Origin of the sequence: Rhodobacter maris (assembly GCF_900217815.1) — a bacterium.
Lineage (GTDB): Bacteria > Pseudomonadota > Alphaproteobacteria > Rhodobacterales > Rhodobacteraceae > Rhodobacter > Rhodobacter maris.
Window position 1 is genome coordinate 1 of the sequence record NZ_OBMT01000016.1, and the last position, 57,671, is coordinate 57,671.

The 57,671-nt window shown below is 65.3% G+C and carries 44 protein-coding genes, 1 tRNA gene and 2 pseudogenes (1 of these 47 running past the window's edge); 27 read left to right on the forward strand and 20 right to left on the reverse strand.

The genetic code is table 11. The annotated features are described in order from the left end of the window. Nucleotides 1-84: 84 nt before the first annotated feature. The 6 genes from CRO22_RS19440 to CRO22_RS15935 form a co-directional block, all read right to left on the reverse strand. Entirely contained in the window at nt 85-504 is a 420-nt protein-coding gene (locus tag CRO22_RS19440) for a tyrosine-type recombinase/integrase (RefSeq protein ID WP_097071150.1), read from the reverse strand. Nucleotides 505-1,327: 823 nt separating this feature from the next. Beyond that, nucleotides 1,328-1,699: an arginase family protein gene (locus CRO22_RS19445; RefSeq protein ID WP_097071151.1), complete on the reverse strand. Its 372-nt coding sequence runs from the start codon at nt 1,697-1,699 to the stop codon at nt 1,328-1,330. After that, a complete protein-coding gene (locus CRO22_RS15920) occupies nt 1,699-2,682 on the reverse strand; it encodes a DMT family transporter (RefSeq protein WP_394341502.1) in 984 nt (327 codons plus the stop codon). The genes CRO22_RS19445 and CRO22_RS15920 overlap by 1 nt, the downstream gene beginning before the upstream one ends. Before the next feature lie 163 nt (nt 2,683-2,845). Further along, a complete protein-coding gene (locus CRO22_RS15925; RefSeq protein WP_097071153.1) occupies nt 2,846-4,168 on the reverse strand; it encodes a TRAP transporter large permease in 1,323 nt (440 codons plus the stop codon). A gap of 1 nt (nt 4,169) precedes the next feature. After that, complete coding sequence (locus CRO22_RS15930) at nt 4,170-4,853, reverse strand: TRAP transporter small permease (protein WP_097071154.1); 684 nt, start codon at nt 4,851-4,853, stop codon at nt 4,170-4,172. A 59-nt stretch (nt 4,854-4,912) separates the two neighbouring features. After that, nucleotides 4,913-5,914, reverse strand: a complete 1,002-nt coding sequence (locus CRO22_RS15935; protein ID WP_097071155.1) for a TRAP transporter substrate-binding protein — start codon at nt 5,912-5,914, stop codon at nt 4,913-4,915. 112 nt (nt 5,915-6,026) lie between these two features. Between CRO22_RS15935 and CRO22_RS15940 the strand changes: the two genes are divergently transcribed. Together CRO22_RS15940 and CRO22_RS15945 are read left to right on the forward strand one after the other, a co-directional pair. Then, nucleotides 6,027-8,006: a PAS domain S-box protein gene (locus tag CRO22_RS15940; protein WP_097071156.1), complete on the forward strand. Its 1,980-nt coding sequence runs from the start codon at nt 6,027-6,029 to the stop codon at nt 8,004-8,006. Further along, on the forward strand, nt 8,003-8,602 hold the full coding sequence (locus CRO22_RS15945; RefSeq protein ID WP_097071157.1) for a response regulator transcription factor: 600 nt from the start codon (nt 8,003-8,005) through the stop codon (nt 8,600-8,602). Before CRO22_RS15940 ends, CRO22_RS15945 begins: the two co-directional genes overlap by 4 nt. A gap of 31 nt (nt 8,603-8,633) precedes the next feature. Here CRO22_RS15945 and CRO22_RS15950 read toward each other — a convergent pair whose 3' ends face one another. Both CRO22_RS15950 and CRO22_RS15955 read right to left on the reverse strand, forming a co-directional pair. Next, a complete protein-coding gene (locus CRO22_RS15950; RefSeq protein WP_097071158.1) occupies nt 8,634-9,371 on the reverse strand; it encodes a TIM barrel protein in 738 nt (245 codons plus the stop codon). Continuing rightward, complete coding sequence (locus CRO22_RS15955) at nt 9,372-9,959, reverse strand: DUF1285 domain-containing protein (protein ID WP_097071159.1); 588 nt, start codon at nt 9,957-9,959, stop codon at nt 9,372-9,374. A gap of 70 nt (nt 9,960-10,029) precedes the next feature. Here CRO22_RS15955 and CRO22_RS15960 point away from each other — a divergent pair, with 70 nt between their 5' ends. Genes CRO22_RS15960 through CRO22_RS15975 form a run of 4 tightly spaced genes read left to right on the forward strand, consistent with a single transcriptional unit; the run spans nt 10,030 to nt 16,773 of the window. Next, complete coding sequence (locus CRO22_RS15960) at nt 10,030-11,043, forward strand: AAA family ATPase (RefSeq protein ID WP_097071160.1); 1,014 nt, start codon at nt 10,030-10,032, stop codon at nt 11,041-11,043. A 32-nt stretch (nt 11,044-11,075) separates the two neighbouring features. Then, nucleotides 11,076-11,948, forward strand: coding sequence for a DUF58 domain-containing protein (locus CRO22_RS15965; RefSeq protein ID WP_097071208.1), 873 nt, complete (start codon nt 11,076-11,078; stop codon nt 11,946-11,948). Continuing rightward, nucleotides 11,945-14,686: a DUF4159 domain-containing protein gene (locus tag CRO22_RS15970; RefSeq protein WP_097071209.1), complete on the forward strand. Its 2,742-nt coding sequence runs from the start codon at nt 11,945-11,947 to the stop codon at nt 14,684-14,686. The genes CRO22_RS15965 and CRO22_RS15970 overlap by 4 nt, the downstream gene beginning before the upstream one ends. Next, complete coding sequence (locus CRO22_RS15975) at nt 14,683-16,773, forward strand: hypothetical protein (RefSeq protein ID WP_097071161.1); 2,091 nt, start codon at nt 14,683-14,685, stop codon at nt 16,771-16,773. The genes CRO22_RS15970 and CRO22_RS15975 overlap by 4 nt, the downstream gene beginning before the upstream one ends. Here the strand turns inward: CRO22_RS15975 and CRO22_RS15980 are convergent. Further along, the gene (locus CRO22_RS15980) at nt 16,770-17,183 is read right to left on the reverse strand and encodes a DUF1489 family protein (protein ID WP_097071162.1); all 414 of its coding nucleotides are present in this window, start codon (nt 17,181-17,183) and stop codon (nt 16,770-16,772) included. The two genes, CRO22_RS15975 and CRO22_RS15980, sit on opposite strands and share 4 nt — an antisense overlap. 178 nt (nt 17,184-17,361) lie before the next feature. Here CRO22_RS15980 and CRO22_RS15985 point away from each other — a divergent pair, with 178 nt between their 5' ends. After that, nucleotides 17,362-19,626 carry an adenosylcobalamin-dependent ribonucleoside-diphosphate reductase gene (locus tag CRO22_RS15985; protein WP_097071163.1) on the forward strand — a complete coding sequence of 755 codons (2,265 nt, stop codon included), beginning with the start codon at nt 17,362-17,364 and terminating at the stop codon, nt 19,624-19,626. A 713-nt stretch (nt 19,627-20,339) separates the two neighbouring features. Beyond that, a pseudogene (locus CRO22_RS19070) lies at nt 20,340-20,651 on the forward strand (hypothetical protein); the annotation flags it as partial. Nucleotides 20,652-20,914: 263 nt separating this feature from the next. Here the strand turns inward: CRO22_RS19070 and CRO22_RS15995 are convergent. Further along, a pseudogene (locus CRO22_RS15995) lies at nt 20,915-21,019 on the reverse strand (IS110 family transposase); the annotation flags it as partial. A 193-nt stretch (nt 21,020-21,212) separates the two neighbouring features. On the opposite strand from CRO22_RS15995, the gene rfbC reads away from it, so the two are divergent. Genes rfbC through rfbA form a run of 4 tightly spaced genes read left to right on the forward strand, consistent with a single transcriptional unit; the run spans nt 21,213 to nt 24,548 of the window. Continuing rightward, nucleotides 21,213-21,773, forward strand: coding sequence for a dTDP-4-dehydrorhamnose 3,5-epimerase (rfbC, locus tag CRO22_RS16000; protein ID WP_097071164.1), 561 nt, complete (start codon nt 21,213-21,215; stop codon nt 21,771-21,773). A gap of 2 nt (nt 21,774-21,775) precedes the next feature. Continuing rightward, the gene (gene rfbB / locus CRO22_RS16005; protein WP_097071165.1) at nt 21,776-22,822 is read left to right on the forward strand and encodes a dTDP-glucose 4,6-dehydratase; all 1,047 of its coding nucleotides are present in this window, start codon (nt 21,776-21,778) and stop codon (nt 22,820-22,822) included. Next, complete coding sequence (rfbD, locus tag CRO22_RS16010) at nt 22,819-23,670, forward strand: dTDP-4-dehydrorhamnose reductase (protein WP_097071166.1); 852 nt, start codon at nt 22,819-22,821, stop codon at nt 23,668-23,670. Before rfbB ends, rfbD begins: the two co-directional genes overlap by 4 nt. After that, on the forward strand, nt 23,667-24,548 hold the full coding sequence (gene rfbA / locus CRO22_RS16015) for a glucose-1-phosphate thymidylyltransferase RfbA (protein ID WP_097071167.1): 882 nt from the start codon (nt 23,667-23,669) through the stop codon (nt 24,546-24,548). The genes rfbD and rfbA overlap by 4 nt, the downstream gene beginning before the upstream one ends. A gap of 8 nt (nt 24,549-24,556) precedes the next feature. Here rfbA and CRO22_RS16020 read toward each other — a convergent pair whose 3' ends face one another. Then, nucleotides 24,557-25,624, reverse strand: coding sequence for a DUF2793 domain-containing protein (locus CRO22_RS16020; RefSeq protein ID WP_097071168.1), 1,068 nt, complete (start codon nt 25,622-25,624; stop codon nt 24,557-24,559). A 144-nt stretch (nt 25,625-25,768) separates the two neighbouring features. Here CRO22_RS16020 and CRO22_RS16025 point away from each other — a divergent pair, with 144 nt between their 5' ends. Further along, entirely contained in the window at nt 25,769-26,725 is a 957-nt protein-coding gene (locus CRO22_RS16025; protein WP_245861006.1) for a glycosyltransferase, read from the forward strand. On the opposite strand, the gene mtgA is transcribed toward CRO22_RS16025, so the two are convergent. From mtgA to CRO22_RS16055, 6 genes are all read right to left on the reverse strand, one after another. After that, nucleotides 26,726-27,382, reverse strand: coding sequence for a monofunctional biosynthetic peptidoglycan transglycosylase (mtgA, locus tag CRO22_RS16030; RefSeq protein WP_245861009.1), 657 nt, complete (start codon nt 27,380-27,382; stop codon nt 26,726-26,728). A 186-nt stretch (nt 27,383-27,568) separates the two neighbouring features. Further along, nucleotides 27,569-32,107, reverse strand: coding sequence for a glutamate synthase large subunit (gene gltB / locus CRO22_RS16035; protein WP_097071169.1), 4,539 nt, complete (start codon nt 32,105-32,107; stop codon nt 27,569-27,571). Then, on the reverse strand, nt 32,104-32,835 hold the full coding sequence (locus CRO22_RS16040) for a hypothetical protein (protein ID WP_097071170.1): 732 nt from the start codon (nt 32,833-32,835) through the stop codon (nt 32,104-32,106). Before CRO22_RS16040 ends, gltB begins: the two co-directional genes overlap by 4 nt. A gap of 49 nt (nt 32,836-32,884) precedes the next feature. Continuing rightward, nucleotides 32,885-34,318, reverse strand: a complete 1,434-nt coding sequence (locus CRO22_RS16045; RefSeq protein ID WP_097071171.1) for an NAD(P)-dependent oxidoreductase — start codon at nt 34,316-34,318, stop codon at nt 32,885-32,887. A gap of 203 nt (nt 34,319-34,521) precedes the next feature. After that, nucleotides 34,522-35,316, reverse strand: a complete 795-nt coding sequence (locus CRO22_RS16050; RefSeq protein ID WP_097071172.1) for an undecaprenyl-diphosphate phosphatase — start codon at nt 35,314-35,316, stop codon at nt 34,522-34,524. Between the two features lie 3 nt (nt 35,317-35,319). Then, nucleotides 35,320-36,306, reverse strand: coding sequence for a complex I NDUFA9 subunit family protein (locus tag CRO22_RS16055; RefSeq protein ID WP_097071173.1), 987 nt, complete (start codon nt 36,304-36,306; stop codon nt 35,320-35,322). Nucleotides 36,307-36,464: 158 nt separating this feature from the next. Here CRO22_RS16055 and CRO22_RS16060 point away from each other — a divergent pair. The 11 genes from CRO22_RS16060 (at nt 36,465) to CRO22_RS16110 (ending at nt 50,856) form a co-directional block, all read left to right on the forward strand. After that, a tRNA-Leu gene (locus CRO22_RS16060) sits at nt 36,465-36,549 on the forward strand. Between the two features lie 374 nt (nt 36,550-36,923). Next, nucleotides 36,924-37,526, forward strand: a complete 603-nt coding sequence (locus CRO22_RS16065; RefSeq protein ID WP_176518669.1) for a histidine phosphatase family protein — start codon at nt 36,924-36,926, stop codon at nt 37,524-37,526. A gap of 136 nt (nt 37,527-37,662) precedes the next feature. Then, nucleotides 37,663-39,606, forward strand: a complete 1,944-nt coding sequence (locus tag CRO22_RS16070; RefSeq protein WP_097071175.1) for an ABC transporter ATP-binding protein — start codon at nt 37,663-37,665, stop codon at nt 39,604-39,606. Next, complete coding sequence (locus tag CRO22_RS16075; protein WP_097071176.1) at nt 39,603-41,540, forward strand: ABC transporter substrate-binding protein; 1,938 nt, start codon at nt 39,603-39,605, stop codon at nt 41,538-41,540. The genes CRO22_RS16070 and CRO22_RS16075 overlap by 4 nt, the downstream gene beginning before the upstream one ends. A gap of 3 nt (nt 41,541-41,543) precedes the next feature. Further along, nucleotides 41,544-42,539 carry an ABC transporter permease gene (locus CRO22_RS16080; protein WP_097071177.1) on the forward strand — a complete coding sequence of 332 codons (996 nt, stop codon included), beginning with the start codon at nt 41,544-41,546 and terminating at the stop codon, nt 42,537-42,539. Further along, entirely contained in the window at nt 42,536-43,747 is a 1,212-nt protein-coding gene (locus tag CRO22_RS16085) for an ABC transporter permease (protein WP_245861008.1), read from the forward strand. The genes CRO22_RS16080 and CRO22_RS16085 overlap by 4 nt, the downstream gene beginning before the upstream one ends. A gap of 63 nt (nt 43,748-43,810) precedes the next feature. After that, on the forward strand, nt 43,811-45,088 hold the full coding sequence (locus CRO22_RS16090; RefSeq protein WP_097071178.1) for a glycosyltransferase family protein: 1,278 nt from the start codon (nt 43,811-43,813) through the stop codon (nt 45,086-45,088). After that, nucleotides 45,085-46,320, forward strand: coding sequence for a glycosyltransferase family 4 protein (locus CRO22_RS16095; protein ID WP_097071213.1), 1,236 nt, complete (start codon nt 45,085-45,087; stop codon nt 46,318-46,320). The genes CRO22_RS16090 and CRO22_RS16095 overlap by 4 nt, the downstream gene beginning before the upstream one ends. Further along, nucleotides 46,320-47,474: a glycosyltransferase family protein gene (locus tag CRO22_RS16100; protein ID WP_217991912.1), complete on the forward strand. Its 1,155-nt coding sequence runs from the start codon at nt 46,320-46,322 to the stop codon at nt 47,472-47,474. The genes CRO22_RS16095 and CRO22_RS16100 overlap by 1 nt, the downstream gene beginning before the upstream one ends. 108 nt (nt 47,475-47,582) lie before the next feature. Continuing rightward, entirely contained in the window at nt 47,583-50,264 is a 2,682-nt protein-coding gene (locus tag CRO22_RS16105) for an ABC transporter transmembrane domain-containing protein (RefSeq protein WP_141399464.1), read from the forward strand. Nucleotides 50,265-50,379: 115 nt separating this feature from the next. Beyond that, nucleotides 50,380-50,856, forward strand: a complete 477-nt coding sequence (locus tag CRO22_RS16110) for a cyclic nucleotide-binding domain-containing protein (RefSeq protein ID WP_097071181.1) — start codon at nt 50,380-50,382, stop codon at nt 50,854-50,856. 38 nt (nt 50,857-50,894) lie between these two features. Here CRO22_RS16110 and CRO22_RS16115 read toward each other — a convergent pair whose 3' ends face one another. The 3 genes from CRO22_RS16115 to CRO22_RS16125 are packed head-to-tail and all read right to left on the reverse strand — an operon-like array spanning nt 50,895 to nt 53,689. Beyond that, entirely contained in the window at nt 50,895-51,644 is a 750-nt protein-coding gene (locus CRO22_RS16115) for a polysaccharide deacetylase family protein (RefSeq protein ID WP_097071182.1), read from the reverse strand. Beyond that, entirely contained in the window at nt 51,637-52,758 is a 1,122-nt protein-coding gene (locus tag CRO22_RS16120) for a glycosyltransferase family 4 protein (RefSeq protein ID WP_097071183.1), read from the reverse strand. The genes CRO22_RS16115 and CRO22_RS16120 overlap by 8 nt, the downstream gene beginning before the upstream one ends. A gap of 7 nt (nt 52,759-52,765) precedes the next feature. Continuing rightward, on the reverse strand, nt 52,766-53,689 hold the full coding sequence (locus CRO22_RS16125) for a polysaccharide lyase (protein ID WP_176518670.1): 924 nt from the start codon (nt 53,687-53,689) through the stop codon (nt 52,766-52,768). Nucleotides 53,690-53,871: 182 nt separating this feature from the next. On the opposite strand from CRO22_RS16125, the gene CRO22_RS16130 reads away from it, so the two are divergent. The 3 genes from CRO22_RS16130 to CRO22_RS16140 form a co-directional block, all read left to right on the forward strand. Further along, a complete protein-coding gene (locus CRO22_RS16130; RefSeq protein WP_097071185.1) occupies nt 53,872-55,224 on the forward strand; it encodes a nucleotide sugar dehydrogenase in 1,353 nt (450 codons plus the stop codon). Nucleotides 55,225-55,412: 188 nt separating this feature from the next. Continuing rightward, on the forward strand, nt 55,413-56,591 hold the full coding sequence (locus CRO22_RS16135) for a capsular polysaccharide export protein, LipB/KpsS family (protein WP_097071186.1): 1,179 nt from the start codon (nt 55,413-55,415) through the stop codon (nt 56,589-56,591). A gap of 244 nt (nt 56,592-56,835) precedes the next feature. Beyond that, nucleotides 56,836-57,671, forward strand: the 5' portion of a protein-coding gene (locus CRO22_RS16140) for a rhamnan synthesis F family protein (protein WP_176518671.1). 109 nt of this gene lie beyond the right edge of the window; the window shows 836 of its 945 coding nt (coding positions 1-836); it begins with the start codon at nt 56,836-56,838; the stop codon falls past the right edge of the window.

Below are 57,671 nucleotides of genomic sequence, written 5' to 3' on the forward strand. Positions count from 1 at the left end.
CTCGTCCGTGCCCCGCATCATGATCCCCTCTCGCCGTGAGAAGGGGTGAATCATGTTCTGCATCCAAGGTCGAGGCCGACTATTTCAGCGACCTGCTAGATCGCTTTCATGCTCGTTACATCGCGATTGCCAGGGCCGGTGAAGAACTCGGGGAGCCATTTCAGGCGGTCCAGTCCTCCGCAGATCGGCTGGAACTCGCGTTTCTTTCTGCGGGTCATCTCCGCCTATCGGCTGCTCGAAGCTCAACCCGTTCTTCAGGCGCGCGACCCAAAGCCGGGACTGTTCCAGGTCAAGATCCTTGCGGCACAGTGCCGTAGCCTCGGAAACACGCAGCCCATGCCGATACATCATTAGCAGCACGAGATAGTCGCGTGCACCGTGCCGCCCCTTCTTGGCACCGGCCAGCAGGCGGTCCATGTCCGGTGGACTGAGATAGTCCCTGCGCCTTTCATGAGCATCCACAGCTCCGAAAGGCGCACTCTTTACATTTTGCCCTTTTGACATGGCTTGGGCCCCATTCGCTCCAGGCGCCTTTTCAAGGGGTTGTAGACTTGGCGACACCCATACTCTTTACACTAGGCGTGTTTGGTAAAATTGATCAGCCGATAGTTCTTCCTGTCGGCTGATCAACATGTTGGTGGGAGAATGCCTTTTGGCATGCAGTCCTCGAACCCAGTTCTAGAGTGTATGTGCTTTAAGCCAGGCAACGTACGGGGAAACGAAGCTTCCGAAGCTATCCGTTGAGGTTGATAGGAACCATATCCCCAAGAAAATCAAAGAAAAACATGCGCATACAACAAAGAATCTTGATATCCAGACTCTAACTTGACGCCGCCAGCCAGATGCTCGCAGGTCTCTCTCGTAAGCTCCGAGGCCTGATGCAGTCATGGCTGCACACATGAGGCTAAAGAAGAAAAAGAATGTTCCAACGAAGAAGCCAAAAACGCCCCACATGGCGCTCGCTAGCTCAGGAAAGTCTTTGGCGCGAAGGAGAAAGTCGAAAACGAAGCCAATTCCCAAAAAGGGCGCCGCAACGAGAGCAGCAAGCTGCGTCTTCCACTCCGTGAGCGTTCTCAGCCAACTTTGGGATTGTCCTCTTTCACCTTGAGGGAGCTGAATCCCCGCGTCATTTTCATTGGTCATACTGTTCACCGTAAAATCCGTAAGTGCTGTGAAGTCAGCTTCAAGAAGCCAACGCTGCTTAGAAGTGAGCCATTATGCTTGGAAGCATGGAAATATGTTCATTTCTTCAAGGAGTTACTTTAATAAGATGTTTTCTCTTCGGGTGCAACTGCGCCCTTGTTCGCCTCGCGCTAACGGGTTGCAGTTAGTTGGCTTGGTTCCGCACATGTCGCTGACTGTATATCGCTCCGATGAAATCAAGTGTCAGTCTGGCAGCAAGCAGAGATGTGATGCCGGAAGGATCGTAGGGCGGGGAGACCTCGACAAAGTCGGCACCAACGACTTCGATCCGGGATGCGATCTCGCGCAGTATGTCCTTGCCTTCGTAATAGCTCAAGCCGCCATGGCTGATCGTCGCGGTTCCTAGGGCGATCGAGGGGGCAAAAGCGTCAATGTCGATCGAGACATAGACCCGTTCGCCATCGGGCAGATGCGCCAGTGAGGCCGCGGCCCCTGCGCGCGCAAACGTCGAAGAGGCACGACATGCTTCCCATACCTGTGACAGAGGCCGTGGGATTAAGTCGGTCCGGGAAAAGGGAAACCTCGGCCATCAGCCGATTTGCACAACAGAGCTGGCTTGGAGCCCACTTCGATCGGTGCCGCAAGATCCGGCACTGTCCGTTTTAGCGAGACGGCCCGAGGCTTTGCTTCGGGCCTCCGGCACATCCGGCATCGCGCTACCGCCCTGGGCTGTTCCCAGGCATGGACGCCGAAGGCATCCGGGGCGCTATTGCGGAGCGCACGCTGTCCAAGCCAGACGCTGATCAAGACCAGCGCCATGCCGCTGCTCTGAAGGAGGCTCAGCTTTTCGTCGAGAAGGATCAGCCCGAGCAGTGTCGCGGCGATGGGGCTGAGGAACCCCAGTGGCGCTATGGCCGCAGGGCCAAGCCGGGCAATGCCGCGGAACCAGAAGAAGTATGTGAAAGCCCCGCCAATCAGGCTCAGATAGAGGAAACCGAGCACCGCTTTCAGATCAAGCGACGGCAACGCAGGTTCCGCAACAAGCGCCACGGGCAGCAGCAGCACGCCACCGGCGGTCAGCTGCCAGGATGTGAAGCTGAGCGCAGGGACCGGCGGCTGCCATTTCCTGGTCAACACGCTGCCGAAGGCCATCGAGATCGCGCCGCCAAGTGCGGCGAGAACCCCCACACCATCCAGCGCAGCGCCAGGTGTCAGGACCAGAAACGCCACGCCAAGAAGGCCCGTGATCCCGGCGATCACCGCAGCCGGCGGGGTGCTCTGTCCCAGCAGCCACTTCGACAGGTAAAGCACGATCAGCGGCTGAATGGCGCCAACCGTCGCGGCGACACCGCCGGGCAGCCGATAGGCGGCGACAAACAGCAGCCACCAGAAAATCGATAAGTTGAGCGCGCCGAGCACGACGGAGCGGACCAGCCACACCCCGTGCGGCAGCTGGCGAGTCACGAGCAGCAGGAGCAGGCCTGCGGGCAAGGCGCGCAGCACCGCCGCCGTCATCGGATAGCCTCGTCGAAGCAGCACGGTTCCCTATACACCAACGGCGCTGCTGCACAAATCGGCGCATCGCCTCTCTGCCCCGGGGCGCCGCTCCGGGGGGTCGGGCGCGGCCACAGAACCTTTCGCCTGCATGACGCGAAAGCCGCGCCCGAACGCCCCGGGCGCGGCTTTTGATCCTGTGTCCGGCTCACATGCCGAGCAGATGCGGCAGGGTCAGGGTGATTGCGGGCACATAGGTGATCAGCACGAGGAAGATCAGCATCGTCATGAGCCAGGGCCAGACCGCCACGGTGAGCTCGGTGATCCCCATCTTGGTGATGCCGCTCGCCACATAGAGGTTCAGCCCCACCGGCGGGTGGCACATCCCCACCTCCATATTGACCACGATCATGATGCCGAAATGCACCGGATCGATGCCGAGCCGCACCGCCACCGGAAACAGGATCGGCGCCATGATCAGGACAATCGACGAGGGCTCCATGAAGTTCCCGGCCGCGAGCAAGAGCACGTTGACGATGATCAGGAACATCCACCAGCTCAGCCCCGCATCCACCATCCAGGTGCCGAGCGCCTGCGGAATGCCCTCATGCGTCATCAGGAAGGAGAACAGGACCGCGTTGGTGATGATGTAAAGCAACATCGCAGACATGTTGGCTGAAGCGAGCAGAACCCTTGGCACGTCGCGCAAGGTGAGATCCTTGTAGACGAAGACCGAGATCACGAAGGCATAGACCGCCGACATCGCCGCCGCCTCGGTCGGCGTGAAGATGCCCGCATAGATGCCGCCGATCACCACGATGATCAGCAAAAGCCCCCAGATCGCCTCGCGGAACGCTGTCCAGCGTGCGCGGAAGCTCGCCTTTGGCAGGCGCGGATAGTTGTTCTTGCGCGCCCGATACCAGGTGGTGAAGGCGAGGAAGGCGGCGAGCATCATCCCCGGCACCACGCCGGCGATGAAGAGTTCGCCCACCGAGGCGGCGTCGACCACCTCCCCATTCGGCCCCTCGACCAGCATGCCGGAAGTGGCAACCGCATACATCACCATCACGATCGAGGGCGGGATCAGAATGCCAAGCGCCCCCGAGGTGGTGATGACGCCCGCGCCGAAGCGTTTGGGAAAGCCCTGCGCCACCATCGCGGGCAGGATCACCGAACCGATTGCCACCACCGTTGCCGGCGAAGAGCCCGAGACAGCGGCGAACAGCGCACAGGCGATCACGCCCGCGAGCCCGAGCCCGCCATGCCAGTGCCCCACCATCGCGGTGGCGAAATTGATCATCCGCTTCGCCACCCCGCCATGGGTGAGGAAGTTCCCCGCCAGGATGAAGAACGGGATCGCCATGATCTCGAATTTCTCGATGCCGGTGAAGAGCTTCAGCGCCACCGTGTCGATCGGCACCTCGGTCATGGTGAAGAGGAAGGTCAGCACCGTCAGGCCGAGCGAGATCGAGATCGGCATGCCGGTGAGCATCAGGGCGACAAGCAGCCCGAAAATAATCAGAGCGCTCATCTCACTTGTCCTTTTCTTTTTCGACAAGGTCGCGGGGCGTCAGCGGCGAATGCAGGAACACGTCACCAAGCGTGTCGATCCCCTCGTCCTCGGTATCGACGCCGTCGACATGGCCGTGGTCGTGATGCGGCAACTCGCCGGTGCGGGCGAAACTCACCGCCACCTGTAGAAAGCGGAAACACATCAGCGAAGAGCCCATCGGGATCGCGAGGTAAACCAGCCACATCGGCAGTTCGAGATCCGGCGAGATCGAGGAGGCGTTATACATGTGATGCACGAAATTCGTGCCCAGCACCGCGATAATGCCGGTGAACAGCGCCCCCGCGCCGAGCCCGAACAGGATGAAAAACTTCCGTTTCGGGGCCTCGAGCCGGTTGATCAGAACGTCGATGCCAACGTGAATACCGGTCCGCACCCCGTAGGCCGCGCCGAATTTTGCCATCCAGACGAAGAGGATGATCGTCAGCTCCTGCGCCCAGACAAGGTTGATCGATCGCAGCGAGAGATAGGCGTTTTTCGCCGCGGCAGCAGCGCCTGGCATGCCGTGGCCCCGAAAGAAGCCGACAAAATCGGCCACGAACCCCAGGGCGAAACGATGTGTGACCGAGGCGAAGATCAGCACCGTCGCCGTTGCGATGAGCGTGGCGATCAGAACTTCTTCGGCCCGGTCGAGGATGCGCAGCATGGCGGCCCCCGTCTGGCAGGATGAAAGGAAGGGGCGGCCGCGCGGGCCGCCCCGGAACGTTATTCTGCCGTCGCGGCCTTCACCGCGGCGATGGTTTCGGCGCCGATCCGGCCCGCCATTTCCTCATGCACCGGGGCCAGCGCTTCCATCCAGGCGGCGCGTTCTTCCTCGGTCATCTCGTGGAACTCGGTGGTGCCGGCGGCCTTCATGGCCTCAAGCGCCTTGTCATTCTCTTCCTTGGCGATACCGTTGGCGTAAACCGTGGCCTCCGCCATCGCCTTTTCGAGCCCTTCGCGCACATCGGCGGGCAGCCCGTCCCAGAACTGCTTGTTCACGATCACCGCATAGCCCAGATAGCCGTGGTTCGAGACGGTGGCGTATTTCTGCACCTCGTTCATCTTCTGGGTATACATGTTCGAGGGCGGGTTCTCGGTGCCGTCGACAACGCCCGTTTGCAGCGCCTGATAGACCTCGGAGAAGGCCATCACCTGCGGCACGGCGCCGAGCGCGTTCATCTCGGCCTCGAGCACTTTCGAGGACTGGATGCGCATTTTCAGGCCAAGGAAATCATCGGGCACCAGCAGCGGGCTGTTGGCCGACATGATCTTGAAACCGTTGTCCCAGAAGGCGAGCCCGGTGATGCCCTTCGGCTCAAGCTTGGCCATGAGCATCTTGCCCACCTCGCCCTCGGTCACCTTGTGAAGCGCATCATAGCTCGGGAAGATGTAGGGCAGGTCGAACACTTCGAAATCCTGCACGCCGAGCGGGCCGAATTTGGCGAGCGAGGGCGCAAGCATCTGCACCGCGCCCAGTTGCAGCGCCTCAAGCTCTTCCTTGTCCTTGTAAAGCTGGCTGTTGGGGTAGACTTCCACATCCACCGCGCCATTGGTGTAAAGCTCGGCCAGCTCCTCGAATTTCGCCGCACCCTTGCCCTTGGGCGTATCGGGGGCAACAACGTGGCTGAACTTGATCACGATCGGCTCGGCCATGGCCGGAACGGCGAGCGCAAGGCTCAGGGCGGTGGCGCCAGCAAGGGCGCCGAGAAAACGACGGGTCAGCATGTGATTCTCCTCCGAAATCCGCTCTCCTCGGCGGACCGAGCCTTATTGCGCAATAATCTTGCGTGGCGCTATTGCGGCTTTCCGCAATGCTGCGCCATGCTATGAAGCGGGCATGGCGCGAAAGATCACAACTGATGCGGCCGAAGGGCCGGAAAGCTGGAGCGTGGCCGAGATGCTCGGGCCACGCCGGGTCGATGTGCTGGCGCTGATCCCGCTCGTGGCCATTGTCGCGCTTGTCGGCCTTGTCGGCACGCTCGTGTTCTTCGTCGCGCAGGCCGATGCAACGCGGGCCCGCGCGAAGCTTGCCACCGATGCGCTCTGGGTCGAGCAGACGCTGCATTTCCAGATGTCGGTCGATGAAGATCAACTGGTCCGGCTCGCGCTCGACGCGGCCGCCGGGGCCGTCCCAGAAGTACTGGCGGCGCGTGCGCGGCTTCATGTGGCCACCAATCCCGAGACGCTGGGCATTCGCTGGTTCGATGCCGAAGGCCGGATGGTTTCGGCCATACCCGACAGCCCCGGCGCGGGCGAGCAGGCGCTGGCACGGCAACTCCTTGCCTCGGGCGCCGTGACGGCACGGCCCGTCTACGGCCCGGTGACGGGGGGCGTGGTTGCGATGGCACAGCGGATCTCGGCCGAGGGCGGCGTTGTCGTCGCCACGCTCTCGCTGCCGATCATGTTCGAGCGCCACATCCCGTGGTGGATCGCCGAGCAATATGGCGTGCGCATCACCGATGCCTCTGGCGTGCTTGTCGAGCGCGCCCGCCGCCCGGTGGCGGAGCGCGCGCCGCGCCATGGCATCAGCTTCGACCCGCCGCTGGCGGGCACCACGCTCGAAATCATGGCCTATGACGCGCCGCCGATCTTTGGCGCGACCGCGCTTCTGGCAGCGATTGCCGCGCTCTCGGTCTTTGCGATCCTTGCGCTCGCGGCCCTCCACCGCAACGCCACACGGCGGCGCAAGGCGGAAGACCGGCTCAATGCCGAAATGGCGTTTCGCCGCGCGATGGAGGAAAGCCTCACCGTCGGAATGCGGGCGAAGGATCTGCGCGGGCGGATCCTTTACGTCAACGCGGCCTTTTGCAAACTCGTGGGGTTGAGCGCGGAAGATCTTGTCGGGCGCGGCACGCCGATGCCCTATTGGGCGCCCGACACGCTCGAGGAAACGCTTGCCCGGCAGCGCCAGCTGGCCGAAGGCCCCGCGGTGCCGCAGGCGTTCGAGACCCGGTTCCGCCGCGCGGATGGCACCGAGATCGAGGTGCAGGTGTTCGAGGCGCCGCTGATCGACGCCTCCGGCCAGCATCGCGGCTGGATGGGCTCGACGATCGACATCACCGAGGCGAAGGGCGCGGCCCGGCGCGCGCGCGCGCAAGACGAGAGCCTCGCCCGCACCGGGCGGCTGGTGACACTGGGCGAGATGGCCTCGACCTTGGCGCATGAGTTGAACCAGCCCTTGGCCGCAATTGCCTCCTATGCCGCGGGCGGGCTCAATCTTTTTGACCAGCCCGAGCCGGACATGGGGATGCTGCGGCAGGCGTTTGAAAAGATGGCCGCGCAGGCGCGCCGCGCCGGGCTGATCATCCGTCGGGTGCAGGATTTCGTGAAAAAGCGCACCCCCCAGCTTGGCCCGCTCGATCTGCCCGAAGTGCTCACCGAGGCGATGGCGCTGATGGCGGCGCAGGCGCGCGAGAACCGGGTGAAGCTCGCGAGCCTACTGGAAGGACGAATTCCTCCGGTGAGCGCGGACCGGATTCTGATCGAGCAGGTGCTCGTGAACCTCATCCGCAACGGCATCGAGGCGATGGCCGAGGGGCCGCGGGCGGGCAATGACCTCACCGTGCGGATGGCCCGCGTCGACAGTGTTGTGACGCTGGAGGTGATGGACCGCGGCCCGGGCATCTCGGATGCGGTGGCGGCGAGCCTCTTTGATCCTTTCACCTCGACCAAATCGGAGGGCATGGGGATGGGGCTCAACATCTGCCGCTCGATCGTCGAATTGCATCACGGCCGGCTCGTGCACCGCCCCCGCCCCGGCGGCGGCACGATCTTCTCCTTCACCTTGCCCATCCATCCTGAAGGAGGCCTGCCATGAGCGCTACGGTGCATATCGTCGATGACGAGGAAAGCCTGCGCGACAGCCTTGCCTTTCTCTTTGCCTCACGCGGCATTGCGGCACGGGTCTGGCCCTCGGGAGAGGCGATGCTGGCCGCCTGGCCGCTCGCCGATTGCGGCTGTCTGATCCTCGATGTGCGGATGGAGGGGATGTCCGGCCCGCAGCTTCTCGATGCCTTGCAGGCGCTTCCCGGGCAACCGCTGGTGCCGCCGGTGATCTTTTTGACCGGCCATGCCGATGTGCCGCTTGCCGTGCAATCGCTGAAATCGGGCGCATTCGACTTTGTCGAAAAACCCTTCAACGACAATCATATCGTCGACATTGCGCTCTCCGCCATGGCGGCCCATGCCGGACGGCTTGCCGAGGCGCAGGTGCGCGACGCAGTGGCGGCGCGGCGGGCGAGCCTTTCCGCACGCGAGGCAGAGGTGATGGCACTGATGCTGGAAGGGCTGATGAACAAGCAGATTGCCGACAGTCTCGGGATCGCGATGCGCACGGTCGAGGTGCATCGCTCGCGCGTGCTCGCCAAAATGGGCGCGCGCAACATTGCCGATCTGGCGCGAATGATTTCCTGATTTTCCAAAATTTCGATAAATACCGAAATACTTATTTTCCGGCCAGCACGATCCAGCCAAGCTCCGCCGACGTGGTCAGTTTCGGCACGAAATCGGCGCTGACCCAGCCCTTGAACTTGTCTTTTGACAGCCGCTTGAAAAAGCCTTTGAGATCGAGCCCGTCAGCGCCCGGCATGCCCCGGTCCGGCGCTGCGGCAAGGCGGATCAACCGGATCTGCGGCGCGAACCGCTCCCAAAGCGCCAAAGGTGCTGCGCCCAGCGCCACCGCTTCACAGGTGTCGAGCACAAGGCCGAGATTGGGCGCATTGACAGCCGCCAAGACCTCGGCCACCTGATCATAGCCGGTCAAAAAGTCGCCCGCGGCGTAAGGCGCAATCGCAAAACTCCGCTTTGGCGCCGCAGCGCAGGCATGGCGCAAATTGGCGACCAGCGGCGCCAGATCCCCCTTCGGCCCGGCACGGATCTCGACCACAGCGGGTTTGAGCACATCGGCGTAACGCGCCATGCGCTTGAAATCGCGTGCGAACCGATCTGCCCCGCCCGGCGTGGCCGCATAGCCGGGTGCGGCGCCTGTGTAATTGGGTGGCGGCGCCTCCATCGCGGCGAAGGCGAGCCCGTTCATCACCAGCCGGTCGCGCAGCTCTTGCACCGGCCCCTCATAAGGGGACGGCAGCGACACCCCCGAAAACCCCGCCGCCTGCGCCGCCGAAAACCGCGCGGGCTCGGGAAGTTCGAGAAACAGCGTAGACAGATCCGCCGCCAGCCGCATTCAGAGATCCGCCATCGGCGTGATCGGAAAGAACATGCCCTGCGAGCTCAGCCCGAGCCACTCTGCCCCCTCATGGGGCCCCGGCTGCGCCAGATCGACGAGCCGGTAAAACGTCTTGCGGTCGATCCGTGCCTCAAGCCCGCGGCGCACATGCACATAGGGCCGGGGCTCGCCATCGGCGGCAAATTGCACCCGGATCGGATGCTCGGGCCCTGCGGTGACACGATCTCCGACATTCGTGAGGAAGGTGAGATCGCCCTCCGAGGCCGTACAATCCACCGCGATAAAGGGCGCATCCGCCACCCGGATCCCCACCTTTTCGACCGGCGTTACAAGAAAATACTTCCCCTCCTCCACCTTCAGGATCGAAGCGAAGAGCCGCACCAGCGCCTCTCGCCCGATCGGGGTGCCAAGGTAAAACCATGTGCCATCGGCGCGGATCTCGATGTCGAGATCGCCGCAAAAGGGCGGGTTCCACAGATGCACGGGCGGCGGCCCCTTGGCCCCCGCCTTTTTTGCCGCGGCGGCCAATCCCTCGGTGCTCACGGCGGGCTTCACGCTTGTGTGTCTCGTCTCCGGTTCGGTCATCGGCTCTTTGCGGTTGGTTTGGCTGCGGTTACATGTTGAGGTGATCCTACCCCGCAACCGGAGCCCTGTCATGAGTGAGACCGAAACCCTCGTCAGTGAAATCGACCGGCTCGGCGCGAAGCTTGGCGAAGCGCGCGCCTCGGTGAACCGCCGGTTCATCGGCCAGGAGCGGGTGGTGGAGCTGACGCTCGCGGCGATGCTCTCGGGCGGGCATGCGCTGCTGGTCGGCCTGCCGGGGCTGGGCAAGACGATGCTGGTCGACACGCTCGCCACGGTGATGGGCCTTGCCCCGGCGCGCATCCAGTTCACGCCCGATCTGATGCCCGCCGATATTCTGGGCTCCGAGGTGCTGGAAACCGCCGCCGATGGCACGCGCGCCTTCCGCTTCCTTGAGGGGCCGATCTTTTGCCAGCTTCTGATGGCCGATGAGATCAACCGCGCGAGCCCGCGCACGCAATCTGCGCTGTTGCAGGCGATGCAGGAGCGCGAGGTGACGGTGGCAGGCCAGCACCGCCCGCTCGGCCCCCCGTTCCACGTGCTGGCGACGCAAAACCCGATCGAGCAAGAGGGCACCTATCCGCTGCCCGAGGCGCAGCTTGACCGCTTCCTCGTGCAGGTCGATGTCGATTACCCGACCCGCGCCACCGAGCGCGATATCCTGCTGGCCACGACCGGGGTCGAGAGTGCCGCCGCGCTGCGGGTGTTTTCCGCCGAAGAGTTGATCGCCGCGCAGGCTCTGGTGCGGCGGATGCCGGTGGGCGATGGGGTGATCGAGGCGATCCTTGATCTTGTGCGCGCCTGTCGCCCGGGCGAGCCGGAGGCCCGCGCCATCGCCCGCGAGAGCCTCGCCTGGGGGCCGGGGCCGCGTGCGGCGCAAGCGCTGATGCTCACGGTGCGCGCCCGCGCGCTGCTGAACGGTCGCCTTGCGCCCTCAGTGGCCGATGTCGCGGCCCTCGCGCGCCCGGTGCTCTCGCACCGCATGGCGCTCACCTTCGCCGCCCGCGCCCGCGGCGAAACCCTCTCGGAAATCATCGCCCGGGTCGTGACCGAGGTGCTCGGCGAGGCGGCCGAGCAGGCTGCGTGAGCGAGCCCTTGCAGGACGCGGCGGCGCGCGAAATGCGCCGCGCCGCCGAAGCGGAAGCGGCGGCGCTTCCGGCGCTGTTGATTGCTGCCGAACATCTGGCAAGCACGGTGCAGATGGGCAGCCACGGTCGGCGCCGCGCCGGGGCGGGCGAGGAATTCTGGCAGTATCGCCCCGCCCATTCCGGCGATGCCGCCCGCTTTGTCGACTGGCGCCGCTCCGCGCGCTCCGACACGCAATTCGTGCGTGATCGTGAAATGCAAAACGCGCAATCGCTCCATCTCTGGGTCGATCCCTCCGCCGCGATGCGCTTTACCGGCGCCGCCTCCGGGCGCGCGGCCCGGCCCGAAAAACGCGATCGCGCCCGGCTTCTGGCCCTTGCGCTGGCCATTTCGGCGCTGCGCGCGGGCGAGCGCGTGGGGCTGGCAACCGCGCTGGTGCCGCCACGCCCCGGGCGGGCGCAGCTTCTGACCCTGGCCGAGGCGCTTGGCGCCGAGGCCGAAGCGGCGGATTACGGCACCCCCGATCTTTCCGCCGTGAACCCGCAGGCCGAAGCGGTTCTGCTCTCCGATTTTCTGGGAGAAATCACTGCGCTCGAAACCGCACTTCTTGGCGCGGCCGAGCGCGGCATCCGCGGCGCGCTCTTGCAGGTACTCGACCCCGCGGAGGAGGATTTCCCCTTCGACGGGCGCACGATCTTCACCTCGATGGCAGGCGCACTCCGGTTCGAGACGCGCGAGGCGGCAGGGCTGAGGGCGCGGTACCGCGACCGGCTCGCCGAGCGGCGCGACCGGCTTGCACGGCTGGCGGGCAAGGCGGGCTGGGCGTTTTCGACCCATCACACAGGCGCCCCTGCGCAGGGGGCGCTTTTGTGGCTGCATGGCGCGCTCTCGGGGGGCTGGCGATGACAGGTTTCGGCCCCATCGGCTTTACGGCGCCATGGCTTTTGCTTGCGCTTCTCGCCTTGCCGCTGTTGTGGCTCCTGCTCCGGGCGGTTCCACCTGCGCCGGTGCGCCGCCGCTTTCCCGGTGTTGTGCTGCTGCTCGGGCTGAAAGACGAGGCGAGCCAAGCCGAGCGCACGCCCTGGTGGCTTTTGCTGCTGCGCATGCTCGCGCTTGCCGCGGCAATCATCGGCTTCGCGGGGCCGGTGCTGAACCCTGAGCCGATCTCCGCGGCGCAAAATGGCCCGCTCGTGATCCTTGAGGATGGAAGCTGGGCCTCGGCGCCGGGCTGGCCGCGCCGGATCGAACGGATCACCCGCGCCTTGAGCGCGGCCGAGGCGGCAGGCCGCCCGGTGGCGCTGATCAATCTCTCCGATCCGCCCCCCGCGCCGCCGCCGTTTTCCCGCGCAGAGGACATCCGCGCCACCCTTCCCGGGGTCAAACCGGAGCCGTGGGAACCGGCAGTTGATCTCGTGGCCGCGCAAATCCTGCCCGCCGGGCGGTTTGAAACACTCTGGCTCTCCGATGGCCTCGACCGGGCGAGCCGCGCCGCGCTGCAACATGCGGTGACCGACCGCGGCCCCGTGAACGTTTGGCAACCCGCCGCCCCGGTGATCGCCCTTGGCACGGCGGCGGTCGACGGCACCGGGCTCGTGCTCCCGGTGCAAGCCTCGATCCCCGTTTCCCGCACCCTCGACGCGGTCGCGTTCGGGCTCGACCCGGCGGGGCGCGAGCGGGAGCTTGCGCGCGAGGTCGTCAGCCTCGAGGCCTCGACCTCGGCCCAGATCCGCTTCGATCTGCCCCCGGAACTGCGCAACCGCATCACCCGTTTCGAGCTTGCCGGGCTGCGCTCGGCGGGCGCCGTCAGCCTCACCGACGATGCGCAAAAGCGCCGCAAGGTGGCGCTGATCTCGCCCTCCACCGCGCGCGAGGGGCTCGAACTCCTCGCTCCCACCCATTACCTGCACCAGGCCCTCGCGCCGAGCACCGATCTGATCGAGGCGACGCTTTCGGATGCGCTGGCCGTCAGGCCAGACGTGATCATCCTCGCCGATATCGGCGCGGTAGCCGAGGCTGATGCGCTCTCCAAATGGGTCGACGAAGGCGGCTTGCTGATCCGCTTTGCCGGGCCGCGCCTTGCCGTTGCCGAAACCGCAGGCGATCCGCTTTTGCCGGTGCCGCTGCGGCAGGGCGGGCGCGCGGTGGGCGGCACGATGAGCTGGGGCGAGCCGCGCCGGATCGCGGCTTTCCCGGAGAGCTCGCCCTTCGCGGGCCTCGCCGTGCCCGAGGAAGTGACGGTGCGCGAACAGGTGATGGCCGAGCCCGGCCCAGACCTCGCCCGCCATACGATCGCCGCTCTCGCCGACGGCACACCGCTGGTCACGCGCGCCGCTTTTGGTCAGGGTCAGATCGTGCTCTTCCATATCACAGCGAATGCCGAGTGGTCGAACCTGCCGCTTTCGGGCCTCTTTCCGCAAATGCTCGAGCGGCTTTCGGTGCTTTCCCGCCCCGCGGCGCCCGCCGCCGAGGATCTGGCAGGGCAGATCTTCACACCGCTGAAGCGGCTCGACGGCTTTGGCGCGCTGACCCCCGCCGAGGCGGCTGCGGGCGTGCCCGGGGCCGCGTTGGCAGAGGGCCCGCCCGGCCCCGGCCTGCCGCCCGGGCTCTATCGCAGCGAGGATCGGCTGCTGGCGCTGAACGCGCTGCCGCCGGGCCGCCAGCTTGCCCCCGCCGTCTGGCCCGCCGGGGTGAGGCTGGAAGACGAAGCCACCCCGCGCGAAACGTCGCTTGCAGGCCCGCTGCTGGCGGCTGCGCTGGCCGCTTTGCTGCTGGACCTTCTCGCCACACTCGCCCTGTCGGGTCGGCTCCGGGGGGCGCGGGCGCTGGCGCTCGTCGCGCTCACACTGGCTGTGGCGCCAATGGATCTGCGCGCCGAAGAAGGCGCGATGGACATAGACCGGGCTCTGGCTGCGGCGGAGAATGTGGTGCTTGCCTATATGCCCTCGGGCGATGCGCAGGTCGATGACATTGCGCGCAGCGGGCTCTACGGGTTGAGCCAGATCCTCACCCGGCGCACCACCGTCGAACCCTCTGCGCCGATGGCGATCGACCTTGAGCATGATGAGCTCGCGCTTTTCACGCTGATCTACTGGCCGGTAACGGAGACCGCGCCGATGCCCTCGCCGCAAGGCTACGCAAAGCTCAACCGATTCCTGCGCAGCGGCGGCTTGATCCTTTTTGACACCCGAGATGCCGACCTCGCCGGGCTCGGTTCGGCGACCGGCGCGGGGCGGCGGCTGCAGGCGCTGGCCGCGCCGCTCGACATTCCGCCGCTTGAACCCCTGCCGCCCGATCATGTGCTGACCCGCACCTTCTATCTGCTGCAGGCCATGCCCGGCCGCTACGATGGCCCGGTCTGGGTCGAAGCGGCGCCGCCCGACGCCGCGCAGGCCGAGGGGATGCCGTTTCGCAACCTCAACGACGGGGTGAGCCCGGTGGTGATCGGCGGCAATGACTGGGCATCGGCCTGGGCTGTCGACCAGACCGGCCAGCCGATGTTCCCGGTCGGGCGCGGCTCGGCCGGCGAGCGGCAGCGCGAGATCGCCTGGCGCTTCGGCGTGAATCTCGTGATGTATGTGCTCACCGGCAATTACAAATCTGATCAGGTCCATGTGCCCGCGCTGCTGGAAAGGCTCGGCCAATGACGGGGAGCAGCCTCACTTTCGCACCGCTGCTGCCCTGGCCGGTTCTGGCTGCGGCGGCGGCTCTGGCGTTCGGCCTTGTCACCTTTGCGCTCTGGCGCGGGTTGAGGGGCTGGGCATTGCGGGGCCTGGCCGCAGCGGTGCTGCTGGCGGCGCTTGCGCAACCCGCACTCCAGAGCGAACAGAAGCACCCCCTTTCCGACATCGTGCTGCTCGTCGACGACCGCACCGCCTCGCAGACGCTTTCGGACCGGGCCGCGCAGACCGATGCGGCGGTGGCGAAGCTTACCGCCGAGATTGAAGCTTTGCCCGAGACCGAACTGCGCCGGGTCACGCTCCCCGACGCGCCGGGAAACGGCGGCACCGAACTTGGCGCGGCATTGACCGAGGCGCTGGCCGCCGAGCCGCGCGGACGCGTTGCCGGCGTGCTCGTCGTGTCGGACGGGCGTCTTCATGACCCGGAAGCGCTCCCCGTCAGCCCGGCGCCGTTGCATCTTTTGCGCACCGGGCACGGCACCGACTGGGACCGCAGGCTCGTCATCGAAACAGCCCCCGCCTTCGGCATCATCGGTGAGGAAACAGCGATCCGGCTGAAGATCGAGGATAGCGGCGCCGTGCCTGCCGCGGTCGGCCGGATGGCGCAGCTGTCCATCGCCATCGATGGCGGCACGGAAAAAAGCTACACTGTCGAGGTCGGGCAGGATCTCGAATTGCCGCTCACGCTCGACCACGGCGGGCAGAATGTGGTGCAATTCACGCTGGCACCGACGCCGGGCGAGCTGACCACGCGCAACAATTCAGCGGTGGTACAGATCAACGGCGTGCGCGACCGGCTGCGGGTGCTGCTCGTATCGGGCCAACCGCATGCGGGTGAACGCACCTGGCGCAACCTGCTCAAATCCGACGCGGGCGTCGATCTGGTGCATTTCACCATCCTGCGCCCGACCGAAAAGCACGACGGCGTGCCGGTGACAGAACTCTCGCTGATCGCCTTCCCGACGCAAGAACTGTTCCTCGACAAGATCGACGAGTTCGACCTGATCATCTTTGATCGCTATGCCACGCGCGGCATCCTGCCCGCCTCCTATTTCGCCAATATTCGCGCCTATGTGGAGCGCGGCGGGGCGGTGCTGGTCTCCGCCGGGCCGGAATTCGCGACTGTCCAGAGCCTCTGGCAGACCCCTCTGGGCGAGATCCTCCCCGCCCGGCCCACCGGTCGCGTGCTCTCGGAGCCCTATCTGCCGCGCCCGACCACGCTTGGCCTGCGCCATCCGGTGACGGCGGGGCTTGAGGGGGCGCCACCGGTCTCGGGCGATCCTGGCAAGGATCATTGGGGCCGCTGGCTGCGCCAGATCGAGCTTTCGAACGCGACCGGCGAGGTGGTGATGCAGGGGGCCGAGGGCGCGCCGCTGCTGGTGCTCGCACGAGAGGGCAAGGGACGGGTGGCGCTTCTGGGGTCGGATCACGCCTGGCTCTGGGATCGCGGCTATGAGGGCGGCGGGCCGCAACTGGAACTGCTGCGCCGCATCGCGCATTGGGCGATGCAGGAACCGGATCTGGAGGAAGAGGCGCTTCAGGTGGAGATCGAACCCGGCACGCTGGGGCTCACCGTGACCCGGCGCACTATGAAGGATGAGGTCGGCCCGCTCAGCATCACCCTTCCCGATGGCAGCACCGCGGAACTCACCCTATCCGAAGTCGAGCCGGGACGGTTTGCGGCGCGATGGCAGGCGCCCTCCGAAGGGCTTTACCGGCTCGCACAAGACGATCTTGAGCGCGTTGTGGCGCTGGGGCCTGCAAGCCCGAAGGAATTCGAGGATCCGGTCGCCTCGGCGGCCCCACTCGCCGCCGCACTCGCCGCCTCGGGAGGCGCCGATACACCTCTTGAAGGCGGCATTCCGGCAGTGCGGCAAGTGCGCGAGGGCAAGCCTGCCGCGGGGCGCGGCTGGATCGGCATCACCCCGCGGCAGGCCGAGGAAGTGACCGGGATCCGCCGCGGCGATCTGCTGCCGGGCTGGGCCTGGCTGATGCTCGCCGCGGCCCTCAGCCTGGCTGCCTGGCGGCTCGAGGGGCTGCGGCGCGACGGTTAACGCAGGCCGATTTCCGAAAGCGCCGCCTGCAGATCCCGCGGCAGGGTGGCCTCTGCCTCCCGCCCGGCGGGCAGGTCACGCGGCGCATCCGCGGCGGGGAAATAGCGCCAGCCCTGAAACGGGCGGCGGGGCATCGCCTCGGTGCGGATCACCGTGCGGTCAAGCACGAATGCGCAGCGCGAAATGCCATCGGCTCCCGTCACAGGCGCAAGATCCAGGATTCTCTGACGCGCCAGAATCACCCCTTTGATCACCCAGTAGAGCGATCCGCCATCGAGCACTTCTTCGGCGCGCTTGGGCCACATCCGGGTGATATGCCGCGCCGGACCCGTCCCGTAATGCGCCTTTTGCCAGTCCAGCAGATCCTCGACGCTGTCCGCGCCGACACAAAGTTTCAGCAGGTGAATCATCGAAGCCCCCTTCGCCCCAGATCTAGGACGAAGCCCCCCGGGCAGCAACCGGGCTTTCCGTCTGGTCTCCGGAGGTCATACGCGGTATGGTGGGTGCCCGCCCCGGTTGCACCAGATGTTCCGGGGCTTTCCCTTTCGCAACCATCCGCGCTGACCGCCCAGACAAACCGAGGAACAGATGACCCGTTTTTCCGCCCCGATCGCCGAACAGATCTGGGACATGAAATACCGCCTGAAAGAGGCCGATGGGGCCCCCCTCGACGCCACGGTGGAAGACAGCTGGCGGCGGGTGGCACGCGACCTCGCCTCGGTCGAAACGGATCCCTCGGCGTGGGAGCCGCGCTTCTACGCCGCGCTTGAGGATTTCAAGTTCCTGCCCGCGGGGCGGATCCTGGCGGGCGCGGGCACCGGGCGCACCGTGACGCTCTTCAACTGCTTCGTGATGGGCACGATCCCCGATTCGATGGGTGGCATCTTCGACATGCTGAAGGAAGCCGCGCTGACGATGCAGCAAGGCGGCGGCATCGGCTATGATTTCTCCACCATCCGGCCGCGCGGGGCGGCGGTGAAGGGGGTGGCGGCCGATGCGTCGGGCCCGCTCTCCTTCATGGATGTCTGGGATGCGATGTGCCGCACCATCATGTCGGCCGGGTCGCGCCGTGGCGCGATGATGGCAACGATGCGCTGCGACCACCCCGATATCGAAGCCTTCATCACCGCCAAACAGGATTCGGCGCGGCTGCGGATGTTCAACCTCTCGGTGCTGATCACAGACGCTTTCATGGAGGCGGTGAAGGCCGATGGTCCTTGGGAGTTGATGTTCGGCGGCAAGGTCTATCACACGATCCATGCACGCGATCTGTGGAACAAGATCATGCGCGCAACCTACGATTTCGCCGAACCGGGGGTGATTTTCATCGACCGCATCAACGCGATGAACAACCTCAATTATCTTGAACAGATCGCCGCGACCAACCCCTGTGGCGAACAGCCGTTGCCGCCCTATGGCGCTTGCCTGCTCGGCTCGATCAACCTCGCCAAGCTTGTGAGCGCGCCCTTCTCGGAGGCCGCCGCCCTTGATGAGGCCGCGCTCGACGATCTCGTGCGCACCGCGGTACGGATGATGGACAATGTCGTCGATGCCTCGCGCTTCCCGCTGCCGCAACAGGCGGCCGAAGCGGCGAACAAGCGCCGCATCGGACTTGGCGTCACCGGCCTTGCCGATGCGCTTTTGATGGTCGGCCTGCGCTATGGCTCGGATGAAGCTGCCGCGCAGACCGAGGCATGGATGAAGGCAATCGCGCGCGCGGCCTATCTCGCCTCTGCGGATCTGGCGCAGGAAAAGGGCGCCTTCCCGCTGTTCGATGCCGAAAAATATCTCGCCTCGGGCAATATGATGCAGATGGATGACGACGTGCGCGACACGATCGCCAGACACGGCATCCGCAACGCGCTTTTGACCTCGATCGCGCCCACCGGCACGATCTCGCTTTATGCGGGAAATGTCTCGAGCGGAATCGAGCCGGTCTTCGCCTATGCCTATACCCGCAAGGTGCTGCAAAAGGACGGCTCGCGGACCGAGGAGGAAGTGGTCGATTATGCGGTGCAGATGTGGCGCGAGATGAAGGGCGATGCGTCCCTGCCCGACTATTTCGTCAATGCCCAGACGCTGGCGCCGATGGATCATGTGAAGATGCAGGCGGCAGCGCAGAAATGGATCGATTCGAGCATCTCGAAAACGATCAACTGCCCGGTCGACATCTCGTTTGACGCGTTCAAGGATGTCTATCTGGCGGCCTATGAAACGGGCTGCAAGGGCTGCACCACCTACCGGCCGAATGAAGTCACGGGCTCGGTTCTCACAGTTTCGGAAAGTTCCGAAAAGGCGCCCGAAGCCGATACGGGCGCCGAGGTGGTCTATCTCACCGAACCGCTCGACCGGCCCGCGGCGCTCGAAGGCGCGACCTACAAGCTCAAATGGCCGGGCTCGGAACATGCGATCTACATCACCGTGAACGATATCGTTCAGGGCGGGCACCGCCGGCCCTTCGAGGTGTTCATCAACTCGAAAAACATGGAGCATTACGCTTGGACGGTGGCGCTCACACGGATGATCTCCGCGGTGTTTCGGCGCGGCGGCGATGTGAGCTTTGTGGTCGAGGAACTGAAGGCCGTGTTTGACCCGCGCGGCGGCGCCTGGATGACGGGGCAATATATCCCCTCGATCCTCGCCGCGATCGGCGGCGTGATCGAGAGGCATCTGATCGCGATCGGCTTTATCGCAGGCGAAGGCATGGGGTTGAAGGCCGATCCGCGCGCCGAGGCAATGGTGGTTGGCGAGCCCCCCCGCGGCCAAGCCTGCCCCTCATGCGGCAGCTATGCGCTGCGCAAAGTCGAAGGCTGCCTTACCTGCGCCGATTGCGGCCATTCGAAATGCGGCTGATCGTGATGGGCGTTTAACTGTCTCGATGCTCAGATAAATTGGCCACTCCTGTCCACTGAGCGAGCCCTGTCCCGCCGACTGAAACGTCGGCGGGTTTTCTTTCGGGCCGAGCGTCATCCTGCGAAATTGATTTAGAATCATAAGCTTGCGAAGTTTTCGTCTCCCGCCATCTCTGTCCTTCCCCCGTTCTCGCGGTTGAGATAAATTATTCATGTCACCATAAGAGCGACCCTGAATGGGAAAAAGCGACATCCGTCCGTAGTGCGCAATGGATCAGCTGACTGACGAAATGGTGTTTGGTGAGGGAGGCGAAGAGGCATGGCGAGATGTACCGCACTAGTAAATGGTCATCGCTCGGCAGCTGCCGCAGCCGCATGTCCTGCATGTGGGAGCCGCTCCAGCGGCTATAGCGGGTATGGCTACAGCAGTTACGGGTCATATTCGTCCCTTTCATCCTCCTCAGGGAGCAGCAGCGGTCGGACCAGCGACAGTTCAGGGCGCCGCACCGCCAAGCCGCGCTGGTCGGGAACAGGTTCGTCAGTCTGGTACACGCCTGAACAGGTTCAGGCGCTCACGCCGGTTCGAGAAAACGTCGAAAACCTAGCGGCCTCGCAGCCTGATCTTCAAGATGTGTTTCTATGCCACGCATGGGATGACAGGCAGGGCTCCGCCAAGGAATTGCATGATTTGCTGGAGGCCCGGGGGTCCGCGTATGGTTCAGTGAAAAGGACCTTGGCCTCGGGGTGCCAATGATGCGGGCGATCGACAAGGGCTTGGTAAACTCTCGAGTCGGTATTGTTTTGGTAACCCCGGCCATGTTGCGCCGCCTCCCAGCGGAAGGCATCGCAGACAAAGAGCTTTCGGCTCTCCTCCGGCGTGAGCGTCTTGTCCCGGTCGTTCATGGAACAACCTATGAAGAGCTTGAGAAAGTCAGTCTACTGTTGGCGTCCCGTGCGGGACTGAGTACTGCCGAAGAGTCAATGCCGGAAGTCGCGGCCAAGATCGCAGAGCTGGTCGCCACATAACGCCCCGCGCTTGGCGGTTCAGAAAACTGGCGCCCCGCGCGGAACAGGTTTGAAGACTCCGCTTTTCTGACGGCCACCCCAGGTACAGCGCGAGCGTTATTGGGGCACCAGAAACGGATAAGCCCGAACCTGACATAACAGCCGGGATGATCAAGTGATCATTGGTCTCTCTGCGACATCTATCGCGTGTCCGTGATCAATCCAAAGACTTGAAATTTCGTTCTCACGCTCGGGCACAGCCTCGCTCAGCAAGTTGAGAACTATTGCCGCAGCTTCTTGCGCACAACTGCTCGCCTTGCGCCGTCAGCGACATGCACTGGAAACACATTCTTCGCCAGATCGAGCCCGACCGTGATAATCCCCGACATGACCGTCCTCCTTTGTGGATCATCGCAGACCCGCCGTGGCACATCAATGCCGTCGGGGGGCGGTCACATCATCAACGCCGTCAGCCGCCCAAATATTCGGGCTTCGCTTGCGCAGAGGCCGTGGCCTTTGGGGTGGAATTCCGGGTTTTGGCCCGCTATAGCTTGCGCAGATTATTGCCGCAGGAAACATAGCATGATGGTGGAAGCAACCAGCCTCCCGGGCGTTCTGATCCTGACGCCGAAGCGCTTTGGCGATCACCGCGGCTTCTTCTCGGAGAGTTGGAACCGGCGCACGCTTGAACAGGCAGGGGTGATCCTGCCCGACTTCGTGCAGGACAATCATTCCCTCTCGCGCGAGGTCGGCACGGTGCGCGGGCTGCATTTCCAGCGCCCGCCCCATGCGCAAGGCAAGCTTGTGCGCTGCGGGCGCGGCCGGATCTTTGATGTGGCGGTCGACGCGCGGCGGAGCTCGGCCACTTATGGTCACTGGATCGGCGAGGAGCTCAGCTTCGAGAACGGCCGCCAGCTCTGGATCCCCGCCGGGTTCCTGCACGGCTTCATGACGCTCGAGCCTGACAGCGAAATCATCTACAAATGCACCGATCATTACGCGCCTGACTGCGATGGCGGGGTGCGCTGGGACAGCTGCGGCATCGACTGGCCGCTTGCCGGGATCACACCGATCCTTTCCGAAAAGGACGAAAAGGCACCCGCCTTTACCGATTTCGTCTCGCCCTTCACCGACGAGGTCTGAGCATGAAGATTATGGTGACCGGCGGCGCCGGGTTCATTGGCTCCGCGGTGGTGCGCCTTGCGGTGGCGCGCGGCCATGCGGTGATCAACCTCGACGCGCTCACCTATGCGGCCTGCCTCGAGAATGTCGCATCCGTCGCCGAAAGCCCGCTTTATGCTTTTGAACAGGCCGATATTCGCGACCCGGCCGCGCTCGCGCGGGTGTTCGAGACCCATGCGCCCGATGCGGTGATGCATCTGGCCGCCGAAAGCCATGTGGATCGCTCGATCGACGGGCCGGGCGTTTTCATCGAGACCAATGTGACGGGCACCTACAACATGTTGCAGGCCGCGCGCAGCTTCTGGGAAGCGCGGGGGCGCCCGGAATGCTTCCGTTTCCATCACATCTCGACCGACGAGGTCTTCGGGTCGCTGCCGCCCGATCCGACGCAGAAATTTACCGAAGACACCCCCTATGATCCGCGCTCTCCCTATTCTGCCTCGAAGGCTGCCTCGGATCATCTGGTCCGGGCTTGGCACGAGACCTATGGCCTGCCCGTGGTGCTGACGAATTGCTCGAACAATTACGGGCCGTTCCACTTCCCCGAGAAGCTCATTCCGGTGATCATCCTGAATGCGCTCGCGGGCAAGCCGCTCCCCATTTATGGCGATGGCTCGAACATCCGCGACTGGCTCTATGTCGAAGATCATGCCGATGCGCTGCTTCTCGTGCTTGAGAAGGGCGCGCCGGGGCGCAGCTACAATATCGGGGGCGAGAACGAGCGCACCAATCTCGCGCTGGTGAAAACGCTCTGCGCGATTCTCGACCGGTTACGGCCGAAGGACGCCGGTTCCTACGCCGATCAGATCACCTTTGTCACCGACCGTCCGGGCCATGATGCGCGCTACGCGATCGACCCGGGGCGGATCCGCGCCGAACTGGGCTGGCGGCCGAGCGTGACAGTGGAGGAAGGGCTCGAGAAGACCGTGCAATGGTATCTCGACAACGCGGAATGGTGGCGCGCGCTGCAGGGCCGCGCCGGCGTGGGCGAAAGGCTGGGCAAGGCATGATGCTGGTTTTTGGCCAAACCGGTCAGGTTGCCCGCGCGTTTCAGGTGCTCGCGCCCGAGGCGCTCTATCTTGGCAGGGAGGCGGCCGATCTGATGAACCCCGAGGCCTGTGCCGCGGCGATCCGCGCCGCCAAGCCCGATGTCGTGATCAATGCCGCCGCCTGGACGGCCGTTGACAAGGCGGAGACCGAGGAAGCGGCGGCAACGCAGGTGAATGGCGCAGCACCCAGCGCGATGGCCGAAGCCTGCGCCGCGCTCGCCATCCCCTTCGTGCATATTTCGACCGATTACGTGTTTGACGGTTCTGGCGAAGCCCCCTTCGCGGTGGATGCCCCCACCGCGCCGCTTGGCGCTTATGGCCGCTCCAAGCTCGCAGGCGAAGAAGGGGTGCGCGCAGCGGGCGGGTGCCATGCGATCCTGCGCACCTCCTGGGTGGTCTCCGCGGACGGGACGAATTTCGTCAAGACCATGCTCCGGCTTTCGGAAACGCGTGAAAAGCTCACCATCGTCGCCGACCAGATCGGCGGGCCGACGCCCGCGCGCGCAATCGCCGTGGCCTGTCTCGAAATCGCGCGCCAGTTGAGCGAGAATCCCGCAAAAAGCGGCACCTATCATTTTTCCGGAGCACCGGATGTGAGCTGGGCCGATTTCGCCCGCGAGATCTTCGTGCAGGCGGGGCGGACGACCGTGGTGGAGGATATTCCCTCTTCCGCCTATCCGACCCCGGCGCGCCGTCCGGCCAATTCACGGCTCGATTGCAGCCGCACGGCAGAGGTCTTCGGCATCAACCGTCCGAACTGGAAAACCGGTTTGTCAGAAATTCTGAAAATTCTGGAAGGAGCGAAATGACACGGCGCAAAGGCATCATTCTCGCGGGTGGGTCCGGAACACGGCTTTACCCGGTCACCATGGCTGTCTCCAAGCAGCTGATGCCGATCTATGACAAGCCGATGATCTATTACCCGCTCACGGTGCTGATGCTGACCGGGATCCGCGAAATCGCGATCATCACCACGCCGCAGGATCAGGAGCAATTCAAGCGCCTGCTCGGCGATGGCAGCCAATGGGGGCTGAAGATCGAATGGATCACCCAGCCCTCGCCCGACGGGCTTGCGCAGGCCTATCTGCTCGCGGAAGACTTCCTGGCCGGGGCGCCTTCGGCGATGGTTCTCGGCGACAACATCTTTTTTGGCCACGGCCTGCCGGAACTGCTGGCCTCGGCAGACCGCAAGGAAACCGGCGGCACGGTCTTTGGGTACCATGTCGCCGATCCGGAGCGCTACGGCGTGGTGAAATTCGACCCGCTGGGGCGGGTCCAGGAGATCATCGAGAAACCCGAGGTGCCACCCTCGAATTATGCCGTGACCGGGCTCTACTTCCTTGATGGTGATGCACCGCGGCGGGCGCGCATGGTCAAACCCTCGGCGCGGGGCGAGCTTGAGATCGTGTCGCTGCTCGAGACCTATCTCAAGGACGGCACACTCTCGGTCGAGCGGATGGGCCGGGGTTACGCCTGGCTCGACACCGGCACCCATGGCAGCCTGCTTGATGCGGGCAATTTCGTGCGCACGCTTTCGATGCGGCAGGGGATGCAGAGCGGCTGCCCCGAAGAAATCGCCTATGAGGCGGGCTGGATCAGTGCCGAAGAGCTTGCCGCCCATGCCGAACCGCTGAAAAAGAACGATTACGGCAAATATTTGTTGGGCCTGTTGCGCGAGAAGGGCTGAGCCGAACGCTAGATCCAGCGGCCGAATGCCATGACCCTGGCATTGACCGCGCTGGCGCTGCTCGCAGTTGCCATCAGTGCGAGATCGGCGGCCGTAGTGCTGGAGGGGCCGAAGGTCATCCAGCGCATCACCCCCTCCGCCGCACCGCTCAGGACCGGGGGCGCGGCAAAGCTCGCCGGAAAGGTCCAGCTCTGTGCGGCCGATGTGAAAAGCGCGCCGCTCGCCGTCGCGACGGAGGCAAAGCTCAGCACCTGCGTGCAGATCATCGTGCCATCGGCAAAGCGCACCGCCTCGCCGCCCGAGCCGCTCGTGCGCTCGATCACCGCGCCAGTGGGCACCCCCGCAGCCTGGCTCACCACGCCAAGCAGATTGCCGGGCCCATAGCCGTAATCGGCCCGCATCAAGCGCCCTGAGGTGATATCCGTGGCGGCCTGCTGCACCGCCGCGCCGGTCACATGACCCGTTGCCGGATCAAAGCGCAGCGCCGAAAGGAAGCTGCTGCCATCGGCGCTGACCTTGATCGCGAAAGCCTCCTCGCCGACGAGGCCCATTTCGGCGCGGCCCGACCAGTTCGACTGAAAAAGCAGGCTCGCCGTCTCGCCTGCCGCCGCCTTGTTGATCTTGAGCTGATGGCCCGCGCCTTCATGGCTCAGAAGCGTGGCGGGTGCGCGAACAGAAAGGCGGTTGGTCGTATCTGCCGTGGTCTGGATGCCAAGGGTTGCGAACTCCTGCAAATCGACGGCGGGGCGGACCCAGGTGCTGCCGTCGAACAGCCGCAAGTCGCCCGCGGGGGTGGCGGCACGCCAGCCGGGCTTGGGTATGACGAAGCGCCAGACATTGTCGATATAGGCGGCGAGCATCGCAGTCTGCCCGGCCCAGACGCCGGTGGGGGCGGCGCCGAGAGCATGCACCTCGCCCTCGGTGGGGCTTGCGGGCGGCGTCTCGGCCTCGAAGCCCGCCACGACAAGTTGCACGATAACATCGAGCATCTGCACCGCCTCGTTGTGGGTGACATGCTTTTGCGCCTGCGAGGGCAGGATGAACGGCAAGGCGAGGATTGCAGATGTGTCGGCCATGATCGCTCCTGAGGGCTGGGATAGGCCCGAGCCTAGGAACGGCGGTTTGACGAAAGCTTAGCCATGCGTGCGGACCTCGGCGCGGTTGAAACCCTGCCGCCAAGGCTCTAGGACTGCGACAGCCAGCCAGAGCAGGAGGTCGCGGTGACGAAGACCGGGGCGAGCAACACCGCAGCGCCGCATGTCGTCATCCTGATGGCGACCTATGAGGGGGCAGAATGCTTGCGCGCCCAGCTCGACAGTTTCGTCGCCCAGACGCATGGCAACTGGTCGCTTCTGGTCGGCGATGACGGCTCGCGCGATGCGACCCGCGAAATCCTCGCAGGCTTTGCCGCCGAAGGCCATGCGCTGCGGCTGATCGAGGGGCCGCGCCGCGGGGCCGCGGCGAATTTCATGGCGCTCTTGCGCGAGGCGGCGCAAAGCGCCCCGCCCGGCGCCTGGATCGCCTTTTCCGATCAGGACGATGTCTGGTTGCCCGACCGGCTTGCGCGCGGCATCGCGGCGCTTTCCGCCGCGCCGGGGCAGGGGCCCGGGCTGTTTTGCAGCCGTACCTTCATCGTCGATCACGCACTGCAGACCCCGCGGCTCTCGGTGCCGCGCCCGCGTCCGCTCGGCTTTCGCAATGCGCTGGTGCAAAATGTGGTAGCGGGCAACACGATCCTGCTTGATGCGGCGGGAGCGGCGCTCGTGCTGGCTGCGAGCGCCGAGGCGGCGCGCGTCGTGGTGCACGACTGGTGGGTCTACCAGATCCTTTCGGGCTGTGGCGGGCGGATCGTGCATGACGACACCCCAACGCTTCTCTATCGCCAACACGCCGCCAACGAGATCGGCGCGAACGATTCGCGCCGGGCACAGATGCAACGGCTCGGCATGCTCTTGCGCGGTACGATGCGCGACTGGACCACGATCAATATCGCCGCGCTCAGCGGCTCGCGCCATCGCTTCACACCGGAAAACCGCGCGCTTTTCGATGCTTTCGCGGCGCTGCGCGGCCGCAGCGTACCAGCGCGCCTGATTGCCTTCGCGCGGCTCCGGCTCTACCGGCAAACCCGGATCAGCACGCTCGCGCTCTGGGTCTCGGTGCTGGTCGGGCTTATGTGATCAGTCGCTGAAGCAGCGCGCACGGCCATCGCGGCGGATCGTCTCGGCGCCATCCACGATCGCATTGGCCCGGCGCGAGACGAAACGCGAGGGCTTGGCGGCCGAGCGCTCCTTCGGATCGGGCAGCACCGCGGCGAGGAGTGCCGCCTGATGCGCCGAGAGCTTGTCGGGCGTGGTGCGGAAATAGTGGAAGGCGGCGGCATTGACGCCAAACACGCCCTCGCCGAATTCCGCGACATTGAGATAGATCTCGAGGATCCGCCGCTTCGTCCAGATCGCCTCCACCGGCGGCGTCAGCATCGCCTCGAGCGCCTTGCGCGGCCAGCTCCGGCCCTGCCAGAGGAATACGTTCTTCACCACCTGTTGCGAGATCGTCGAGGCGCCGCGGTTCGCGCCCTTGTCGATCGCCTGACGGATCGCCGCCATGTCGAAGCCCCAGTGGTTGCAGAAATTGGCATCCTCCGCCGCCACCGCGGCGCGCAGCATCACCGGGGCGATATCCTCTGCATCGGTCCATTCCTGGTCGATGCCGCCAAGCCTCCGCCCCTCGCTCCACATCGTGTAGGTGGTGGGCGGGTTGACGAAATCATAAACGACAATCAGCGCCAGCAGCGCCGCGGCGAGACCGAGTGCAAACCGCGCCGCCCAGCCCGTCATCCGCCGCAGCGCGTCGCCCAGCCCGATACGCTGCGCGCTGCCGCGGCTCTTCGTCTTCGATGTTGGTCTGCTTCGCCCCATGCCGCCATAAGCCATGCCCGGCCCGATCTGGTCAAGCGCCGAGCCGTTGCGAAAAGGGCGGCCCCTCGCGGCGCCGCCCCGATGCACATTCTGTCGCTGCCGGGCTTATTCCGCCGGCATCGCTTTCGCTTCATCGGAGAGCGGGAAGGGCAGATGCATCAGCATTTCCTTCGGGCAGACCTGCAGGAAGTTTCTCCGTTCCACCTCCCAGTTGGCAAGGATCGCCGTGCCCTTGGCCGAGCCGGTTTCCTTCACATGCCGCTCGATCAGCCCCTTGAGCTGGGCCTCCCAATGGGCATGGCCGAGCGCGCAGGTGACGAGGCTTTCGAGGTTCATATATTCCTCGGCGACCCCTTCCGGATCGTAAAGGAAGGCCATGCCCCCGGTCATGCCGGCGCCGAAGTTCGGCCCGATCCGGCCCAGAATCACCGCGACGCCACCGGTCATGTATTCGCAACCGTTCGAACCGCAGCCCTCGACCACGACTTTCGCACCGGAGTTGCGCACCGCAAAGCGCTCGCCCGCGCGGCCGGCCGCAAAGAGGAACCCGTCGGTCGCGCCGTAAAGCACGGTGTTGCCGATGATCGTGTTTTCGGCGGCGGTGAGCGGCGAGGCCATCGGCGGGCGCACCACGATGGTGCCGCCCGAAAGCCCCTTGCCCACATAGTCGTTGGCATCGCCCGAGACTTCGAGCTTCAGCCCCGGCGCGGCAAAGGCGCCGAGCGACTGGCCACAGGAGCCGGTGAGCCGCACCGTCAGGTGATCGGGCTGCAGCGCGTTGCGCATGCCGAAGTTCTTGACGATGTGCGAGGATGCGCGCGTGCCGATGGTGCGCAGCGTGTTGCGCACCGCATAGCTGAGCTGCATCTTCTCGCCGTCTTCAAAGAAGCGGTGGCCGTCCTTGATGATCTCGGCATCGAGCGTATCGGGCACATAGTTGCGCGGTTTCGAGCGGTCGTAGACGATCTTGTCCCAGCCATCGACGGTGATCAGCAGAGGGTTGAGGTCGAGGTCGTCAAGGTGCGCCGAGCCACGGCTGACCTGCGTGAGCAGGTCGGCCCGGCCGATGATCTCGTCCATCGACCGCGCGCCGATCGAGGCGAGCAATTCGCGCACTTCCTGGGCATAGAAGGTGATCAGGTTGACCACCTTGTCCGCCGTACCGGTGAACTTGGCGCGCAGCTTCGGATCCTGGGTGCAGACCCCCACCGGGCAGGTGTTGGACTGGCATTGCCGCACCATGATGCAGCCCATGGCGATGAGTGCCGCGGTGCCGATGCCATATTCCTCGGCCCCCATCATCGCCGCCATGACGATGTCGCGCCCGGTGCGCAGGCCGCCATCGGTGCGCAGCGTCACCCGCTCGCGCAGGTTGTTCATCGCAAGCACCTGATGCGCCTCGGTCAGACCCATCTCCCAGGGCAGGCCCGCATATTTGATCGAGGTCGCGGGGCTTGCCCCGGTGCCGCCATTGTGGCCCGAGATCAGGATGATGTCGGCTTTCGCCTTCGCCACCCCGGCCGCGATCGTGCCCACGCCCGAGGAGGCCACGAGCTTCACCGTCACCTTGGCGCGCGGGTTGATCTGCTTGAGGTCGTAGATCAGCTGCGCGAGGTCTTCGATACTGTAGATATCGTGGTGCGGGGGGGGGCTGATCAGCGTCACGCCCTTGGTCGAGTGGCGCAACCGCGCGATGAGTTCCGTCACCTTCATGCCCGGAAGCTGGCCGCCCTCGCCGGGTTTGGCCCCCTGCGCGACCTTGATTTCCAGCTCTTCGCAGGCGTTCAGATATTCCGCGGTCACACCAAAGCGCCCCGAGGCCACCTGTTTGATCTTCGCCGAGGGATTGTCGCCATTCGGTTCGGGCACGAAATGCGCCGGATCCTCGCCGCCTTCGCCACTATCCGATTTCGCGCCGATCCGGTTCATCGCCACGTTGAGAAGCTTGTGCGCCTCGGGCGAGAGCGCGCCCAGCGACATGCCCGGCGTGACGAAGCGCTTGCGGATCGCGGTGATGCTTTCCACCTCCTCGATCGGCACCGGTTTGCCGAGCGACTTGATGTCAAGCATGTCGCGGATGTGGATCGGCGGATTGGCCCGCATCAGCGCCGAATACTGCTTCCACATGTCATAGCTCGCGCGGTCGCAGGCGGCTTGCAGCATATGCATCGACTGCGCGCCCCAGGCATGGGTTTCGCCGGTCTTGCGCGCCTTGTAGAAGCCGCCGATCGGCAGCACGTCCTGCCCGCCGAGCCAGCCCTTGGTGTGCACTTCCTCAAGTTTGCGCTGGATGCCGTGCAGCCCCATGCCGGAGATGCGGCTCTGCATGCCGGGGAAATATTCGGCGACCATGGCGCGCGAAAGCCCCACCGCCTCGAAGTTCAGGCCGCCGCGATAGGAGGAGATGATCGAGATCCCCATCTTCGACATGATCTTCAGAAGCCCGGCGTCGATCGCATCGCGATAGCGGCGCAGGTTATCCTCAAGCGAGCCCGACAGCAGGCCGCGGGCGATCCGGTCGGCGATGCTGTCCTGCGCGAGATAGGCGTTCACCGTGGTCGCGCCGGAGCCGATCAGCACCGCGAAATAATGGCTGTCGATGCATTCGGCCGAGCGCACGTTGATCGAGGTGAAGGTGCGCAACCCCTTGCGGGTGAGCCAGGAATGCACCGCCGACGTGGCAAGGATCATCGGCATCCCGACCTTGCCCGGGCCCTGATGCTCATCGGTGAGAACAAGGTGCGAGGCACCCGAGCGCACGGCATCTTCCGCCTCGGCGCGAATCCGTTCGAGTTCTTCGCGCAAGGCTTCCTGCCCCGCCCCCTGCGGGAAGGTGCAGTCGATCGCCGTCACCGTGGTGGCAAAGGCCTTCATCATCTCCTTGAACTCGGCATTCGCCACGAACGGGCTCTCGAGGCTCCAGATCTCCGTCTGCGTGCTGTTTTCCTCGAGCACGTTCTTGAGGTTGCCAAAGCGGGTCTTCAGGCTCATCACCCGGCTTTCGCGCAAGGAGTCGATGGGCGGGTTGGTCACCTGCGAGAAGTTCTGCCGGAAGAAATGGCTGAGCGGTCGATATTGCTTGGAAAGCACCGCGGGCGGCGTGTCATCGCCCATCGAGGCGACCGCTTCCTTGCCGTCTTCCGCCATCGGCGCGAGGATGTTTTCAAGTTCCTCGACCGAATAGCCCGCCGCGATCTGGCGCTTGCGCAGTTCGGCGCCGGTGTGCATCGCCACTTCCGGCACATCGCGCAGGATCGCGTTAAGGTCCACCACCTTGCCGACCCAATCGCCGAAGGGCTGGCTGTTGGCGAGCCGGTCCTTGATCTCGCGGTCGTGGTAGAGCTTGCCCTCGCGCATGTCGACGGCGATCATCTGCCCCGGCCCGAGCGCGCCTTTTTCGCGCACGGACATTTCATCGATCGGCACCATGCCCGCCTCGGATCCGGCAATCAGCATGCCGTCGCCCGTCACCACATAGCGCATCGGGCGCAGGCCGTTGCGGTCGAGCCCGCCGCAGACCCAGCGGCCATCCGTCATGGCCAGCGCTGCCGGGCCGTCCCAGGGCTCCATCACCGCGTTGCAATAGGCGTACATGTCCTGCCAGGCCTGCGGCATGTCGGTCGTGGTTTTCGACCAGGCCTCCGGCACCAGCATGGTTTTCGTCATTGGCGCCGAGCGGCCCGAGCGCACCATCAGTTCGAACACGGCGTCAAACGCGCCCGAATCCGAGGCACCGGCGGGGATGATCGGCTTGATGTCTTCGGCGGCGTCGCCGAAGGCAGAAGAGGCCATCCGGATCTCGTGGCTCTTCATCCAGTTGATGTTGCCCTTGATCGTGTTGATCTCGCCGTTATGCGCCAGCATCCGGAACGGTTGCGCCAGCCACCATTGCGGGAAGGTATTGGTGGAATAGCGCTGGTGATAAATCGCAAAAGCCGATTCAAAGCGCTCGTCCTTCAGGTCCGGATAGAACTCGGCGACCTGTTCGGCCAGCATCATCCCCTTGTAGATGATCGACCGGCACGACAGCGAGCAGATGTAGAGACCGGCGATCTGGGCGGCGACCGCGGCTTTCTCGATCCGGCGGCGGATGATGTAAAGCTCGCGCTCGAACTGCTCGTCATCGATGTCCTTCTCGCAGCGGATCAGGATCTGTTCGATCTCGGGGCGGGTGGCATTGGCCTTTTCGCCCAGCACCGAAGTGTTCACCGGCACATGGCGCCAGCCATAGATGTAATGGCCCATCCGCAGCACTTCGGTTTCCACGATCGTGCGGCAGCGTTCCTGCGCGCCGAAATCGGTGCGCGGCAGGAAGATCTGGCCCACCGCCACAAGTTTCTCACGGTCGGGCTCGTGACCCGTGCGGCGGATCTGGTCATAGAAATAGGGCGCCGGGATCTGCACGTGAATGCCCGCGCCGTCGCCCGTCTTGCCATCGGCATCGACCGCACCGCGGTGCCAGATCGCTTTCAGCGCGTCGATGCCGGAGGCCACGACCTTGCGGCTTGCCTTGCCGTCGAGCGCGACCACGAGACCGACGCCGCAAGAGGCGTGCTCGTCTTCGCTCTTGTAGAGCGAATGCGCGTCCATCCACTTGCGCTTGGCTTCCTCGGCGGCAACCCAGGCTTCATCGTAATTCATCATTTCACGGCCTCCTTCGAGGGATGGTCAACGAGGGGCGACAGATCGGTCAGCATCATGTCGCAATCATATTCGGGGCGAGTGGCGGCGAAGCCTGCCTCCCCCGGGAAGGCAAAGCTCACCGGCGTGTCGATGCTGGTGGAGCGCTCGCCATAGGCGTTCTCGAAACTTTCGGTCCCGCTGAAGAAGAGCCGCATCTTGCGACTGATCAGCTGTGTGCCCTTGCGGGTGGCGGTGCGGTTTCCCTGGGCATCCACGATCTGCATCTCAAAGCGGCACTGCTCCAGCGGCACACCGTCAATCGTGATTGTCTGCCCGGTCAGCGTGTCATTGCCGATGTAGCGCTGCGCCGTGCCCATATTCGAGCGGGTGACGAAGTCGTAATCGTCCCGGCCCGTGCTGAGCAGGGTCGAGAAAGACGCGCTGTCGGCGGTGGCGGCCGCGTCCAGCGCATCCACCTCACCCGAATAAAGGCTGACGCTTTCGACCCAGCGCGTTTCGGCATCGATATGGCTCAGGAAATATTCCCCCTCGCCGTCAGCAAAGGAAATCCACTGATCGCCGGGCGGATCGCCCGCGCAGGTGTAGTAGTTCGCCACCTGGCAGGAATGCATCTGCACCGTCATGCCCAGCGTGCAGCCCGCAGGCGGCACGAAAACGGCCCCCGCGAGGGCGGGCGCGGCGGCACAAAGCCCCCCGGCTGTCAGCAGAAGGAATGCAAGTCTCGGCATCTCATGCCCTTTCGAAGACCCGGGCCGGGGCGCTTATGCGCCCGGGCGCTCATTCTGCCGCGATGCGGCCGGAACCATCCAGAAAACGGATGATCTCCGCCCCCGCTTCGCGACCGTCGCGGATCGCCCAGACGACGAGCGAGGCGCCGCGCACGATGTCGCCCACCGCATAGACGCCGGGCAGGCTGGTGGCATGGGTGCCGAAATTCGCCTTCACCGTGCCCCAACGGGTGGTTTCCAGATCTTCGGTGCCCCAGAGCGCGGGCAGGTCTTCGGGCTCGAAGCCGAGTGCGGTGATCACGAGATCTGCCGCTTCCTCGTAAAGGCCGCCCTCGATAGGCTCAGGGCTCTGGCGACCCGAGGCATCGGGCGCGCCAAGGCGCATGCGCTGCACCGTCACCGAGGCGACGGGATTGCCCGAAAACGCCTTGGGAGCCGAGAGCCAGACGAATTCGGCCCCCTCTTCCTCGGCATTGGTCACCTCGCGCTGGCTGCCCGGCATGTTGGCCCGGTCGCGCCGGTAGAGGCATTTGACAGAGGTGGCGCCCTGACGAATGGCCGTGCGCACACAGTCCATCGCCGTGTCGCCGCCGCCGATCACCAGCACGCGCTTGCCTTCCGCGTTCAATGTGCCGTCATCGAATTCCGCCACCTCGTCACCGAAGCTCTTGCGGTTTGAAGTGGTGAGATAATCGATCGCGCGGACGATGCCCCTGGCATCGGAGCCCGGGTCGGTGAGCGCGCGCGTTTTATAGACGCCGGTGGCGATCAGCACGGCATCATGCTTGCCGCGGATCGCGTCGAAGGAAATGTCGGTGCCGACATTGCAGTTGAGCACGAATTCGACGCCGCCCTCCTCGAGTTGATGCACGCGGTTCATCACCACGTCCTTCTCGAGTTTGAAACCCGGGATGCCATAGGTGAGCAGGCCGCCCGCGCGGTCATTGCGATCATAAACGGTGACCTGAAGCCCCGCGCGGCGCAACACGTCGGCGGCCGCAAGCCCGCCCGGGCCGCCACCGATGATGCCGATCGATTCAGGCCGGTCCACCGCCGGTTTGATCGGCTTCACCCAGCCGCGATCCCAGGCGGTGTCGGTGATGTATTTCTCGATCGCGCCGATCGTCACCGTGCCATGGCCAGATTGCTCGATCACGCAATTGCCTTCGCACAGCCGGTCCTGCGGGCAGATGCGGCCGCAGATCTCGGGGAAGGCGTTGGTGGACTGGGAAACCTCATAAGCTTCCGCGAGCCGCCCCTCGGCGGTCAGGCGCAGCCAGTCGGGGATGTTGTTGTTGAGCGGGCAATGCGAATGGCAATAGGGCACGCCGCATTGGCTGCAACGGCTCGCCTGCTCGGCTGCCTTGGCATCGGCGAATTCGCGATAGATCTCATCGAAGTCGTGCGCGCGCACGGCGGCATCGCGTTTTTCAGGCGTCTCCTTCGCCGTCGAGACGAATTTGAGCATGCGTTGCTGTGCCATGGTTGCACCTTCCTTGGTGTGAAGCCGGGTGCGCCCTCATACACCGAGGGTAAACAAATTAAAAGTCAGTATGTGTGACCTAATATGCGGAAAGTGGCGCCTTCGGCTGCGACAGGGTGCCGGAATCTGCAAAATATAGGTCAGATGACATTACCTATATGGAGGCGCAGGCCGATTGTTCGTGATTTTTGGGTGATTCGGTGTCAGGAAAGGACACCCGCCGCCACGAGCCCGAGCAGAACACCGCCGAAGGCGATCCGATACCAGGCGAAAATCGTGAAGCGATGCGTGCGGATATAGCCCAGAAGCCATTTCACCGCGACGAAGGCGGTGATGGTCGAGACAGCGAAGGCGATACCGAGGGCTGTCCAGTCTTCCGACACCGCATCACCGCTCAATTGCTTGAGGAGCTCATAGGCGGTTGCCGCATACATCGTCGGAATGCCGACGAGGAAGGCAAACTCGGTCGCCGCGGCACGGTTCGAGGTGCCGAGCAGCATGGCGATGAAGATCGTCGAGGCAGAGCGGGACGTTCCCGGAAACACCCCGGCGATAATCTGCGCGATGCCTACGGCCACAGCAACCGTCATCGTGATGCGCGCGCAATCAGCTTTACGCTCGGCCAGCCGTTCGGCAACGATCATCCAGATGCCACCGATCACCAGCGCCAGCGCCACCGGCATCACCGTCTCCGGCAGTTCGAAGCCGAGCTTCTTGACCACCAGACCAAGCACCGCGGTGATCAGAAACGCCACGGTGAGCTTGAGCAGGTAATCGCGGTTTTCGGCATCGCCCAAACCGGCAAAAAGGCCGACGATCCGGCGCCAGTAGATCAGCGTCACCGCAAGGATCGCCCCGGCCTGAATCGCGATATTATAAGTGTCGGAGCGGGTGCCGAGCCAGTTTTCCGCCAAAAGCAGGTGACCGGTGGAGGAGATCGGCAGAAACTCCGTGATCCCCTCGATCACGCCAAGGACGACATCGGCCCAGTAGGACATGGATCACCCGTGTTTGCGCAGGTTCTTTGCGGAAGCCTGAATCGCTTCATACTGCCCATGCGGGCGGAACCGCCAGAGGTAATCGGGCAGCACTGCGCCCATCGGCGTCGGCAGGATGCCGAGATCAGCGAAGGTTTTTGCCCCTTTCGACACCACATTGTTGCGGCCGAGGTTCTTGAGCTGATCCACCGTGAGGATGCGGTTGGTGATCAGCCCGCCGGTGAGCCATTGCACCGTGTCGCCCGCCATCGCGGTGAGTTTCGAGACGACGCCGGGCAGGCTGATGACGGGGTTCTTGCGCCCCACCACCTTCAGCATCCGTTTCATCAGCTTTTCGAAGGTTTCGACATCGGGGCCGCCGAGTTCATAGGTGCCCTCGGCCTTGCCAAGCACCGCCATCACCGCCGCCTGAGCCACGTCATCCACATAGACCGGCTGGAATTTCGTCTCGCCCGCCGTGATCGGCAGCACCGGGGCAAGCTTCGCCATGGCCGCGAAGCGGTTGAAGAAATCATCTTCGGGGCCAAAAATCACGGAAGGCCGCAAGATTACGGCCTTCGGGAAGGCCTTGCGCACCGCTTGCTCGCCCCAGCCCTTGGTGCGGGCATATTTGCTGTCGGAATCGGTGTCCGCGCCGATCGCCGAGATCTGCACGAGCCGCTCCACTCCCATCTCGGCGGCGATCGTGGCGATGCGCTCCGCACCCTCGGCCTGCACCGCCGAGAAAGTGTTCCTGCCCTCGTTCACAAGGATGCCGACGCAATTCACCACGGCATCGGCGCCCTGCATCGCCAGGCGCACCGAGGCGCTGTCGCGCACATTGCAGAAGATCGGTTCGACCTGACCCACCGCGCCATAGGGTCGCACGAAAAGCGCCTCGTTCGGGCGGCGCACCGCCACGCGTACACGCCAGCCTTCCTTCGCCATGCGCCGGGCGATGTAGCGCCCCACGAACCCCGAACCGCCATAGATCGTGACCAGCTTCGACATCGCTCTCGGCCCCATATTGCATACCATCGTATCCAGATTTAGCCGCAACCCCCCGTTCAAACAAGGGAGAAGGCGGCACCGGGACGGGCGCACAATATTTCTTTCGATCCCCGTTGACAGTCCTCGCGGCGGCAGATACATCGCCCTCCACGACATCAGCCCAGATGGCGGAATTGGTAGACGCGCACGGTTCAGGTCCGTGTGCCGCAAGGCGTGGAGGTTCGAGTCCTCTTCTGGGCACCATTTACCCGCTACCAAGGGTAAATAACTCAAAGACTTCCGTGACATAGCGTTCCGTGCGGTGCACTTCGTGGCACATACGGAGCGCACATGGGACTTGTTTTGAAGCACGTTGAGCGCACCAAGGCCGGAACTTTCCAGTATCGCCGGAGAGTGCCCAAGGGAATCTGCAGCGGTGCATCTGAGGCGGGCAGCGAGGTTGCTTACCCATGCGGAGAGCGCACGAGTTGCTCCCCGGCGCGGCGCCTATCCGATTGACGGTACAAACCCGCGCTTCCTCTGGGCGCACGGGATTGACAAGCGCGGCGTCTCTCTGTGTCAAGGAAAGCGGCCGCGGTTCGGCGCGGTGCGGCGGGGCTGCGCCCCCGGGAGGCCTCTTGCTCTATCTGCTGCGCCACGGCGAGACCGTGTTCAACATTGAAGGCCGCTATCAGGGTGGATGCGACTCGCCGCTCACTGCGCGGGGCTCGGCACAGGCGCGGTGCATCGGTGCGCATCTGGCCCGGCTTGCGCCATGCGCGACGCTCTGGGTCAGCCCGCTGCCGCGCGCGCAGGCCAGCGCGGATCTGATCGCCGCCGAGATCGCGCAGCATACCGGCGCCCCGCCCGCGCGCCAGCTTCGCACCGAGCTTCGGGAGATCGCGCTGGGAGACTGGGACGGGCTCACGCGCGCCGAGATGGAGGCGCTGGCCCCCGGGTTCCGCAAGCGTCACCCGCGGCGGCAATGGATGTTCCATGCGCCGGGCGGTGAGCCGCTTGACGCGGTGCTGGCACGGCTCGCGCAGGTGCATCGCGCCGCCCGTGCCCATCCCGGCGATCTCGTGCTCGTCACCCATGCGTTCACCGGGCGGCTCCTGCGCGGGCTTCATGCCGGTCTGCCACTGGAGGAGGCGGTGACGCTGACCGCCCCGCAAGATGCCTTCCACCTTCTCGCGCCCGATGGCCGCGTGGAGGCGATCGACGCCAGTGCCCGGCCCTGAGCCTGACCGGGCCTGTTGGCGCAAATCTTGCTTGCCGCGCGTTTTGCCCTCGACAATGCCAAGCTCGGGGCACACTCTGCTGCGACAACCCGTCTCATCATGACTGGACCTTCGAGAACCTGCCTGAAGATCTGCCGTGCCCCCCTCGACACGCCCCCTCCCCGACACCGCCCGAGACCTACTCCGCATCGATGGCCTGCGGGTGAGCTTTCCGCTTCTGCAAGGCGAGGTGGAGGCCGTGCGCGGCGCCTCGTTGCGGGTGCGGCCCGGCAAGATCACCGCGCTTGTGGGCGAGTCGGGCTCGGGCAAGAGTGTTACCGGTCAAGCGATCCTCGGGCTGCAACCGGCCAATGCCCGGGTCTCCGGCAAGGTCTGGCTCGACACCGGCGCACCGGTCGATCTGCTCACCTTGCCCCATGACGGGCGCGCCATCCGCGCGATCCGCGGCGCGCAAATCGGCATGATCTTTCAGGAGCCGATGACTTCGTTCTCGCCGGTGCACACGATCGGCAACCAGATCTCCGAGGCGCTGCGGCTGCACCAGCCGATGCCCCCCCGCGCGCTGCGGGCGCGCTGCGAGGAGATGCTCGGCCGGGTCGGCCTGCCCGACCCGAGGCGGATCTATGACATGTATCCGTTCGAGCTCTCGGGCGGGATGCGGCAGCGCGCGATGATTGCGATGGCGGTGATCTGCGGCCCGGCGCTGCTCATTGCCGACGAGCCCACCACCGCGCTCGACGTGACGATTCAGGCGCAGATCCTCGGGCTGATCCGCGATCTGCAACGGGAATTTGACCTTGCGGTGCTGCTGATCACTCACGATCTCGGCGTGGTCGCCAACCTCGCCGACGAGGTGGTGGTGATGCATCACGGGCAGGTGCTGGAATCGGGCCCGACCGAGGCAATCTTTGCCGATCCGCGTCATGAGTATCTGCGCGGGCTGATGAACGCCGTGCCGGTCTTTGGCGCGCGCGCGCGGGACCGGCTCAAGCCCCTGCGTGAGGTGCCCGCCGAAGGCATCCGCGCGCTCGCTGCAATGTCCGTTCCAGCCGCCCCCGCGGCCCCCGCCTCCGCCACGCAAGCGCGCCCGTTGATCACCGTTTCGGGGCTGAGCAAAAGCTTTTTGCCGCGCAACCGCTCCTGGGGGCTGTTTGCACGCTCGGAGCCCCCGCTCCGCGCGGTCGACGATGTCAGCTTCGAGATCCGGCGCGGAGAATGCCTCGGGCTCGTGGGGGAGAGCGGATCGGGCAAGACCACCGTCGGCAAGATGCTGGTGCGCGCCTTTGCCCCCGATGCGGGACAGATCCTGCTCCATGACAGCGCAGGCGGCGTGCTCGACGTGCCCGGGGCCGCGGGCGACGAGCTTACCGCGCTGCGCCAGCGCGTGCAGATGATCTTTCAAGACCCGATGTCCTCGCTCTCGCCGCGCATGACGGTGGGCCAGATCCTCTCCGAGCCGCTCGACATCCATGCCCGTGGCACCCGCGCCGAGCGCGACCGGATGGTGGCGGCGCTCCTCAGGGCCATCGGGCTCGGGCCTGCGGTCGCCGCGCGCTATCCGCACAGCTTTTCGGGCGGGCAGCGCCAGCGCATCGGCATCGCCCGCGCCCTCGCCCTTGGCCCCGAATTCATCGTTTGCGACGAGGCCGTTTCCGCGCTCGACATGTCAGTTCAGGCGCAGATCCTGAACCTTCTGAAAGACTTGCAAAAAGAGCTTCAACTCACCTACCTGTTCATCTCGCACAATCTCGCGGTGGTGAACTACCTTGCCGACCGGATTGCCGTGATGTGGCGGGGGCGGCTCGTGGAACTCGCCCCGCGCGAGGCTCTGATGAGTGCGCCCGCCCATCCCTATACCCGCGCGCTTCTGGCCGCCGTGCCGCATCCAGACCCGCATCACCCGCTCGACATCGCCGCCGCCTGCATGCCCGCGACGCAGGCCGAGAGCGCCTGGCCCGCCGCCTTCCGCGAAAGCGCCGAGGCGCCGGGCGAGCTGGTCGATCTGGGCGATGGGCATCTGGTGCGGATGCAACCGATGGCCGACCGGCGCGACCTCGACGGCACGGGGGGGGCAAGATGAAAAACCGTGGCTTTTCCGGGCGCCCGATCGGGCGGCGCGAGGCGCTGGGGATGATTGCCGCGGGCACGACGCTTGCCCCGAGCCTTGCCGAGGCCTTTGTCAGTGCCCCCTATTTTGCCACGCAAGAAACCATGGGCGCCCTGCCGCCGGTGGCCGCGCGCCTGCCCGACGTGCCGCGCGTGATCGACCTTGCCGCGATGGGGCGCACCCCCGGCCAATGCGGCGGCACGCTCCGCATGGTGATCGGCGGGCAACGTGACGTGCGCTACATGCCGATCCTCGGCTATGCGCGGCTGCTTGCCTACACGCCCGAGCTTGAGCTTGTGCCCGACCTGCTGCGCGACTGGGAGGTGGAGGGCGACCGCATCTTCACGCTGCATCTGCGCCCCGGTCACCGATGGTCGGACGGTCATCCCTTCACCGCCGAGGACTTCCGCTACTGCTGGGAAGATGTGATTGGCCATCCCGATCTGGGGGGCATGCCGCCCGAGATGCTGCTCGACGGGCGCGGGCCAAGCTTCGAGATCCTCGACGATGTGACGGTGCGCTACAGCTGGCATGCGCCGCTGCCCGAATTTCCCGCCCGGCTCGCTGAGCCGGTGCCGCTGCGGCTCTTCCTGCCGGCGCATTATCTCAAGGCGTTCCATGCCCGCTACACACCGATGCCGCGGCTTGAGCAGCTTGCAAAGCACTGGCGCGTGGATGACTGGAGCTCGCTGCACCAGAAGGTGAGCCGCTCGAGCCGCCCCGAAAACCCCGATCTGCCGACGCTTGAGCCGTGGCGGCCGCGCACCTCGCCGCCCTCCGAGCAATTCGTGTTCGAGCGCAACGCCTATTTCCATCGGGTCGACAGCGCGGGCGTGCAGCTTCCCTATATCGACCGGTTCGAACTGGACGTCTCCAGCTACGACATCCTGCCCGCGAAGGTCGCCACCGGCGAAAGCGATCTGCAAGCCACCGGGCTCGAATTCAGCGATTACACGCTGGTCAAGGAGGCAGAGGCGCGGTTTCCGATCAAGGTCGCGCTCTGGACCCGCAGTCAGGGCTCGCGCGTGGCGTTGATGCCGAACCTGAACTGCCTCGACCCGGTCTGGAACGCGCTTTGGCGCGATGTGACGGTGCGCCGCGCGCTGTCGCTCGCGATTGATCGCGACGAGATCAATCAGGTGCTGTTCTTTGGCCTTGCCACGCCGAGCCAGAACACGATCCTGCCCGAGAGCGTGCTCTACCAGCCGCACTACGCCTCCGCCTGGGCGAACCATGACCCCGATCAAGCCAATGCGCTCCTTGACCGGACCCTGCTCGGGCTGCGGCACCGCGACGGCTTCCGACGCATGCCCGATGGCAAGATGGCGGGGCTGATGATCGAGACCGCGGGCGAGAGCAGCCTGCAAACCGATGTGCTCGAGATGATCCGCGACCATTTCCGCGCCGTCGGCCTTGCGGTCTGGACCCGCAATTCGCAGCGCGAACTGTTTCGCTCCCGCGCGCTCGCCGGCATGACGGTGATGTCGGTCTGGAACGGGCTCGACAACGCGCTCCCCACCCCCGAGATGCCGCCCTACGAGCTCGCCCCCACCGCGGAGGACCAACTCAACTGGCCGCGTTGGGGGGCGCATTACGTCTCGCAGGGGCGGCAGGGGATTGCCCCCGACATGCCCGAGGCGCTGATGCTCTTGCGCCTGCTCGACCGCTGGCGCGGCTCGACGAGCCAGGATGAAAGGACCGAGATCTGGCACCAGATGCTCGCGCTGCACGCCGATCAGGTGTTCTCGATCGGGACCATCAACGCGGTGCCGCAGCCCGTGGTGCGCAGCGCCCGGCTGCGCAACCTGCCCGAAACCGGGCTGATCGGCTATGTGCCGACCTCGATCCTCGGCGTCTACATGCCCGACACGTTCTGGCTCGACGATACGGACGGGAAGGAGGGCTAGCCGATGCTGCGTTACATCCTTGCCCGGATCGCGATGATGGTGCCGACGCTCTTCGTGATCTCGGTGCTGGTCTTCACCATCATCCAGCTTCCGCCCGGCGACTACTTCGAGAGCTATGTGCAGGAGTTGCAGATGCTCGGCGAACCCGCCGACCTGCAGGAGATCGCGCTGCTGAAGGAGCATTATCATTTCGACGACCCGATGCCGCTGCAATATCTGCACTGGGTCACCGGCATGCTGCACGGCGATTTCGGCTACAGTTTCGAATACCGCATGCCGGTGCGCGAAGTGGTGGGCGACCGGCTCTGGCTGACGATCATGGTCTCCACGGTGACGATCGTGTTCACCTGGCTCCTCGCCTTCCCGATCGGGGTTTATTCGGCAACGCATCAATACAGCTGGGGCGATTACGGGCTGACGCTGCTCGGCCTGATCGGCCTCGCCATTCCCAATTTCATGCTGGCGATCATTCTGATGTATTTCGCCAATGTCTGGTTTGGCCTCTCCATCGGCCATCTGATGGACGTCAAATATCTGAACCAGCCGATGAGCTGGGACAAGCTGCATTCGATCCTCGCGCATCTGTGGATCCCGGTGGTGATCATCGGCACCGCGGGCACCGCGGGCATGGCGCGGCGGCTGCGCGCGAACCTGCTCGATGAGCTTGGCAAGCAATATGTCACCACCGCCCGCGCCAAGGGGCTCTCCCCCGGGCGCGTGGTGGCGAAATATCCGCTCCGCCTCGCGCTCAACTTCTTCGTGGCCGACATCGGCTCGGTGCTGCCGCAGATCATCTCTGGCGCCGAAATCACCGCGATCATCCTGTCGCTCGAGACCACGGGGCCGATGCTGATCCGCGCGCTGCAATGTCAGGACATGTATCTGGCGGGGTCTTTCCTGATGTTTCTCGCCTTCCTCACCGTGATCGGCGTGCTTGTCTCCGACATCGCGCTGAGCCTGCTTGACCCGCGCGTGCGGCTGCAAGGGAGGCGCGGATGACCGCTCCAACCGACACTCCGATGCAGCCCGGCCCGCTCCCCGCCCCCGGCGCCGCCCCAGGCCATTTCGTCTCGCCAGACCCCTTCGACCCGGAGGCAGAGGCGCCGGGCCTCGCGGGCAGCCTTGGCACGGCCGTGGGCGGGCAAGCGAGCCAGCTCCGCATCATGTGGATCAAGTTCCGCCGCCACAGGCTCGCGCTGATCTCGGCGGTGTTCCTGATCGTGATGTATGCGACGCTGCTGATCACCGAATTCCTCGCCCCCTACCGGCTTGAGGATCACGACTACACCGCCATCTACGCGCCCCCGCAACAGGTGCATCTGTTCCACGACGGCAGCTTTGTCGGCCCCTTCGTCTACGGGCAAAGCGTCACGCTCGACATGGTGCGGCTCAAGCGGGTCTATGCGGACGACCGCTCCGATGTGCAGAAGATCCGGTTCTTCTGCCACGGCGCTCCTTACCGGATGCTCGGTCTGATTCCGGGCGATCTGCACCTCCTCTGCCCGGCCGAGGGCGGCCGGTTCAACCTTCTGGGCACCGATCGGCTCGGGCGTGACATTCTGTCGCGCATCCTCTACGCGGCGCGGGTCTCGCTCACGATCGGGCTTCTGGGCACTTTCGTGGCCTTCTCGCTTGGCATCCTCATCGGCGGCATTGCCGGCTATCGTGGCGGCTGGTTCGACGTGGCGATGCAGCGCACCATCGAGGTGATCCAGTCGATCCCCTCGATCCCGCTCTGGATGGCGCTTGCCGCAATCATCCCGCTCACCTGGAGCCCGATCTTCGTCTATCTCGGCATCACCGTGATCCTCGGCATGCTGGACTGGACCGGGCAGGCCCGCGCCGTGCGGTCCAAGCTGTTTTCCTTGCGCGAAGAGGATTATGTGCTGGCGGCAGAGTTGATGGGCGCACGACCCCGGCGCATCATCTGGCGCCATTTGCTGCCCGGCTTCATGTCGCATCTGATCGCCTCGGCGAGCCTTTCCGTGCCCGGTATGATCCTTGGCGAAACCGCCCTCACCTTCCTCGGGCTCGGTCTGCGCCCGCCGATCACAAGCTGGGGCATCCTGCTCACCGAAGCGCGCGGCATCAACATTATCGCGCTCTACCCATGGCTTTTGTGGCCGATGGTGCCGGTGGTGCTGGTCATCCTCGCCTTCAATTTTTTCGGCGACGGGCTACGTGACGCCGCCGACCCGCTCAGATAAACGTGTCCGGCGCTAACAGAGTGGCGCTTGCCTGTCCCGAAGGTTTTAACCAGTAGTGTGCCCATGAACAGCCAGCGCCTCGAAAACGCCCGTATCCTCATGTATAGCCACGACACTTTCGGTCTTGGTCACTTGAGCCGATGTCGCGCGATTGCCAATGCCCTTGTCGAGACCTATCGCGGCCTCTCGGTAATGATCATCTCCGGCGCAACAATCGCGGGCGCTTTCGATTACCGGGTGCGGGTCGATTTCGTCAAAGTGCCGAGCGTGATCAAGCTGCACAATGGCGAATATCAATCCATGGCGGCGCATACTTCGCTTACCGACACGCTGGCGATGCGCCGCGCCATCATCCGCCATACCGCCGAGAGCTTTCGCCCCGATATCTTCATCACCGACAAGGAACCGATGGGGCTTCATGGCGAGGTGGAGGAAACGCTCGCCTATTTGAAGGCGCGCGGCACGCGGCTGGTGCTGGGCCTGCGCGAGATCATGGATTCCCCCGAACTTCTTGCCAGCGAATGGGCCGGCAAGGAGATGATGGAGAAGATCGAGGCCTATTACGATGCGATCTGGGTCTATGGGCCGGAGGGGTTCAACGACCCGCTCGCCGGGCTCGATGTGCCCGAGACAGTGCGCGCGCGCATGCATTACACGGGCTTTTTGCGCCGCAGCCGCCCGCGCTCCGAGGCGATCCAGCCGCGCCCGGCAGAGGGCTATCTGCTCGTCACCACCGGCGGCGGCGGCGATGGCGCGGCCCTGGTGGAGGCCGTGCTGGCCGCCCATGAACACTCCCGAGCCACGCCGGACGAAGCGGCAGTGCCGCGCACGCTTGTAGTGCTTGGCCCCTATCTGCCGCCGCGCGAGCGCGCGGATTTCATCGCGCGCGCGCGCACCCTGCCCAATGTCGAGATCATCGAATTCGACAACCGGATGGAAGATCTTGTTGCGGGCGCACGCTGCGTGGTGGCGATGGGCGGCTATAACACCTTCTGCGAGATCCTGAGCTTTGACAAACCCGCGCTGATCGTGCCGCGCACCACGCCGCGGCTCGAGCAGGCCTTGCGCGCCGAGCGCGGGCAGGAATTTGGCCTTGTGCGGATGATGCCCGCCGAAGACATCACCGACACTCCGCGCTTTGCCGGGGCCCTGCGCGCGCTTTGCGATGCGCCCCCCCCCTCGCAAACGGTCGACGTGCGGATGCGCGCGGTGCTGGAGATGAACGGGCTTGAAACGGTCTCGGCCGATGTCGGCGCATGGATCTTTTCGGCGGCGCGCCCCGCCCCGCCGCCGCGCCCGGCACAGAGCGAACCCGCCCCGGAAATTCGGCTCGGCTCATGAGTGACCCGCTCCTCGTTGTCGTGCTCAAGGGCTATCCGCGGCTCTCAGAAACTTTCATCGCGCAGGAGCTTTTGGGGCTTGAGCGCGCGGGGCTGAGGCTTTTCCTCGTCTCGCTGCGCCACCCGACCGACACGCGCATCCATCCGGTGCATCGCGAGATCAAGGCGCCGGTGCATTACCTGCCCGAATATCTGCACGAAGAACCGCTGCGCGTGGCGCGCGCGGCGCTTTCGGGGCTGCGCTTGCCGGGCTTTCGGGCCGCGTTTGGCGCATTCTGGCGCGATCTGAAACGCGACATCACGCGCAACCGGGTACGCCGCTTTGGGCAGGCGCTGGTGATGGCGGCGGAGCTTCCGCCCGGAAATCTCTGGATTCACGCCCATTTCGCCCATACTCCCGCCTCGGTCGCACGCTATTGCGCGCTGCTGCGGGGCCAGAGCTTCACGATTTCGGCCCATGCCAAGGATATCTGGACATCGCCGGACTGGGAACTCGCCGAGAAGATGGCGCAGGCGCGCTGGACCGTCACCTGCACCGCTTCGGGGCGCGATCATCTGGCCGGTCTCGCACCCGGTGCGGCGGTGCATCTTGCGTATCACGGGCTTGATCTTGACCGGTTTCCGCCCTTCGCGGGCACTCGCCCGCCGCGCGACGGCAGCGCGAGCGCCGATCCGGTGCAGATCCTCTCGGTGGGCCGGGCAGTGCCGAAAAAGGGCTATGACGTGCTGTTGCGCGCGCTCGCCAAACTCCCTCCGGGGCTGCACTGGCGCCTCACCCATATCGGCGGCGGCGGCGAACTTGAGGGGCTGCAAGCTCTCGCGCACGAGCTGAGCCTTGACGGACGCATCACCTGGCAAGGCGCGCTGGCGCAGGAAGACGTGCTCGCCGCCTATCGCCGCGCCGATCTTTTCGTGCTCGCCAGCCGACGCACCCCCGAGGGGGACCGCGACGGGCTGCCCAATGTGATCGTCGAGGCGGCGAGCCAGGGGTTGATGCCGATCGGCACCGAGCTTTCGGGCATCCCGGAATTCGTCACCGAGGGCGAGACGGGCCTGCTCTGCCCGCCCGAAGACCCGCAAGCGCTGGCCGCCGTGTTGACACGCGCCATCACCACGCCCGGTCTGCGCGCCCGCCTTGGCGCCGCCGCCGAGGCACGGGTGCGCACCGAGTTTGACGCGCGCCCCGGCATCACCCGGCTCACCGCGCTTTTCCGCAGCGCCTGGGGGGGCTGATGGCAGGCCGTATTCTCTTTTATATCCAGCACCTTCTGGGCATCGGCCATCTGGCGCGTGCAAGCCGCATCGCCACCGCGCTGATCGAGCGCGGCGCCGAGGTCACGCTGGTCACCGGCGGCATGCCTGTTTCGGGCTTTCCGCCGCCGGGTGTGCCGCATGTGGCGCTGCCGCCACTGCGCTCCGCGAGCGAGGGCTTCAAGGGCTTCGCCGATGGTTCCGGCGCCGAGGCCTCCCCCGCCTATCTCGCCGCGCGCCGCGATCTTCTGCTCCAGACCTTTCGCGATCTGCGCCCCGATGTCGTTGTGACCGAAGCCTTCCCCTTTGGCCGCCGTCAGATGCGTTTTGAGCTCCTGCCGCTGATCGCAGCCCTTGAGGCCGCCACGCCGCGGCCGCGCCTTGTGGCCTCGGTACGCGACATCGTGCAGGAAAAGACAAAGGCCGAGCGTGACCGCGAAACGGTGGAGATGATCCGCGCGCATTATGACCTCGTGCTCGTGCATGGCGATCCGGCCTTTGCCGCGCTGAAAGACAGCTTTCCGCTCGCCGACGACATCGCCGACAAGATCCGCCACACCGGGCTTGTTGTTCCGCCCGCGCCGGAGCCCGCCAAAGACGGCGTCGATGTCGTGATCTCGGCAGGCGGTGGTGCGGTGGGCGCGGCGCTTTCGCGCGCGGCGCTCGGGGCGCTGGCGCGCCTCTCCGGGCGGCTCTCGGTCTGCCTGATCACCGGGCCGAACCTGCCCGAGCCGGTGCGCGCCGACCTTGCCGCCAGCGCCGCAAGCCTGCCGCAGCATGATCTGCGCCTCGAAACCTTTTACCCCGGCCTTGCGCGGCTCCTTGCCGCCTCGAAGCTCTCGATCTCGCAGGCGGGCTACAACACCGTGGGCGATATCTTGCAGGCGGGCTGCCGCAGCATTCTCGTGCCCTATGCGGCGGGCGACGAGACCGAACAGACCCGGCGCGCCGAGCGCCTTGAGCGGATTGGCCGCGCGTATGTGATCGCGGAAACCCGGCTCGATGCGGAGAGCCTCGCCGGAGCGATCACCGCGGCGCTGGCCACGCCAAGGCCCGCGCCGGGCGGCGGCGGGCTTGCGCTTGATGGCGCGACCCGCTCCGCAGAGCTTCTGTGCGCCGTTGCCGAGGGCGGCTGAGCGCGGCGGCTCTGGCAAATTTCTCCGCTTTGCGGCATAAATTGGCAAAAGAGAGCGCCAGGAGATCCCCGAACCGGCGCCATTCTCCCCGTGATCCGGATCGAGTTGATGGACCCCAAATTGTTTCGGTATATCTGGGCGTATACGCGCCGTGAGCAGATCGCCATCATGCTGATCGTTCTCGTGTCGATGATCCCCTATTACATGGCCTTCGATTTGCCCAAGGCGATCGTCAACCAGCCGATCCAGGGCCATGGGTTCGAAACTCCGGGCGCAACGCTGCCCTTTCTGGATCTAAGTTTCTCGCTCCCCGGCCTCGGCCCCGTCACATTCTTTGACGGCTTCCAACTCGACCGGCTCGAAACGCTCGCGGCACTCTCGGTCGCTTTTTTGGCCATGGTGATCGTGAACGGGCTCTTCAAGCTCACCATCAACACCCGCAAGGGGCGGCTCGGCGAGCGGCTGTTGCGGCGCATCCGCTATGACCTCGTCGACCGGATCCTGCGGTTCCCGAATGCACGGTTCAAGCAGATCAAGGCGGGCGAAGTCTCAAGCATGGTGAAGGACGAGCTCGAACCGCTCGGCGGCTTTGCGGGCGATGCTTTCGTGCAACCTGCGCTCTTGGGCGGGCAGGCGCTCACGGCGATGCTCTTTATCTTCGTGCAGCATTTCTGGCTGGGCATGATGGCGGCGGGGATGGCGGCTATTCAGGTGTTGATCATCCCGCGCATGCGCCGTGCGCTGATCGTGCTGGGGCGCGAACGGCAGGTGACCGCGCGCGAGCTTGCCGGCCGCGTGGCCGAGATCGTCGACAATATCGAGACCGTCCACGCCAATGACGGCGGCAACTGGGAACGCGCCGATATCGTCAGCCGGCTCGCACGGATCTTTTCGATCCGCTACGAGCTTTATCAGCGCAAGTTCATGGTGAAGTTCCTCAACAACCTGATCTCGCAGATCACACCGTTTTTGTTTTACGCGATCGGCGGCTATCTCACGATCACCGACCGGCTCAACGTCGGCCAGCTCGTTGCGGTGATCAACGCCTACAAGGAACTGCCGGGACCGCTGAAAGAACTGATCGACTGGGATCTGGCGCGCCAAGACACGCAGATGCGCTACGAGCAGGTGGTCGAGCGGTTCGAAGACGAGAATATGGCCGAACCCGCGCCAGAGCCCGGCGAAGAACTTTGCACGCTGCCGCCCGCGCCGGTGCTTGAGGTTGCCCATGTCACGGTAAAAAGCGACATGGGCGCGGTTTTGCTCAATGATTTCAGCCTTGAGATCCCGCCCGGGCGCACGGTCGCGCTCACCGGCGGCTCGCTTGGCGGCTCCAGCGTGCTGGCCGAACTCCTCGGACGCATCCTCACGCCCTCCAAGGGGCGCGTCACCGTGGACGGGCACGACCTGTTCCGCCTGCCCGAAAGCCTCGCCACGCAGGCAATCGGCTATGTCGGGGCGAATCCGGCAATGTTCTCGGGCACAATCCTCGACAATATCTGCTACGGGCTGCGCCACCGGATCCCGCTGATCACCCATGAAGATGGATCGCCCCGCGTCGACACCAACCATAACCAATGGCACTGGCGCGAAACGGCCCGCGCCGGCAACCCGCTCTTTGATGTCGATGGCGACTGGATCGATTACAACGCACTGCAACCGGTGAGCGGCCCCGAAGGGCTGCTGCCCTCGATTGCCACTGTGCTCGAAGTGGTGGAGCTGAGCCAGGAGGTGCTGATGCTCGCGCTCAAGGAACGGATCGGCCCGGAGGCGGGCACGATCCTGCCCGAGGGGGTGCTGGCGCTGCGCACCGTCCTGCGCGAGCATCTGAGCGCGCAAAGGCTCGAGGGGCTGGTTCTGCCGTTCGAACCGGACCAGTTCAACATTCAGACTACGATTGGCGAGAACCTCCTCTTCGGTGTCACGGGCGATCCGCAGAACAGGCTGCCGCGGATCGTGCGCCACCCGTTCTTCGCGCGCACGCTGATTTCTCAGGGGCTCGATGCGGAGCTTTTCGCGCTTGGCTGGAATTTCGCTCGCATCACCCTCGATGTCTTCAACGGCGTCGCCGACACGCCCGAGGTGCTGCAATGGCTCACCTACATGACGCCGGAGGAGATGCCCGCCTTCGAGAAAACACTCGCGCGCACCACCGCAGACGGCGCCGAGAGCGCCACGCTCGACGACCGGGTGCGGCTGATCCGGCTCGCCTTTGCCTATGTCGAGCCGACCTACCGCTTCGGCTTGCTGGACGACAGGCTGCGTGCGCAGGTGGTCGCCTGCCGCCACAAGCTGCATGCCAATATGCCCGAAGAACTGCGCGCTCTGGTCGAGCGCTACGAGCCGGAGCGCTATCTGTTCAACGCCTCGCTGATGGAAAACATCCTGTTCGGCAAGATCAACCGCCGCTACGGCCATGCCGAGGAGCGGGTGCAACAGGCCGTGCTCGCGGTGCTCAACCGCGCCTTCGAGACCGACCCCGAGATGCGCGATCAGATGATGGGCCTCGGCCTCGCGCAGGAGGTCGGCCCGGGCGGGCGGCGCATCACGCGGCTGCAGCGCTCCAAGATCGGTCTGGCCCGGCTGCTGATTCGCAACGCCCGGTTCTATGTGCTCAACGAGGCGCTCGCGGGGCTTGATCCTGCGTTGCAACAGCGTCTGGTGAACAACATCTTGGAGTATTTGCACCACTTGCCGCAGAAGCCCGGTGTGATCTGGGCCCTCACCAACACCACTTTTGCCCGCCAATTCAGCGAAGTGGTCGAAATCCGCGATGGTCATGCCCATTGAGGCCTCAGACGGCTCTCTGATGCGTGAAGAGCTATTTACGTGGCTTTCATGCGCCCTCATATTATAGGAGGAACGGTTCGGCGACGGACCCTCCCGACTGGGAAAGGAGACTTCCATGCTGTTTCGCGATGAAGTCGAACTGATCGGAAAGCTGCCACTGCTTTCCGGGGTGGATCCGTCCCGGCTGCGCATGCTCTGCTTCGCATCGGACCGGGAAACGTTTGCCCCCGGAGATGTGATCTTTCGTGAAGGCGAGGCCAACGAGGGCGCCTATGTGATCCTCTCGGGCGAGGTCGATGTGCACAAGGCCAGCGACGGCAGCCATGTCATCAAGCGCGGGTCAGAGGCGGGAGTGGCGATCGTCGGGCAGAGTTCGATGATCGAGGATGCGCCCTATGCCGCCACGGTTACCGCGCGCACCGAAATCGAGGCGCTGCGTCTGAACTCGCGCTGCTTCATGAAGCTGATGGCCTCCTGCCCGAAAAGCAGCGAAAAGATCATGCGGGCGCTTGGCGCGCAGCTCAATGCCAATGGCGTGATCTCGCCCGGCGCCGCCTCGGATTACTTCGACCAGATCCGCAAGGCGCACTGATCCCCGCCTGCCTGACGCCGCTTCTCCCGAGGGGGCTCTTATCCTTCAAGCTCCACAAGCAACCGCTCCGCGCCGACCCAGTGTGCGCCAGCTTTTGTTGTGAGTGCCGCGAACTCTTCCAGAAAAGCCCAGCAGGCCGCATCATGCACAAGATGATGCGTCAAAAGCCCGGCAAAGGGCAGATCCGCGCGCGCAAGCGCTGCCAGTTCCCGCCAGAGCGTATTGGGCGCGCGGAGGGAGCGCGTACCATGCCAGTCCATGATGTCGAGATGGGTGTTGATCTGCGCCTCCGGCCCCTTCGGCGCGCCGAAAGTGGAGAGCGCCTTGAACCCAGCCGCCCCGAGCCCGGCCCTGACTGCGGGCGCGATCCGGTTCCACGGCGGCACAAGGAGGGCGAGGCACCGCTCATGGTGCAGCGCGCGAAGCTGCGCATGGCCGCGGGCGAGCTCTTCGAGCACGCTCTGTGCCGGGCGCGCCGGACAAAGCTCGCATTTCTTTTCATCCGACCCGGCATGATTGGCGTGGCTGTAGCCATGCGGAGCGACGCGCACACCCGCTTCCCCCGCCAGCCGCTCGGCAAGCGCAGGCCCGCTCGGCGCCGCCCCCTCGGGCGCGGGGATCACCGCGAGCGTCAGCGGCAGTCTATGCCCGGCCACAAGATCGAGAAGCCGGTCGAGCGGGGCGCTCGGCGCCACCGCATCGTCGTCGCGCCACCACAGCCGCAGCGGTCGCCCAGCGGCGGCACGCGCAGAAAGCGCCTCGATCGCCAGCCGTTTTCCCTCATCCATCGGCGTTCTCCTTGCCCTTCATCGCGCAGGCAAGCCCGCGCGCCAGATCTGCCACCGCGCGCGGGCGGGCATGGCGCGCCAGCACCCGCGCCCGGGCCGCTGCCCCCATCTGCCGCTTCAGCGTGGAATCGTCCAGAAGCCGCGCCAGATCATGCGCCAGCGCCGCCACATCGCCGGGCGGGCTCAAGAGGCCCGTCTCCCCCGCCGCCACCACCTCGGGCACCCCCGCGGTTGCCCAGCCAACGACCGGCAGCCCCGCCGCCTGCGCCTCCAGATAGGCGAGCCCATAGGCCTCGCCACAGCCGGGCCAAAGATACACATCCGCCGCCGCCAGTTCCGCACGCACTCCCTCGGGGGGCAGCGCACCGATAAAGCGCACCCGGCCCGGCGGCAAAAGCGCCTCCACCTCGGCGCGCATCGGCCCGTCCCCCACCACGGTGAGCGCCCAGTCTGCGCCCACAGGCAGTTCCGCGAGCGCCTGCGCCAAGGCGCGATAGCTCTCCATCTTGTCGCCCGCGCGCATCATCGCCACGGTGACAATGCGGCGCCCGGCGAGCGGCGCGGGGGGCGGCAGCGCCTCCAGCTCCAGAAAGGGATGGAGCCGCATCAGCGCAAGCCCCGGCGCCCCCGCGCTGAGCCCGGCCGCATCGCGCGCAGTGAGGGCAAAATTCATCCCCGCCCCCAGAAGCGCGCTGCGCATCCGCTCCTGCGTCTCGGCCCAGAGCCCGATATTGCGGCGCGCCGACAGCGAGGCCTCAGCGCTGACCCACGGAAGGCCGAAGCGGGCCGCGAGCGGCGGGCCGATCAGGTCCGGCGCCTTGTAATAGGGATGGTAGCAAAACCACAGATCGGGCGGGCCCGCGCGCTCCCAAAGCGCCGCGATGCGGGCGCGCTCGGCCTCGGCCTCGGCCTCAAGGCGGTCGAGCGCAGCGCTGTCCTCTGATCGCGGCAGAAAGGCGCGCAAGGAGGAGGCGAGCCCCACCTCCGCCCCCGTCGCCGCAAGCGCCGCCATCAACTGCCGCGCCATCAGCCGGTCGCCCGAGGCCACCGGATGATCGGGCGCTTTCAGCGGCGCGTAAAACGCGATGGTCCGGCACGGCGGGGCGGCGGGCATGCTCACCTTATTCCCCCAGCCCCGCGCAGACCGCGGCCGGGGCCACGGCGCGACAGGCAGGCCCACGCGCGAAACTGTCAAAATAAAGCGTCCACCGGCTTTGATGCGCATCGCGGTAGGGGCCGAACTTGAAATACTGGTGCGGGCCCAGCCCCGCGCCCGCAGCGCCGATCACGCCCTCGGCCCGCACCACGCGCCGCCCGTCGACGACAAGCTCGATCTGCCCCTCTCCGCCCGGCCCCGGCCGGGTGTAAAAGAGGTAATCGTGCCAGACCGGGCGCGCGGCAGGCAAAAACCCGGGGCCGCTGAGCCGCAAGGCATCACTGCAGCGGTCGAACTCGCGTGCAAGTTCCGGTCGCCAGCCCGCGCCCACCGCCACCAGAAAGCGCATCTGCCCGGTGTCCGGCCGTAGCCAGACCGGCACCAGCCCGCGCGGGCATTGCCCCTTTTCTGGCCGGGGCAGCCCCGGCCGGGGCGGGTGATAATTGCTCTCGATCGTGGCGAAAAGCACGCCCGCGCGCATCCTGAGCGCCAGAAACGGGCTGAAATCGCCCTCTGCCCCCGGGCGGATCTCGCGCTTCCATTGCATCATGACATAGCGGTGATCATCTTGCGGCACCGGCGCGCCAAGCCGCATCGAGAGCGCGGTCCAGACGCCTTCCTCATAGGGCACGCGGTTGCGGGTATCTTGCCAGACCTCGGCACGCTCGCTGCACCGCAGGGCGCCCGGCGCGCAATGCGGCACAACTGTGAGTTCAAGCGCGCTCTTCCCCGCCCGCGCGCCCTCCTGCACGAAGCGGTAGCTGCCTGCGCGCTGCTCGGCATTGTCGCGGTAATAAAGTCCGCTCCGCGGAGAAAACGCCCCGCCCTCGAAGCCGTCGCGCAACAGCCGCGCGGCCGGGTCCGGCCCGGCCATCCCAGCCTGCGTCAAGATCCCTCCCGCCAGCAGCCCCAGCGCAAACACGCACGCCATCCGGCGCAGCGCGGCTGCCCGAAGGGAAAAATCTGGAGAACTCATGCAACCTCGGCCGTTGTTTCAGGTTACTGCCCTTGGGTCAGCTTGACACGCCCGCGTCGAACTTCCAAGTCGGACCCACCAGCTCAGGACATCCCATGCAAGACCTTTCCGAACCGCTCTCGCCCCTCGCCGCAACTCTGATGGACCGGATCACGACCCGAAAGGCGCGCGCCGGCGTGATCGGGCTTGGCTATGTCGGGCTGCCGCTCGCGGTGACGCTTGCCCGCGCCGGTTACAGCGTTACTGGCTTTGATATCGACCCGCCCAAGGTGGCACAGATCGCGCGCGGCGCGAGCTATATCGAGGCGGTCCCCTCGGAAGTTCTGGGCGCGCTCGTGACCGCGGGCCAGCTTGAAGCAACCGCAGATCTCGCGCGGCTCGCAGAATGCGATGTGATCGCGATCTGCGTGCCGACGCCGCTCTCAAAACACCGTGACCCGGACCTGAGCTTTGTCGAGGAGACCACCCGCGCCGTGGCGCGCACGCTGCGCCCGGGCCAGTTGATCATCCTCGAATCGACCACATGGCCGGGCACCACCGACGAGGTGCTGCGCCCGATCCTGCAGGCGGGCGGCCTTGTCTCCGGGCAGGAATTCTTCCTTGGCTTCTCGCCCGAACGCGAAGACCCCGGCAACCGCGATTTCACCACCGCAACGATCCCGAAAGTGGTCTCGGGCGACGGGGCGGCGGCGCGCGCGCTGGTCGCGGCCTTTTACGGCGCGGCGCTGGAACGGATCGTGCCGGTCTCGACCAATGCCACCGCCGAGGCGGTGAAGATCACCGAAAACGTGTTTCGGGCCGTGAACATCGCGCTCGTGAACGAGTTGAAGGTGGTCTACGACGCGATGGGGATCGACATCTGGGAAGTGATCGAGGCGGCGAAAACCAAGCCCTTCGGCTTCATGCCCTTTTATCCCGGGCCCGGCCTTGGCGGCCACTGCATCCCGATCGACCCGTTCTATCTCACATGGAAATCGCGCGAGTTCGAGCTGCCGACCCGGTTCATCGAACTTGCGGGCGAGATCAACGCCGCGATGCCGCATTATGTGGTCGACCGGCTCGCCGAGGCGCTCGACCGGCATGCGGGCAAGGCGCTGAGCCGGTCGCGGGTTCTGGTGCTGGGCGTCGCCTACAAGAAGAACGTGCCCGACATGCGCGAGAGCCCGGCGCTGAAGCTCATTCATCTGCTCGAAGACCGCGGCACCGAGGTGCTCTATCACGACCCGCATGTGGCCGCGATCCCGCGCACCCGTGCTTACGGCCATTTCGAGGGGCGCTGCTCGACGCCGCTCACTCCCGAAACCCTGGCCGGTGTCGATGCGGTGCTGATCGCCACCGATCATGATGCCGTGGACTACGCGCGCGTCGCAGAGGCGCCGCTCGTGCTCGACACCCGCAATGCGATGCTGCGTCACGGGCTGACGGGGGCGCATATATTCAAGGCGTGAACGCGACGCGAAAGGTTCTGTGGCCGCGCGCGGCCCCCCGGAGCCGCGCCTCGGGGCAGAGAGGCGATGCGCCGATTTGCGCAGCAGCGCCGTTGGTGTATAGGGAGCCGTCCCGCTTCGACGAGGGCGCGATCCTTGGCTTGCCTCGTTCGCGCTCCGGAGCAGATCAGTTGAGAGGAGGGTCTGACGTGACCGTCGCGCCTTTGCGTTTCACTTGCCTGGAAGAGCGGAAAGGCCAGCGCGACCTTCTCAAACAACTGTTCCCGCGCATTGCCGAGGTGACCTGGCTGCTCGCGCCACCGCTCGGCTGGCGCGATTATCCGCAGTCGGAAGCACGCGCCTGGGAGGCATATGACCGGCGCAAGACCCCGGCGGCGACAGGTGTGATGCGGCGTCTCAAGCAACGGCTCCTGAAATGGCAATACAACGGCGCGCGCCGCTATTTTGAAGCGAACAAGGCATGCGTTGCGGTTGCGTGGAACGCGCAGGCCGGGAACCGTTACGTTTTCATGCAGGCGGCGCGGGATGCCGGTGTGAAGCGGCTGTTTCTCGAACTCGGGCCGTTTCCGGGCACGCTGACCGCCGATCCCTGTGGCGTCAATTTCGTCAACGGATTGCCGCGCGAGATTGCGCCCTATCTGGAGTGGCGCAGAACCACGCCATCGGCAGAGCCCGGGTGGCGCAGCCTCGCACAGACGATCCGTCAACGCGCCGCGGCGGGCGAGGTGAAACCGAGTGCGGCGGATGTGCCGCCGCTGGAGGCGCCCTATGTCTTCGCGCCCTTGCAGACGCCGGGCGACAGCCAGCTGCGGCTCTTTGGCGGCGAGCACCGCTCGGTCGAGGCTTTCGTCCGCGCCCTCGTGCGCGCCAGTCACGCCCTGCCGGCGGGCTGGCATCTGCGCCTCAAGGAACATCCCACGGCCCCGGGCTCGCTGGCAGAGTTCATCACCCGGGAGGCCCGGGGGAGCCGGGTCGTTCTTGACAATCAGACCGACACGTTCGCACAGGTGCGGGCGGCCCGCGCCGTGGTGACCGTCAATTCCTCCGTCGGGCTTGAAGCCATGGGGTTCGACAAGCCGGTGATCGCGACCGGGCAGTGTTTCTGGGCTTTTGACGGGGTCGCCCATCACGCGCCGGGGGATGCGGAGCTGGCACAGCTCTTTGCCACGGCCGATACTCTGAGCTTCGATGCCACGGCGCGCGATGCATTCCTCGGCTTCCTGTTCGAAGAATATTACCCCCGCCTGCGCAGGCCGGACAGCCCCGAGATTGACCTGTCCGCCGAGTTGGCCAAGCTCACCTTGCGACTGGACCCCCCGGCAGGGCATCCGATCTGGGCACGCCCCTGCAAGGATCTTTCCGCATGACCGCACCAGGCTCGGAGGCCGAGATGATGATGGCAAGGAGACATGTGGCATGATCCCCGCCTGGAAGATCAGGCGCGAGATCCTGCGCCTGAAGTCGCAACTCTCGTACCTGCCGCGTCGGATCGTCGAACCGCTGTTGCGGGCGCATCACGATCACACGCGCTGGGCGCGGATCGCGGTCACCGAGGGCCCGGGCAGAACAAGCGCGAAATATGCGGTCTTCCTCATTTACCAGCCCGGGCCTTTGCCCGGCTCGATTCTGGAAACCTGTCGGTATCTGGGAGCGAACGACTACTCGGTCGTGCTGGTTTCGAATGGCGCGTTGCCGCCAGCATCCCGCGACAGCCTGCGCCCGCACTGCCGTTCCATTCTGGAACGACCAAATTTTGGATATGATTTTGGTGGGTACCGCGACGGTATCCATTTTCTCCAGCGCCAGGGCCTCTCCCCCTCCCACCTGATCCTTCTCAACGACAGCATCTGGTTTCCGATGGTTTCCGACAGCCAGGTGATCGGGCGGCTCGAAGCCTCTGCTCTCGACGTTTGCGGGTTGCTCCTGCGCCCGCGCAGGCGCGGGGAAGCGAAGCGGGCATTCGGGCGGCGCCATCAAGCAACAGGGCCTTCGGAATTCCTCGAATCCTATCTGATTCATCTGCGCCAGCCGGTCTGGGAGAGCGAAACCTTTCGCCGGTTCTGGCGAGATTACAAGCAGAGCAGCTCCAAATGGCTGACCATAAAACGCGGCGAGATCGGCTTTTCCAAAGCGCTGCAGGCGGGCGGCTTCTCTGTCGGCGCGCTTTCTGGCCTCACCGCTTTCATCGACGCGATCAGCCAGCAGGGCGCGCCCTTCCTCGACAAGGCGCTGCACTATGCCGCCGCTCCCGGCATGGCGTTTCCGACAACGGTGCCGGAACTCGCTGAATTCGGCCAAGAGGGGGCGCCGTCAGACCAGAAACGAGCCTATATCATCGCGATCGCGTGTCGGGAGCGGTTCAACGCCTCTTTCTGCTGGGCAACCGAAACGCTTTTCGAGACGCATTTCGTCAAAAAACACAACAGCGCCCTGTTTCGGATGTCGCG

Bases quoted from the DNA above. Each gene is read 5' to 3' on its own strand.
- CRO22_RS19440 (WP_097071150.1), bottom strand. From the start codon at position 504: ATGTCAAAAGGGCAAAATGTAAAGAGTGCGCCTTTCGGAGCTGTGGAT.
- CRO22_RS15925 (WP_097071153.1), bottom strand. From the start codon at position 4,168: ATGAGCGCTCTGATTATTTTCGGGCTGCTTGTCGCCCTGATGCTCACC.
- CRO22_RS15930 (WP_097071154.1), bottom strand. From the start codon at position 4,853: ATGCTGCGCATCCTCGACCGGGCCGAAGAAGTTCTGATCGCCACGCTC.
- CRO22_RS15935 (WP_097071155.1), bottom strand. From the start codon at position 5,914: ATGCTGACCCGTCGTTTTCTCGGCGCCCTTGCTGGCGCCACCGCCCTG.
- CRO22_RS15940 (WP_097071156.1), top strand. From the start codon at position 6,027: ATGGCGCGAAAGATCACAACTGATGCGGCCGAAGGGCCGGAAAGCTGG.
- CRO22_RS15945 (WP_097071157.1), top strand. From the start codon at position 8,003: ATGAGCGCTACGGTGCATATCGTCGATGACGAGGAAAGCCTGCGCGAC.
- CRO22_RS15950 (WP_097071158.1), bottom strand. From the start codon at position 9,371: ATGCGGCTGGCGGCGGATCTGTCTACGCTGTTTCTCGAACTTCCCGAG.
- CRO22_RS15955 (WP_097071159.1), bottom strand. From the start codon at position 9,959: ATGACCGAACCGGAGACGAGACACACAAGCGTGAAGCCCGCCGTGAGC.
- CRO22_RS15960 (WP_097071160.1), top strand. From the start codon at position 10,030: ATGAGTGAGACCGAAACCCTCGTCAGTGAAATCGACCGGCTCGGCGCG.
- CRO22_RS15965 (WP_097071208.1), top strand. From the start codon at position 11,076: ATGCGCCGCGCCGCCGAAGCGGAAGCGGCGGCGCTTCCGGCGCTGTTG.
- CRO22_RS15970 (WP_097071209.1), top strand. From the start codon at position 11,945: ATGACAGGTTTCGGCCCCATCGGCTTTACGGCGCCATGGCTTTTGCTT.
- CRO22_RS15975 (WP_097071161.1), top strand. From the start codon at position 14,683: ATGACGGGGAGCAGCCTCACTTTCGCACCGCTGCTGCCCTGGCCGGTT.
- CRO22_RS15980 (WP_097071162.1), bottom strand. From the start codon at position 17,183: ATGATTCACCTGCTGAAACTTTGTGTCGGCGCGGACAGCGTCGAGGAT.
- CRO22_RS15985 (WP_097071163.1), top strand. From the start codon at position 17,362: ATGACCCGTTTTTCCGCCCCGATCGCCGAACAGATCTGGGACATGAAA.
- rfbC (WP_097071164.1), top strand. From the start codon at position 21,213: ATGATGGTGGAAGCAACCAGCCTCCCGGGCGTTCTGATCCTGACGCCG.
- rfbB (WP_097071165.1), top strand. From the start codon at position 21,776: ATGAAGATTATGGTGACCGGCGGCGCCGGGTTCATTGGCTCCGCGGTG.
- rfbD (WP_097071166.1), top strand. From the start codon at position 22,819: ATGATGCTGGTTTTTGGCCAAACCGGTCAGGTTGCCCGCGCGTTTCAG.
- rfbA (WP_097071167.1), top strand. From the start codon at position 23,667: ATGACACGGCGCAAAGGCATCATTCTCGCGGGTGGGTCCGGAACACGG.
- CRO22_RS16020 (WP_097071168.1), bottom strand. From the start codon at position 25,624: ATGGCCGACACATCTGCAATCCTCGCCTTGCCGTTCATCCTGCCCTCG.
- mtgA (WP_245861009.1), bottom strand. From the start codon at position 27,382: ATGACGGGCTGGGCGGCGCGGTTTGCACTCGGTCTCGCCGCGGCGCTG.
- gltB (WP_097071169.1), bottom strand. From the start codon at position 32,107: ATGATGAATTACGATGAAGCCTGGGTTGCCGCCGAGGAAGCCAAGCGC.
- CRO22_RS16040 (WP_097071170.1), bottom strand. From the start codon at position 32,835: ATGCCGAGACTTGCATTCCTTCTGCTGACAGCCGGGGGGCTTTGTGCC.
- CRO22_RS16045 (WP_097071171.1), bottom strand. From the start codon at position 34,318: ATGGCACAGCAACGCATGCTCAAATTCGTCTCGACGGCGAAGGAGACG.
- CRO22_RS16050 (WP_097071172.1), bottom strand. From the start codon at position 35,316: ATGTCCTACTGGGCCGATGTCGTCCTTGGCGTGATCGAGGGGATCACG.
- CRO22_RS16055 (WP_097071173.1), bottom strand. From the start codon at position 36,306: ATGTCGAAGCTGGTCACGATCTATGGCGGTTCGGGGTTCGTGGGGCGC.
- CRO22_RS16075 (WP_097071176.1), top strand. From the start codon at position 39,603: ATGAAAAACCGTGGCTTTTCCGGGCGCCCGATCGGGCGGCGCGAGGCG.
- CRO22_RS16080 (WP_097071177.1), top strand. From the start codon at position 41,544: ATGCTGCGTTACATCCTTGCCCGGATCGCGATGATGGTGCCGACGCTC.
- CRO22_RS16085 (WP_245861008.1), top strand. From the start codon at position 42,536: ATGACCGCTCCAACCGACACTCCGATGCAGCCCGGCCCGCTCCCCGCC.
- CRO22_RS16090 (WP_097071178.1), top strand. From the start codon at position 43,811: ATGAACAGCCAGCGCCTCGAAAACGCCCGTATCCTCATGTATAGCCAC.
- CRO22_RS16095 (WP_097071213.1), top strand. From the start codon at position 45,085: ATGAGTGACCCGCTCCTCGTTGTCGTGCTCAAGGGCTATCCGCGGCTC.
- CRO22_RS16100 (WP_217991912.1), top strand. From the start codon at position 46,320: ATGGCAGGCCGTATTCTCTTTTATATCCAGCACCTTCTGGGCATCGGC.
- CRO22_RS16105 (WP_141399464.1), top strand. From the start codon at position 47,583: ATGGACCCCAAATTGTTTCGGTATATCTGGGCGTATACGCGCCGTGAG.
- CRO22_RS16110 (WP_097071181.1), top strand. From the start codon at position 50,380: ATGCTGTTTCGCGATGAAGTCGAACTGATCGGAAAGCTGCCACTGCTT.
- CRO22_RS16115 (WP_097071182.1), bottom strand. From the start codon at position 51,644: ATGGATGAGGGAAAACGGCTGGCGATCGAGGCGCTTTCTGCGCGTGCC.
- CRO22_RS16120 (WP_097071183.1), bottom strand. From the start codon at position 52,758: ATGCCCGCCGCCCCGCCGTGCCGGACCATCGCGTTTTACGCGCCGCTG.
- CRO22_RS16130 (WP_097071185.1), top strand. From the start codon at position 53,872: ATGCAAGACCTTTCCGAACCGCTCTCGCCCCTCGCCGCAACTCTGATG.